Origin of the sequence: Psychrobacillus sp. NPDC093180 (genome assembly GCF_044754065.1) — a bacterium.
Taxonomy (GTDB): Bacteria; Bacillota; Bacilli; order Bacillales_A; family Planococcaceae; genus Psychrobacillus.
In genome coordinates this window covers 1-57,671 of sequence record NZ_JBIVOJ010000002.1, presented here as the reverse complement: position 1 = coordinate 57,671, position 57,671 = coordinate 1, and the positions used below count along the sequence as shown (strand labels likewise).

General features: G+C 36.7%; 42 protein-coding genes (1 of these 42 running past the window's edge). 7 read left to right on the top strand and 35 right to left on the bottom strand.

The genetic code is table 11. The features are described from left to right. From ACIP9W_RS03435 to ACIP9W_RS03365, 15 genes are all read right to left on the bottom strand, one after another. Positions 1–64, bottom strand: partial view of a glycosyltransferase family 1 protein gene (locus tag ACIP9W_RS03435; RefSeq protein WP_400786058.1) — the 5' end (the start) only. It extends 1,022 nt beyond the left edge of the window; the window shows 64 of its 1,086 coding nt (coding positions 1–64); its start codon is at positions 62–64; the stop codon falls past the left edge of the window. Between the two features lie 129 nt (positions 65–193). Next, positions 194–1,393, bottom strand: a complete 1,200-nt coding sequence (locus ACIP9W_RS03430) for a glycosyltransferase (protein ID WP_400786056.1) — start codon at positions 1,391–1,393, stop codon at positions 194–196. Then, positions 1,393–2,520, bottom strand: coding sequence for a non-hydrolyzing UDP-N-acetylglucosamine 2-epimerase (wecB, locus tag ACIP9W_RS03425; RefSeq protein WP_400786054.1), 1,128 nt, complete (start codon positions 2,518–2,520; stop codon positions 1,393–1,395). The genes ACIP9W_RS03430 and wecB overlap by 1 nt, the downstream gene beginning before the upstream one ends. A gap of 3 nt (positions 2,521–2,523) precedes the next feature. Beyond that, the gene (locus ACIP9W_RS03420) at positions 2,524–3,633 is read right to left on the bottom strand and encodes a capsular polysaccharide biosynthesis protein CapF (protein WP_400786052.1); all 1,110 of its coding nucleotides are present in this window, start codon (positions 3,631–3,633) and stop codon (positions 2,524–2,526) included. Further along, positions 3,633–4,652, bottom strand: coding sequence for a polysaccharide biosynthesis protein (locus ACIP9W_RS03415; RefSeq protein ID WP_400786050.1), 1,020 nt, complete (start codon positions 4,650–4,652; stop codon positions 3,633–3,635). Before ACIP9W_RS03415 ends, ACIP9W_RS03420 begins: the two co-directional genes overlap by 1 nt. A gap of 3 nt (positions 4,653–4,655) precedes the next feature. Further along, entirely contained in the window at positions 4,656–5,843 is a 1,188-nt protein-coding gene (locus ACIP9W_RS03410; protein WP_400786048.1) for a glycosyltransferase family 4 protein, read from the bottom strand. Between the two features lie 21 nt (positions 5,844–5,864). Then, on the bottom strand, positions 5,865–6,758 hold the full coding sequence (locus tag ACIP9W_RS03405; protein WP_400786046.1) for an NAD-dependent epimerase/dehydratase family protein: 894 nt from the start codon (positions 6,756–6,758) through the stop codon (positions 5,865–5,867). A 59-nt stretch (positions 6,759–6,817) separates the two neighbouring features. Continuing rightward, positions 6,818–7,414 carry a sugar transferase gene (locus ACIP9W_RS03400; protein WP_400786044.1) on the bottom strand — a complete coding sequence of 199 codons (597 nt, stop codon included), beginning with the start codon at positions 7,412–7,414 and terminating at the stop codon, positions 6,818–6,820. Between the two features lie 5 nt (positions 7,415–7,419). After that, positions 7,420–7,956 carry a PglD-related sugar-binding protein gene (locus ACIP9W_RS03395; protein ID WP_400786042.1) on the bottom strand — a complete coding sequence of 179 codons (537 nt, stop codon included), beginning with the start codon at positions 7,954–7,956 and terminating at the stop codon, positions 7,420–7,422. A gap of 320 nt (positions 7,957–8,276) precedes the next feature. Next, positions 8,277–9,155: a UTP--glucose-1-phosphate uridylyltransferase GalU gene (gene galU, locus ACIP9W_RS03390; RefSeq protein WP_400786040.1), complete on the bottom strand. Its 879-nt coding sequence runs from the start codon at positions 9,153–9,155 to the stop codon at positions 8,277–8,279. 21 nt (positions 9,156–9,176) lie between these two features. Beyond that, positions 9,177–10,481 carry a glucose-6-phosphate isomerase gene (locus ACIP9W_RS03385; RefSeq protein ID WP_400786038.1) on the bottom strand — a complete coding sequence of 435 codons (1,305 nt, stop codon included), beginning with the start codon at positions 10,479–10,481 and terminating at the stop codon, positions 9,177–9,179. Between the two features lie 57 nt (positions 10,482–10,538). Continuing rightward, a complete protein-coding gene (locus ACIP9W_RS03380) occupies positions 10,539–12,374 on the bottom strand; it encodes a polysaccharide biosynthesis protein (RefSeq protein ID WP_400786035.1) in 1,836 nt (611 codons plus the stop codon). A 220-nt stretch (positions 12,375–12,594) separates the two neighbouring features. Continuing rightward, positions 12,595–13,362, bottom strand: a complete 768-nt coding sequence (locus ACIP9W_RS03375) for a tyrosine-protein phosphatase (RefSeq protein ID WP_400786033.1) — start codon at positions 13,360–13,362, stop codon at positions 12,595–12,597. A gap of 63 nt (positions 13,363–13,425) precedes the next feature. Continuing rightward, complete coding sequence (locus tag ACIP9W_RS03370) at positions 13,426–14,145, bottom strand: CpsD/CapB family tyrosine-protein kinase (protein ID WP_400786031.1); 720 nt, start codon at positions 14,143–14,145, stop codon at positions 13,426–13,428. A 4-nt stretch (positions 14,146–14,149) separates the two neighbouring features. Beyond that, positions 14,150–14,875, bottom strand: coding sequence for a YveK family protein (locus tag ACIP9W_RS03365; protein WP_400786029.1), 726 nt, complete (start codon positions 14,873–14,875; stop codon positions 14,150–14,152). 158 nt (positions 14,876–15,033) lie between these two features. On the opposite strand from ACIP9W_RS03365, the gene ACIP9W_RS03360 reads away from it, so the two are divergent. Next, positions 15,034–15,852 carry an SGNH/GDSL hydrolase family protein gene (locus ACIP9W_RS03360; protein ID WP_400786027.1) on the top strand — a complete coding sequence of 273 codons (819 nt, stop codon included), beginning with the start codon at positions 15,034–15,036 and terminating at the stop codon, positions 15,850–15,852. A gap of 12 nt (positions 15,853–15,864) precedes the next feature. Then, complete coding sequence (locus ACIP9W_RS03355; protein WP_400786024.1) at positions 15,865–16,794, top strand: LCP family glycopolymer transferase; 930 nt, start codon at positions 15,865–15,867, stop codon at positions 16,792–16,794. A 47-nt stretch (positions 16,795–16,841) separates the two neighbouring features. Here the strand turns inward: ACIP9W_RS03355 and ACIP9W_RS03350 are convergent, their stop codons facing one another. Then, positions 16,842–17,564, bottom strand: a complete 723-nt coding sequence (locus ACIP9W_RS03350) for a flagellar basal body-associated FliL family protein (protein WP_400786021.1) — start codon at positions 17,562–17,564, stop codon at positions 16,842–16,844. Positions 17,565–17,690: 126 nt separating this feature from the next. Further along, positions 17,691–18,923, bottom strand: a complete 1,233-nt coding sequence (locus tag ACIP9W_RS03345; RefSeq protein WP_400786019.1) for a hypothetical protein — start codon at positions 18,921–18,923, stop codon at positions 17,691–17,693. A 231-nt stretch (positions 18,924–19,154) separates the two neighbouring features. Between ACIP9W_RS03345 and ACIP9W_RS03340 the strand changes: the two genes are divergently transcribed. Next, positions 19,155–19,409, top strand: coding sequence for a hypothetical protein (locus tag ACIP9W_RS03340; RefSeq protein ID WP_400786018.1), 255 nt, complete (start codon positions 19,155–19,157; stop codon positions 19,407–19,409). 50 nt (positions 19,410–19,459) lie between these two features. Here the strand turns inward: ACIP9W_RS03340 and ACIP9W_RS03335 are convergent, their stop codons facing one another. Continuing rightward, positions 19,460–20,407, bottom strand: coding sequence for a hypothetical protein (locus tag ACIP9W_RS03335; RefSeq protein WP_400786016.1), 948 nt, complete (start codon positions 20,405–20,407; stop codon positions 19,460–19,462). Between the two features lie 607 nt (positions 20,408–21,014). Between ACIP9W_RS03335 and ACIP9W_RS03330 the strand changes: the two genes are divergently transcribed. Then, positions 21,015–21,677, top strand: coding sequence for a hypothetical protein (locus tag ACIP9W_RS03330; protein WP_400786014.1), 663 nt, complete (start codon positions 21,015–21,017; stop codon positions 21,675–21,677). 187 nt (positions 21,678–21,864) lie between these two features. On the opposite strand, the gene ACIP9W_RS03325 is transcribed toward ACIP9W_RS03330, so the two are convergent. Further along, positions 21,865–22,347: a sigma-70 family RNA polymerase sigma factor gene (locus tag ACIP9W_RS03325; RefSeq protein WP_400786012.1), complete on the bottom strand. Its 483-nt coding sequence runs from the start codon at positions 22,345–22,347 to the stop codon at positions 21,865–21,867. 236 nt (positions 22,348–22,583) lie between these two features. Then, entirely contained in the window at positions 22,584–23,066 is a 483-nt protein-coding gene (locus ACIP9W_RS03320) for a competence protein ComK (RefSeq protein ID WP_400786010.1), read from the bottom strand. A 216-nt stretch (positions 23,067–23,282) separates the two neighbouring features. On the opposite strand from ACIP9W_RS03320, the gene ACIP9W_RS03315 reads away from it, so the two are divergent. Next, positions 23,283–24,881 carry an S-layer homology domain-containing protein gene (locus ACIP9W_RS03315; protein WP_400786008.1) on the top strand — a complete coding sequence of 533 codons (1,599 nt, stop codon included), beginning with the start codon at positions 23,283–23,285 and terminating at the stop codon, positions 24,879–24,881. Positions 24,882–25,416: 535 nt separating this feature from the next. Here ACIP9W_RS03315 and ACIP9W_RS03310 read toward each other — a convergent pair. The 6 genes from ACIP9W_RS03310 to ACIP9W_RS03285 form a co-directional block, all read right to left on the bottom strand. After that, positions 25,417–26,322 (bottom strand): Rpn family recombination-promoting nuclease/putative transposase, encoded by a 906-nt coding sequence (locus ACIP9W_RS03310; RefSeq protein WP_400786005.1) that lies wholly within the window; start codon positions 26,320–26,322, stop codon positions 25,417–25,419. A 345-nt stretch (positions 26,323–26,667) separates the two neighbouring features. Further along, positions 26,668–31,080: a S8 family serine peptidase gene (locus tag ACIP9W_RS03305; RefSeq protein WP_400786003.1), complete on the bottom strand. Its 4,413-nt coding sequence runs from the start codon at positions 31,078–31,080 to the stop codon at positions 26,668–26,670. Positions 31,081–31,520: 440 nt separating this feature from the next. Beyond that, positions 31,521–36,869, bottom strand: a complete 5,349-nt coding sequence (locus ACIP9W_RS03300; RefSeq protein WP_483880173.1) for a S8 family serine peptidase — start codon at positions 36,867–36,869, stop codon at positions 31,521–31,523. Positions 36,870–37,407: 538 nt separating this feature from the next. Further along, positions 37,408–39,120, bottom strand: a complete 1,713-nt coding sequence (locus ACIP9W_RS03295; RefSeq protein WP_400786001.1) for a peptide ABC transporter substrate-binding protein — start codon at positions 39,118–39,120, stop codon at positions 37,408–37,410. Positions 39,121–39,455: 335 nt separating this feature from the next. Further along, positions 39,456–40,295, bottom strand: a complete 840-nt coding sequence (locus ACIP9W_RS03290; RefSeq protein ID WP_400785999.1) for an SLAP domain-containing protein — start codon at positions 40,293–40,295, stop codon at positions 39,456–39,458. Positions 40,296–40,746: 451 nt separating this feature from the next. Further along, entirely contained in the window at positions 40,747–43,332 is a 2,586-nt protein-coding gene (locus tag ACIP9W_RS03285) for a bifunctional 2',3'-cyclic-nucleotide 2'-phosphodiesterase/3'-nucleotidase (RefSeq protein WP_400785998.1), read from the bottom strand. Between the two features lie 342 nt (positions 43,333–43,674). On the opposite strand from ACIP9W_RS03285, the gene ACIP9W_RS03280 reads away from it, so the two are divergent. Both ACIP9W_RS03280 and ACIP9W_RS03275 read left to right on the top strand, forming a co-directional pair. Beyond that, positions 43,675–43,845: a hypothetical protein gene (locus ACIP9W_RS03280; RefSeq protein ID WP_400785996.1), complete on the top strand. Its 171-nt coding sequence runs from the start codon at positions 43,675–43,677 to the stop codon at positions 43,843–43,845. Then, positions 43,823–44,422: a transposase gene (locus ACIP9W_RS03275; RefSeq protein ID WP_400785994.1), complete on the top strand. Its 600-nt coding sequence runs from the start codon at positions 43,823–43,825 to the stop codon at positions 44,420–44,422. The genes ACIP9W_RS03280 and ACIP9W_RS03275 overlap by 23 nt, the downstream gene beginning before the upstream one ends. A 115-nt stretch (positions 44,423–44,537) precedes the next feature. On the opposite strand, the gene ACIP9W_RS03270 is transcribed toward ACIP9W_RS03275, so the two are convergent. The 9 genes from ACIP9W_RS03270 to ACIP9W_RS03230 form a co-directional block, all read right to left on the bottom strand. Beyond that, complete coding sequence (locus ACIP9W_RS03270) at positions 44,538–45,542, bottom strand: ABC transporter ATP-binding protein (protein ID WP_400785992.1); 1,005 nt, start codon at positions 45,540–45,542, stop codon at positions 44,538–44,540. Then, positions 45,539–46,525 carry an ABC transporter ATP-binding protein gene (locus ACIP9W_RS03265; protein ID WP_400785989.1) on the bottom strand — a complete coding sequence of 329 codons (987 nt, stop codon included), beginning with the start codon at positions 46,523–46,525 and terminating at the stop codon, positions 45,539–45,541. Before ACIP9W_RS03265 ends, ACIP9W_RS03270 begins: the two co-directional genes overlap by 4 nt. A 43-nt stretch (positions 46,526–46,568) precedes the next feature. Beyond that, positions 46,569–47,462: a serine hydrolase gene (locus ACIP9W_RS03260; protein ID WP_400785987.1), complete on the bottom strand. Its 894-nt coding sequence runs from the start codon at positions 47,460–47,462 to the stop codon at positions 46,569–46,571. A gap of 13 nt (positions 47,463–47,475) precedes the next feature. Further along, positions 47,476–48,279 (bottom strand): ABC transporter permease, encoded by an 804-nt coding sequence (locus ACIP9W_RS03255; protein ID WP_400786857.1) that lies wholly within the window; start codon positions 48,277–48,279, stop codon positions 47,476–47,478. A 115-nt stretch (positions 48,280–48,394) separates the two neighbouring features. Continuing rightward, positions 48,395–49,315, bottom strand: a complete 921-nt coding sequence (locus tag ACIP9W_RS03250) for an ABC transporter permease (RefSeq protein ID WP_282242923.1) — start codon at positions 49,313–49,315, stop codon at positions 48,395–48,397. Between the two features lie 43 nt (positions 49,316–49,358). Beyond that, positions 49,359–50,927, bottom strand: a complete 1,569-nt coding sequence (locus tag ACIP9W_RS03245) for an ABC transporter substrate-binding protein (RefSeq protein WP_400785984.1) — start codon at positions 50,925–50,927, stop codon at positions 49,359–49,361. 196 nt (positions 50,928–51,123) lie between these two features. Then, positions 51,124–51,987, bottom strand: coding sequence for an Ig-like domain-containing protein (locus ACIP9W_RS03240; RefSeq protein WP_400786855.1), 864 nt, complete (start codon positions 51,985–51,987; stop codon positions 51,124–51,126). Positions 51,988–52,401: 414 nt separating this feature from the next. Continuing rightward, positions 52,402–53,490 (bottom strand): response regulator, encoded by a 1,089-nt coding sequence (locus tag ACIP9W_RS03235; protein WP_400785982.1) that lies wholly within the window; start codon positions 53,488–53,490, stop codon positions 52,402–52,404. Then, positions 53,491–56,499: an ATP-binding protein gene (locus tag ACIP9W_RS03230; RefSeq protein WP_400785980.1), complete on the bottom strand. Its 3,009-nt coding sequence runs from the start codon at positions 56,497–56,499 to the stop codon at positions 53,491–53,493. Between the last annotated feature and the right edge of the window lie 1,172 nt (positions 56,500–57,671).

Genomic DNA, 57,671 nt, shown 5'->3' with positions numbered 1-57,671 from the left:
TTTTTTCTTTATCAAAGTATCTATAATAATTCATCATGAAAGATTCTATACCGCCACGACTCATTATGCCTCCGTTCACATAGAGTATTCTTATTGGTTCCATTTAAACACCTCAATAAATACTAAATATTTTCAATTCTAAATAGTAATCCCCAACCTATAAAATATACTATTTAAAATACCTTCTATAATTTTAACAAGTTAGATTCTCATATAACTTAATATATTCTAAATATTTATTTTCACTTAAAAATTCTTCTTTAACTCTATTTATGCAATTTTCCTTATAGTCAAGATCTGTTTTTTTCAATTTTATTACTATATTCATTAACTGTTCGAAATTTCCCTGTTCAATTACAAAGCCTGTATTTTCGTCAATACTTTCTGCACTTCCTCCAGTATCAAATGTAATAACTGGGATGCCGCAGGCTAAAGCCTCTAAATTGGTAGTAGGAAAATTATCCTCAAAAGTTGGGTTCACAAAAACATTTGCAGCAGAATAAATTTCTACAAGTTTTTCAATATTATTAGTTTGTGTTATACCAATAATATTCTCAGGAAGCATTGATTTTTGATTTTCTGTAAGACCAACTACAACTACTTGATAATCATTATTAAGATGTTTAGATAACTGAATTAAATAATCTAACCCTTTTCTTTTATCCCACCTAGCCACACCAAGTACGATAAAACTTTTTCCAATATTATACTTTTCTCTGAAATTACTTTTAGTTGGTTTAAATACATCTAAGTCTATACCATTGTTAATAGTCTTAATTGGATAAATTCCTAAGAAAGATTGCTTAACTAAATTTGTTAACCATTTCGAAGGTGTGACAATAGTTAAATTATTTAAACCTGTAAATAGTTCTTTCTTATTAAAAAAGTTTTTTTCTGAATTATCGAGAAATAAACTAACTGGATATTCTTTTTTTTGTGGACAAGACTGACAGTTTGTTTTCCACTTATTGCATTTAATGTATTCGAAGTGAACACAATGACCGGTAAATGCCCAGCAATCATGCAATGTCCATACAACTTTTTTGTTCGACTCTTTTAAATATTTGAATAATATTTCGATATTTATATAATAACCATGTAGATTATGTAGATGAATAATATCTGGATTAATTTCTTTTACTTTTTGAATAAATTGTTTTGTTGCTGACTTCGATCCAAAACCATGTAAATCCAGCAATCTTGTTTCAGCAACATGAGTATAGTTATCTAATTTAGTACCTATTCTTATTGTGTTTAATTCTTCTTGCGCTGTACCCCTACCATATGCAATATAGCTTTCGTGTCCTTTTGATTTTAAAATCCTACTAATATTTGTTGCAATACGTCCTGTACTTCCTACTCCACAAACTGAGTTAATTTGTAATACTTTCATTAGTTTTTACTCCAAACAACCCGATTCACATAATCTGTATAAGATAAAATTATCCTAAGTACCTTTTCCGCTACATTGGGCATACTATAATCCTCAACGAGTCTTAATGTTTCTTTTTCTTGTGTTTCTAATATTTCTAACCCCTGTAAAATTCTTTCCTTCTTTAATCCCACCATCATAACAGAACCTTCTTCCATCGCCTCAGGTCTTTCATGAGCTTGTCTGATATTAAGTGCTCTAAAGTCAAGAATTGAAGATTCTTCACTAATGGTCCCACTATCACTAAGAACAGTTTTAGCTTTAATTTGAAGCTTCACATAATCATTAAACCCTAAAGGTTTCAATGTCTTCACCAATGGATTAAACTCTATCCCTTTTGCATTTATCATATTTTGCGTTCTAGGATGTGTACTTACAATCACAGGTATATTATACTTATTTGCAACTGCATTTAAGCTATCTACTAAATCCAAGAAATTAGTTTCTGAATTTATATTTTCTTCTCTATGTGCAGATATTACAAAATATTTTCCTTCTTTAAGGTCTAATCTCTCTAAAACATCTGATTTCTCAATGTCATCTTTTCTAGAATTAAGAACTTCGAACATTGGGCTTCCCGTCTTAATAATTCTATCAGCAGGTAGGCCTTCTCTTAACAAATACTCCCTTGCAATATCGCTATATGTTAAGTTAACGTCAGCCGTATGATCGACAATTTTTCTATTCGTTTCTTCCGGTACTCGTTGATCGAAACAGCGATTTCCCGCTTCCATATGGAAAATTGGAATATGTCTTCGCTTAGCTGCAATTGCACATAAACAGCTATTCGTGTCCCCTAGAACTAAAAATGCATCTGGCTGCACTTCTTCTAATATCGGATCAATCTTAATAAGAATATTTCCTACTGTCTCAATTGCTGTTCCAGTAGCAGCATTCAAAAAGTAATCTGGCTTTTTTAGATTAAAGTCCTTAAAAAACACTTCATTTAATTCATAATCATAGTTTTGACCGGTATGGACTAGTGTATGTTCTATTGCATTTGATTCACCTAATTTATTTATAACAGCTGACAGTCTTATAATCTCTGGTCTGGTACCTACAACTGTCATTACTTTTAATTTTTTCATTTATTATACCTCCAAGTAATATGTGTCTGGCTTTTCTGAGTCGAAACATTCATTTACCCACATAACCGTTACAAGATCATTATCTCCTACATTTACAATGGAATGTGTATATCCTATTGGTATATCTACAACCTGCAACTTTTCTCCGCTTACTTTATACTCAATAATTTCGTCAGAATCTAATTTTCTAAACCGAATTAAACCTTTCCCACTAACCACTAAGAATTTTTCATTTTTTGTATGGTGCCAATGATTACCTTTTGTAATACCAGGTTTTGATACATTGACTGAAACTTGACCTCTTTCAGGAGTTCTAATAAATTCAGTAAATGATCCTCGTTGATCAATATTCATCTTCAAATCATAAGAAAACTGATCTTCCGGTAAAAAGCTTAGATATGTACTATATAGTTTTTTAGTAAACGCATCTTCCATATTAGCAATATTTAAATTTGTTCTGCTAACCCTGAAGCTTTTTATAAGCTCAGCCAATTCTCCAAGCTTAATATTATGTGATACAGGTACAATACAGTAGTCATCATGGAAAGTTGGATTACCTTCTAAGGCTCTTGTAAATTCTTCTAATACATCGTCAATATAACATAAATTAAATTCTGCATCTGGATTGTTTATTTGAATGTCTATGTCTCTAGCTAAATTATGACAAAAAGTAGCTACCACTGTATTATAATTAGGTCTACTCCACTTACCAAATATATTAGGTAATCTATAAACGTACACTTTTGCATCCGTTTCTTTTTGATAATCAAATAGTAAATCCTCTCCAGCCTTCTTACTTCTACCATATGGATTATCCTTCTCTGCTTGAGTAGATGAAGTAATAAGTACAGGAGCTTTATTACCACTTGCCTTTAATAGTTCTAGCAATTTAGAGGTAAATTCAAAGTTGCCTTCCATAAATTCTTTTTCATTTTCTGGACGGTTGATACCCGCTAAATGAAATACAAATTCACATTCTTTCAAAAATTGTTGTAAATCCTCCAATGAATTTTCTCTTGTGTATAAAAACAAGTCCTCATAGCCTCTATTTTTTAACTCAGCAACTAAGTTTTTACCAACAAATCCCGAAGCACCTGTTACAAGAATTTTCACTAATTATTCCATCCTTTCAATTCATCTTGAATATAAGGTAAATTGAACAGTTTATCTTTTATCTGTTCAATTGTAAGACGATAGGTGTTATGAGAATTATATTCTTCATCCGATGAAAGTTTTTTATCTCCATCTTCAAAATATTTATCATAATTTAAATCTCGATTATCAGCTGGAACTCTGTAAAATCCTTCCAAATCATCAGCAATGACATTTTCTTCTCTAGTTAATAATGTCTCGAAAAGTTTTTCACCATGTCTTGTACCTATTATCTTGATTTCATTATCAGCATTAAACAATTCTTTCACTGCTTGTGCCAAATCTGCAATTGTAGACGCTGGTGATTTTTGCACCATAATATCTCCTGCATTAGCATTTTGAAATGCAAAGACTACAAGTTCAACTGCTTCTTCTAAACTCATTAAAAAGCGAGTCATTTCTGGATCAGTTACTGTAAGTGGTTTTCCGGCTTTCAGTTGCTCCACAAAAAGTGGGATAACTGAACCACGTGAAGCCATCACGTTTCCGTATCTTGTTCCACAAATTAATGTTTTTTCAGGTGAAACAGTTTTTGCTTTGGCAACAAAAACTTTTTCCATCATAGCCTTAGAAATACCCATCGCATTTATTGGATACGCCGCCTTATCAGTAGAGAGACAAATTACCTTTTTCACTCCATATTCAATCGATGCATTTAAAACATTTTCCGTTCCAATTACATTAGTTTTAACTGCTTCCATAGGAAAAAATTCGCATGATGGTACTTGTTTTAAAGCGGCAGCATGAAATACATAGTCGACTTCATTCATAGCATATTTTACACTCGCTAAATCTCTAACGTCTCCAATATAAAATTTCAATTTATCATTATTATAACTTTTACGCATGTCGTCTTGTTTCTTCTCATCTCTAGAAAATATACGTATTTCTTTAATATCTGTATGTAAAAATCGCTCCATTACTGCATTCCCGAAAGAGCCAGTGCCACCTGTTATTAATAAAGTTTTATCTTTAAACATCTTCTATATCCCCAAGTCAGTTAGTTTTTTTTCTAACAACGAAATAAATCTTTCCTTACTGAAATTTCTAATATAATAATCATATGATCTGATAGCCATTTCTTCTTTTTTATCACTGTTACAGAACTCTAATATTAAGTTTGCTAATTCTTTATAATTTTCAGCAGCACAACAAAATCCACAACCAGACTCTCTTATCACGTGACTTGCCTCTCCATTAATGGCTCCGATTATGGGTTTACGAGCAGCCATATAAGACTGCACTTTACCTGGCAGCGTATATGATATAGCCTTATTATTCTTCAAGGTAATTAACATTGCATCTGCTAACGCATAATAATACGGCATTTCACTTACGGGTCTTCTTCCATAATATATTATGTTGTCTAACTTCATTTTTTGGCTTAGCATCTTACATTCCTCTAATTTAGATCCATCTCCGACTATATGAAATGTAATATCAGAGTGCTTACACAATTCATTCGCTGCTTTAACTATCGTTTCCACGCTTTGCATATCGCCAATATTTCCAGCAAAAACAAAATTATATTTATCATTTTTAGGAACTTCAATGCTTTCAGAAAACAAGTCTTCCGCATATTGCGGTAGATGATGTATTTCCTTCTTATACTCCCCAAGAGTACTCCTAAAATATTCTTTAAACATACTAGAAGTTACTGCTATGGAATCTGCAGAGTTATAAATCCATTTAGAAAGCTTCATAAAAAACTTATAGATCATTGAACTTTCTTTGATGCCACCAGCCGCTAAACTATCAGGCCATAGATCTAGACAATAAAGTAAAACCTTTGTCTTGTGCTTTTTTTTATAAACAATAGCAGGGATCCCCATCATTACGGGGGAAAGTTGATTGACTAATACTACATCAAATTTTTCATTCATAAAGAGTGCCTTCAAAGAACCTGAAACAGCAAAGCTAAAATAGTTCAAAAAAAGCTTTAATTTATTATTTCCACGGCCTATCTCAAAACTTCGTATTACCTTTACACCGTTTAACACTTCATTCCTTTTCCTGCCATGCCGATAACCCTCAAGTACTTGCCCCTCTGGATAATTCGGAAGTCCAGTAAGTACTGTTACATCATGTCCTTTTCCCACTAATGTTTCACATATATCTGAAATGCGAAAAGGTTCCGGATAATAATATTGGCAGACAACTAAGATTTTCATTTAACTATAATCCTCCAATTTCTATTGAACCTTTTTCAAATACTCTTCAATTTCAATTTTTAATCCCTCAGATAGCGACATAGGTTGATAACCAAAATCTCTTGTAGCGTTTTTATATAAAAAGCTTCTATCTTCTCCCATCCTCTGAACTCTCTCAATATAATCAACTTTTCCAAGCGAGCAGACTTTGAGGAATTTAGCCATAAAAACACCTAACGCTAAAGGGACATTAATAAAGGTAGTCTTCTTATCTAGAATTTTACTAATCAACTTAAACAAATCTTTCATTGAAATAGGATTTTCACCGGATAAAATATAATCGCCTTCCATTATTTTAGATTTATTTAATACCTGATAGTATGCTTTTCCTAAATCTCTTCCATTAACAGGCTGCAGCATATTCCTTCCTTGGTCAATGATTGGAAATAACCTTAATCTATCTACCATTTTTATGAAAACAATCATATTACTATCATTGATATATCCATAAATCATAGTAGGTCTTAAATATATAAGGCCTATTGTTGAACTGCTTTCCTTAATTATATAGTCGATGCTATTTTCAATACTCTTATATTCTTCTGATGCACTCTTATACTTTGAGTAAATTCCGGTTGTATGAACAAGTATTGCTCTCTTAACATCATTTTTAACTGCCGCTCTCATTAAAGTAACTGAATAAAAGATAGATGCTATATGCACAACTGTATTAATACCGCTCATAACTTCATTCATAAACTCTTGATTTTCTAAATCTCCAACTATCTTTTCTATATTTAATCCCGAATTATCTATCAACGTTGTTTCAGAGTTTTCTCTGATAATACAACGAATTGGACCTTCATATTTATTTTTAATAAGCTCTTGCAAGAAATACCTGCCACTATGTCCTGTAATCCCTGTAACTAATAACATTTCTGCACCCCTTATTCCATTTACTTCCTTTAACATACTGTCATTTTATTATACTTAACTTACTTCTTTGATCCAGTCCCACCTTCAACAACTCCATCACTCTTAACAACACTAACAATCGTCCCCAAAAAACACCTAACATCCATCAATAAACCAATCTTCTCAACATACTCCCCATCTAACTTCGCCTTCACCTCGATAGGTAGCTCATCCCGTCCATTAATCTGAGCCCATCCAGTTAAACCAGGAGGTATATCATTAGCTCTATACTTATCACGTTCTGCTATCAAATCATACTGATTCCAAAGTGCTGGTCTTGGCCCAATAATACTCATTTCCCCAACAAAAATATTCCAAATCTGCGGTAACTCATCAAGTGAAGTCTTCCTTAGAAACTTGCCCGTTTTGGTAATGTATTGTTCTGGATCATCAAGTAAATGTGTTGGAGTATCCTTTGGAGTATCTATTCTCATCGTACGAAACTTTAATATATTGAAATGATTTTTATTAATTCCTACTCTATTTTGTTTAAATAGCACAGGACCCTTTGAATCTAGTTTTATTGCTATTATTAATATTAAAAATATAGGTGATAATACAATTAGCCCTATTAAAGAAAGAACAATATCTATCAGTCTTTTCACTACCATATACATCCAGTTCACACTCCAACTTCAAATCTATAATTATCTAAAATGTTTTTATTTGAATAAACCATTCCGGCATCAACTTTCTTTAATCTATCAATCCTACAGCCAACTTTAACAATCGTACCTGAATTAATATGAGAGAACTCACCGATAAAACAATCATGATCCACTAATGCACCAATACTAATTATGCTACCCTTCTCAATAACTGCATTAGTATTAATAACTGCCTTTGCACAAACTATGGAGCCTACTTCAATTCTTGCTAACGGACTAACGTACGCATTAGGATGGTTCAAGATTGGCAATTGAAACCCGATTTCAATCAGTTCTTCAATCCATTTCATTCTCTGCTCATTGTCACCAAAGGCAGCAAAAGCAATTGAATAGTTATTATAGAATTGCCTAATATCCTCACACTTTCCTATAGATAACTCGGATTGATTGTCTAGAAAATTAATCTTATTAAAGTACCCCATCGCTACTGCTGTCTCTTTAACTACTCTTCCATGACCACCAGCACCTAATATTAGCAAGTTTTTATTCATCTTTTCAAATCCACAAATTTAATATTCAAATTCAATAATCACAGGATACTTAACTATTTATAGTTGTGATTAGATATTAAATTTCACTATTTTTAGTCGCTTAGCACTTATAAGGAACCAAAAGCCTTCCCCCCAACTACTAAACCACTAATCCAATTCAATCACCATTACCCTTGCTATCTCACTGCCTATTCTAACATTTCATCCCAAAATATAGACCGAATCTCAAATACTTTACAAACTCTAAGCATAAAAACACCTTTTATTCCCCTCATACTCCTAACAAAAACTTGCCCCACTAGGGGCACATATCCATTTCTCTACTTAACTCTCTCTTCCTCAAGAATCTTTTCAAGATACAAAAGCAAATCCGTTCTTAATTCTTCTTTCCCCAAAGCCATCTCAATAGTAGTCTGTATAAACCCCAACTTCTCCCCAACATCATATCGCTTACCTTCAAAGTCATAAGCATATACATTCTGCTCTTGGTTAAGGTGTTGAATCGCATCCGTCAACTGAATCTCTCCACCAGCTCCAGTTTCCTGCTTTTTCAGAAACTTAAAAATCTCAGGTGTTAAAATATAACGTCCCATAATCGCCAAATTAGAAGGTGCAGTACCTTGTGCAGGCTTTTCTACAAAATGACTCACTTGATAACGTCTACCCTCTTTTGAGCTTGGATCAATAATTCCATATCGGTGCGTATTTTCATCCGCAACTGTTTGAACGCCGATCACAGATGATCCAGTTTCATCATATTGCTCGATTAATTGTTTAAGGCAAGGTTTTTCAGCTTGTACGATATCATCACCTAGTAATACAGCAAATGGTTCATCACCGATAAAATTACGTGCACACCATACAGCATGGCCCAATCCTTTAGGTTCTTTTTGTCGTATGTAGTGGATTTCCACTTTAGAAGATTGATTGACTTTTTCTAGTAATTCAAACTTCCCTTTTTCCATCAAATTATCTTCCAACTCTAAATTTCTATCAAAATGATCTTCTATTGCACGTTTTCCTTTACCCGTAACAATAATAATATCCTCTATGCCAGATGCAATTGCTTCCTCTACAATATATTCAATGGTAGGTCTGTCAACAATCGGTAACATCTCTTTTGGCATCGCTTTTGTGGCAGGTAGGAAACGTGTTCCCAAACCAGCTGCCGGTATAATTGCTTTTCTTACTTTTTTCATTCAACATCACCTATGCCTTATTTATTTAGCTATCTCAATATTCTTCCCAAGTAAATCAAACATCTTTTGTTTATATGCCTCTACACCTGGCTGATCAAATGGATTTACACCTTGCAAATAAGCACTCATTGCGCATGCTTTCATGAAAAAGTACATTAAGTAACCCAAATGATACTCGTCTAATCGTTCAACTTCAATGCCAATTACAGGAACACCACCCTCAACATGGGCCATCGCTGTTCCTTGAGTGGCAATATCATTGATAGTATTCAATGTTTTATCACTTAAATAGTTCAACTGATCTTTGTCTTGACTATCATAAGGAACTTCGCAATCTTCCTTTACTTCATGAAAATGCAATAATGTTTCAAATAAGAGTCGTTTTCCATCTTGAATGTACTGTCCTATTGAGTGAAGATCTGTGGAAAAGGATACTGCTGCTGGGAATATCCCATCATGCCCTTTCCCTTCACTTTCTCCAAATAATTGTTTCCACCATTCATGTAGGTTTTTTAAAGCAGGCTCAAATGATGCTAATACTTCTACTTCATACTCTTTTGAAAGTAATAGTTGCCGAGTTGCTGCATATTGATATGCTTTGTTTGTAAAAATATCATTCGCTTGTAAATCGACAGTTGCTTTTTTTGCTCCTCTCATTAATGCTTGGATATTGTATCCTTGCACAGCGAGCGGTAATAATCCGGCTGGAGTAAAGACGGAATAGCGACCCCCGATTGACTCTTCGATGGTGAAGGATCGATAGCCTTTTTCATTTGTTAATTCCCGAAGGGCTCCTTTTTCACTATCTGTGGTAACAATTATTCGTTCATTTGCTTTTTCACCGTATTTTTCTTCCATGAATTTTCGTAAAATACGAAAAGCGATTGCTGGTTCTGTTGTTGTTCCTGATTTGGAAACCACGTTTATATATACATCTTTATATTTTAGATATTGCAATAATTGATTCATATAACGGCCACTCAAATTTTGACCTGCATAAATTACTTCTGGGAACGACTCATCTACTCGGAAGTAAGGGCTAAGTGCATCTTGAATGGCTTTTGACCCTAAATAGGATCCCCCGATTCCAATGACTACAAATACTTTTGCATCCTGACGCACTTGCTTAGCAATCTCTAACATATCCTCTATTTGAGCATCATGGTTTTCTAGGGGGTAATCTAACCATCCTAAAAACTCACTACCTACTGAACTTCTATTATGCATTTCTTCATGAATAGTTTTAACAGATTCATTTAATAAGAGTAATTCTTCTTGTTGAAAATAAGACTCTAAATAGTTTGTTTGTAATGTTAATGTACTCATCAGATTCTCCAATCTTATAATCAAGTTCTAAATATGGAATCCATATTCCATCACATGTTACACAGTCACTACCTTTTGTTCTACTTCAACATTCTTCTGATTAGCTACCCCTACCAATGTATCTTTTAATACATCTATCGAAAGTGTAGGAATTTTTTCTAATAGGTAATCTAATTGATTGCTAGTAATCGGCGTCGCTTTCCCGATATAAATCTTCGGAAATATAACTTCACTCTGTCTTTCATTCTCATTCATCAATTCTTCATACAGTTTTTCTCCAGGTCTAATTCCTGTTTCTTTCACTTCAATCTCGCCTTTTGAGTAACCAGATAATCGAATAAGATTATTAGCTAAATCCACAATTTTCACTGGTTCACCCATATCGAGAACAAATACCTCTCCACCACTTGCAAGCGTACCTGCTTGAATGACTAGTCTAGAAGCTTCTGGAATGGTCATGAAATATCTTGTCATGCGCTCATCTGTTATCGTCACTGGTCCACCAGCCATTATTTGTTTCTTAAATAAAGGTACAACACTACCTCTGGATCCTAGAACATTACCAAATCGTACAGCTGCAAACTTTGTCTTGCTTTCTTTCGCAAGATTCTGAACTATCATTTCCGCAAAACGTTTCGTTGCTCCCATAACGTTAGGTGGATTGACTGCTTTGTCAGTCGAGATCATGACAAAATATCTTACACCGAACATGTCCGCAGCTTCCGCAACGTTTTTCGTACCAAAGATGTTATTTTTAACGGCTTCCATTGGGTTATATTCCATTAAAGGAACATGTTTGTGTGCAGCCGCATGATATATTACATCTGGTTTATAATCGGAAACGATATCGAAAATGCGGTTGCGATCTTGGATATCGGCGATAATTGGAATTATTTCTGTATTTGGTGAAACTTTTTTGCGTAGTTCCATGTCTATAGTATAGATAGAATTTTCTCCGTGTCCTAGTAGGATTAGTTGTTTTGGATCAAATCTTGCTACTTGGCGACAAATCTCAGAACCTATGGAGCCACCAGCTCCAGTGATAAGAATTTTTTTGTTTGTCAGTTTCGTAGAGATCGACTCTAAATCTAGTTCTACTTCTTCACGGCCGAGTAAATCTTCTATTTTCACATCTCGTATTTCGTTGATAGATACTTTACCTGTCAGTAAGTCTTCTATAAGTGGCATAATTTGGGTACGGATACCGGTGTCTAGACATTTTTGCATGAGCATCGCACTCGTCGATTTATCGAGTGACGGTATAGCAATAATAATAAGTTCGATATCTAAATCTTTCACTGCATCAGCAATAATGTCTGTTCCACCTAGTACACGGATATTAAAGATTTCTAATCCTTTTTTTGTGGAGTCATCATCTAGAAAAGCGATTGGCTCTAACTCAGCTTCGCTATTTCGTAATAATTGCCTAGCGATCATCGTACCAGCAGAACCCGCTCCTATTATAAGGGTGCGTTTCTTATTATTTTTAAATTTCTCACCTGATATATAGGTGTCTCGAATAATTCTCCAAGAAAGCCGAGATCCTCCGATTAGTAGAATATGAAGCATCCATGTAATAGATAATGCACGATACAGGATGTCCCCTTTTACGATAAATTGAATAATTGCAACTGCTATTATTGAAAATGTTACTGCTTTAAAAATCGACACTAACTCTCTTACTGAGGCATATTCCCATACCTTCCGATAAAGTCCATAATACATGGCAAAACCATGATGCGCTAAAAATATTGTAAGTGAACTTATCAACAAAAAAGTGTCAGTAAAAGGGTTGTTTATCGGATGCAATAAAAAATAGCCAATATAAATTGAAAACAATACGATGCATGAATCCACCACCACTAACATCGACATTCTTTTTCTTAACGACATCCAGCACCCACCAATCTTAATACATTTTTGTATATTCTTTTCCATAAATGATTATAGCACTTTTGTAATAATCTTAGTTGATTTTATTTAGAGTAATTATTGGAAATGACAATTGAATAAGCCAAAAGAACCAACCACTTAATAATTACTCTATATTACATAGTTTAGCTATAGTTAGCGACATACTTATTATCAGATAAATCTATTATTTTCTGTTAATTCAAGCAAATATCTTCCACCACTTAGACTTTTCTAGTGCTTTTGGCTCTAAAATGATTACTTCAATGTTTTCTACTATTCGTGCATTATTCTCTAAAAATATATCTACTGCATCTAGTCTTTTATGCTTTTCCAAATAACGTAACCCCGCATCAAACAGAAAAGGACGAGTTTTCGCATTATGCACATCAGAACCATAGGTATGCACTAAATTGGCATCGACCAATTGAAGCGATTGCTTTTGTATGTTTCTACCGTAATGACCCGCTAAACTTCCCGCAGTAATTTGGGCTAATGCTCCGTGATTGATCAACTTCAATAATCTACTAGGTTTTTCTGCTATTGCTCGATTCCTCTCTGGATGTGCAATAATAGGTACTTTGTCTAAGTTTAAAATTCCTTGAATTATTTGAACAGTGTACGCAGGTATTCCTCCAGTTGGCAACTCGATTAATACATATTTAGAATTAGCAAGTGTTAGGAGCTCACCATTCGTCAACTTTTCAATTGTGTTCTCACCTATTCTTATTTCTTGTCCTGGGTGTATATTCATAGATAGATTATTTTTTTTCACTTCGTTATTTAGTAGTTCTATTTTTTCTAATACCACGTTTTGCGAAACATTATAATGTGGATTATCCACATGCGGTGTTGCAATAATATCCGTAATCCCATCTTTTACCGCTTTTTCGATTAGCACGATCGATTCCGTTAAGTTTTGAGGTCCGTCATCTACATCTGGGAGAATATGCGCATGTATGTCAATCATTTTTCCTTACCCCTTTTTCCTATATGATAAACAAAAAAAGAATGATTAGGTAAAAGTACCCATTCATTCGGCATTTCCATAATATTGATAGTAATAATGTTCCTTTTGTAATTTGAAGTTGTTCAAGACTACTCCAATAATATTCGCTTGAGAAGAGACCAGTGCTTCTTTCGCTTTTAGCACTCCATTTTTCTCCGTTTCCCCCGCACTCATTATAAGTATCGTCCCTTCACACTTATTGGAGAGTATTTGAGCATCCGCCACCGATAAAACTGGTGGAGCATCAAAAATAATAATGTCGTAGGTTTCCTTCATCTCTTCCATTACTTTTTCCATCATTTGCGAGCTTAAAAGCTCTGCTGGATTGGGCGGAATAGGACCGCAAGTAATAATATCCAAGTTTTCTATTTCGCTTGTTTTTACTACTTCTGCTATAGTTGCTTGCCTTGTTAATAGATTGGATGTTCCAAGCGTGTTTGTTAGATGGAATGTATAGTGCACAGTAGGTTTTCGCATATCTGCATCCACTAACAGCACTTTTTTCCCTTCTTGTGCAAATACAACAGCTGTATTTGCAGCCACGGTCGATTTTCCTTCCCCTGGAGAGGAAGAGGTAACTAGGAATGTTTTCAATTCTTTGTCTGGCATAGAAAAGTTAATGTTCGTACGTAGTGTGCGGAATTGTTCCGACACAATAGATCTTGTATTTACACTAGTAACAAGTTTTCGTGCTACGGTTTGAAGAGCACGCTTCTTTGTTTTTTTCGTTTTTGCTCTAGCCATTTAACTACCTCTTTCTTCTTTGCGGAATTTGCATCATTGTTTGTTGAATCTCTTTATCTGAAATAGTGCTGATTAATCCAAGTATCGGTAAATTTAAAATTTCTTCGACATCTTGTTCTGTTTTCATCGTTGTATCTAGATACTCTAATAGAAATGCGATTCCTACTCCTAGCATTAAACCGACAACAGCTGCGATCGCCATATTAAGCATTGGATCTGGTTTTACCGGAGATGGATTCTCGCCTAGTACAGCTGGTGTTAGAATACTTACATTGTCTACCTTCATTAACTTTTTAATTTCATCTTGGAATACAGTAGCTGTGGTGTTTGCAATATCCACTGCAATACTAGGATTGGCATCTTGTACTGTAATATTCACTACTTGGGAATTTTGTTGGTTAGTTACTGTAATTTGACCAGTTAATGCAGCTGGTGTTGTGTTTAGATCTAGTTGTTCAATTACTTTACTTAATATTGCAGGACTCTTAATAATTACGTTGTATGTATTTATTAGTTGTAAGTTTGTTTGTATGTCTTGGGAGTTTAATGTACTAATATCTACTCTTTCTTGATTGACTAAAATTTGTGTAGAGGACTGATAAATGGGTGTCAGATAAAGAAAGCTAACAACTCCACTGACGGTTATTGCGATAATGGTTGTCAGTATGATTAATAATAATCTTTTTTTCAGTGTTTTAAATAAATCCTGGAGGCTGATTGTTTCTTCCATTAACTGATAACTCCTTTAATTTTGATTCTTCTATTTTCGATATAGTATAGCATATGTCGGCATTTTGCGCCTTCATCTTTAATATTCTATCATAGAGCAGTATAATATAACCACAATAAGTGTAAGATTAGTTTAATAAGAGTTAAGGAGGGTTGCATGTGAAATACGGGCGTATTATGGCACTGGTTATTAGTGTTACTTGTATTGCTGTGCTTATTTCCAGTTATGCATCTTGGAAATCGAGGATCAATAATGTGAAAACAGACAAGGAAATAATTCATTATACCCAGACAGGACCTGTAGGAAAAGAGGATATTGTAGCACCTAAAAAGAAGGAGGCTATTCAATTAAGTAGAACAACTGTCGAAGAAGCTCTAATAAATGCGGATGAACAAATACAAAACTTGGTGTTGAATAGATTGGACGCCGAGGAGAAAGTACAATTACTCATTGTTGGCTCTAATGCGATGGAAAGCGGAGCACCAGGCTACGCAACTTTACTAGCAAACGCTTTAAAGGATACATATGATAATTTTATCGAGACGACAATTGCACCGTTCGACGGTACATCGAAACAATTTATCGATAAAAATATGGCAGAAATTGATTGGGAAAAAGAATATGACCTTATTCTTTTAGAGCCTTTTACACTTAATAATAATGGAATAGTAAAAATTGAAGACGAACAGAAACATATTAAAGCGTTCAAAGAGAAGGCTATAGAAGAAGTATCCGATGCTGTAATTGTACTACAGCCTTCTTATCCTATCTATCATGCGAATTTTTATTTAGTACAAATTCGTGCTTTGGAGAATTTTTCGGCTACTAATGCATATCCTTATATTAATCATTGGAATGCTTGGCCAGATACGACTGACTCTAGTTTGAAATCTTTGTTAACCGAAGACCAGAGTCCAAATAGTGAAGGTGCGAAAGTCTGGGCATCCCCTCTGATTAATTATTTTACTGGAAAATAACGGAGGAATGCGATGGAGTCTTCAACTGAAAAGAAGAGAAAAAAATGGCCGTGGATTGTTGGCATGATCGTAGTTATTATTCTTGGGTTGATAGTTTACGGCTCCATTATTTACAAAGATTTAACTGAGACAGCAAAACAAATGCATGAGCCGATTGAACGAAAGGTTTCTGATAAACGAAAGGAATCTGTGGCATTTACGAAAAAGGAACCTTTTTCTGTACTGATTCTTGGAGTGGACGAGCGTAGCTATGATAAAGGCCGATCGGATACGATGATCGTAATGACAGTCAATCCAACTTCTCAATCTACTAAAATGCTCAGTATTCCTCGTGACACCTACACAGAGATAATCGGCAGAGGTGTAAAGGACAAGATTAATCATGCATACGCTTTTGGGGGCATTGAGATGTCGATGAATACGGTAGAAAATTTACTCGATATTCCCATTGACTATGTTGTACAAGTTAATATGGAAAGTTTTAAAGATATCGTGGATGCAATTGGTGGAATTACCGTTACTAATTCTTTAGATTTCACATCCGGCAACTATACTTTTCCTAAAGGCGCTAACACCCTTGGCGGAGATGAAGCACTAGCATATACTCGTATGCGGTATGAGGATCCACGAGGAGATTTTGGACGCCAAGACCGTCAAAAGCAAGTTATACAAGCAGTTTTACGCGAAGGTGCAACTATTAATAGTTTACTTAACTACAAAAGTATTTTTGGCGCAATCGGGAAAAATATTCGTACCAATATGACGTTTGATGAAATGGTCGATGTTCAAGCTAACTACCGGGATGCGGTAGGACATGTGGATCAGCTTTATATGAAAGAAGGTCAAGGCAAGACAATCGACGGAATTTGGTACTATATGATGAATAATGAGGAGCTTGCGGCTATACGTACTGTTTTAAGAACACATTTAGAATTGAAATAAACGAAAATCCCTTCGGTCATAAACTTCACCGAAGGGATTTTCGTTTTTTATTGGCTTCCAAGTGCTTTTTTTAATATACCATCACGTCTGGCTTTCTTGGTTGCTTCGTATTCATCTTTAAAACTTTGTGCGTAGGACTTATCATAGCCATTAGCAGTAAGATCTTTTTCTACTGCACCTATTACTGCATGGAAAACTGTATCTGTGCTTGCTTCTAGATTGTTAGCTGCTGCCATGTATTTGTTGTAAAAATAGCCAAAGTCCACTTTTTCTCCATTTGCTTGCTTATCGTTGTATTCACTCACTGCTCGTCCAATGAGTGCATTAATCTTAGTGTCTGCTTGTGCTTCTAAACCTTCTAATGCTGGTCTGTATTTATCCTTTATCGATGCAACTGTTGGTTTTTCCGTAGAGGAAGTCGTAGCCGTTCCATTTGTGCTATTTCCTGAACTTGTTGTTGAACCGGTGCCAGGTCCAGCCGTCTTTCCTGCTAACTTTTCTTCAAGGGAGGATCCACTTGTCGTAACTGTATTCGTATTTGTTTTTGTATTTGTTTCAGATGTCGCTGTCTCTTGGACAACTTCTCCTTCTTCGTCGATGATAAGTGTGCTTCCGTCCGGAAGTTCCACTTTGTATGGATCTGCAACGATCTCACTCACTTCTTCATCCGCTACATCATATTCTTTAAATTTGAACATATAAAGCAAGTAGCCTCCCGCTCCGAGTATGATGACTAATGCTGCTATTAAAAAGATTTTCAGTTTCTTCATAAAATTCTCCTTTGTCTGCGTGTTTATATGCCTAGTTTAGCATGAAGAATTATAGAAGAGTAGAGAATAATGTCAGATCATGTAGAAAAACCCTCCACATCGTGTCGATGTGAAGGGTTTGGCATTTTACTTTTCGAATTTGAACGTAACTTTAAAATCAACATTTAATGCTGATCCATTGTTAACAGTTACAGGTAAAGTGATTGTCTTACCATCTAAATCAGCAAGTGAATCTACATCAGTTGGGATCTGAGATTGTAAATATAGAACGGCTTCTGTAGATTTTGGATCTAAGCCATTTAATTTCGTCACTCCAACTTCACTAATAAACTTCGAATAGAATCCTTGTCCTAAATAAGCTACAAAGTCTTCCTGTTTTAAATCTTTTTTCAATGTAACAGTTAAAGCATTAGTTCCAGTTGATTCAGCAGTTGCTTTATCGCCTTCTTTTGAATTTAGCAATGTTACTAAAGCTGCAACTTTATTGTTTAAAATTTGTTGTTGTGATGGTTGCGAAGGTGTATCATCTCCGCCACCGCCTGTTGCTGGTGGATCAACTGGAGTAACTACTGGTGGTGTTACTGGTGTAGTTTCGCCAACAGCTGCTTTCACTTTCGCTACTTCTGCTAACAATGCAGCAACAAATTTGTTTGTTGAAGCATTTGGAAGACGGTGTAATAGCGCTTCGATTTCTGCAAACTCTGTTTTAGCTTCTGCTTTTTTGCCAGCTTTCAATAAATCGTTAATCTCTGTAATTTTCATCGTGATTGTTACAGGAACCATTAATTCATTGCGTTTTGCATCTGCTGGTTTTTTGTACTCTGCCAGTAGAAGATCACGAGCAGCTTTACCAGAGAAACGGTATAGAATCGCTGTTCTACCTTTTAATTGGTACGATAATTTGTGGTACCCTTTTTCAACAGCTGCAAAGTCATTTCTTTCTTGTGCTGCTGCGATCTCATTCATGATCGGCACTAAATATTTTGTTGCATAGTTGTATGCATCAATATATGGTACTAATCCGCCTGAAATTTTTTCATTGTAAAGCGCATCAATCTCTTTCAACTTTGCATTCTTTTGCGCAGAAGATAGTTTTGAAGATACTACTGCACTTCTAGTAAGTTGATAGTTTTTCTTCGCACTGTTTAACGCAGGGTATAGTTTGCTGCTTGGAGCAAGCTTCCCATCTAGTGATGGATACACATAATGCTTCGTCGCATTGTTCAATTCTACTTTCACCTTATTCACCGATTGATCCACGGATGAATTCGTCGCCCCTAGTGCAGCGGATGAAAATGATAATACCGATGTTGTAAGTAATACTGCTGCTGTCGTTTGCTTAATAAGACGTTTACTCATGTTTCTCCTCCTCTATTCTCTTTATAGATTGTCGAAAAATTGACAATATATTTTATCCATTTTAATATTACTATTTAACTGGAAACTATTCAACTTTTTTAATGGATTGGTTTTCCAGTAACAGCTAGTGGTCGACAAAATTCTGAATTTTATTAAACTCTCTCCATACCAAAGAACAACAATAAATGATATGATATACGCAATAAAACGCATGAAAAGAGGAAGCATAAAATGCATCAACATCTGAGTAAGAAAAGAAAGACAGAGCATGTTATTTTAGGAGTCGATATGGGGACTAGTGACTTGATCGATATTTTGAAAAGATCAGGTAATCGTAATATTTCAGTTATCGATTATGAAGCAGAGGCGGACAAGCTTGCATTAGGGTCTACGATGTTTTATTCTCCCAAATTAGCAAAGCGAGAACTAGAAAATTCGAAGAAAATAGTTTTTCATAAATATTTAGATCCTAAATTGAGACGCTGAAATTGTTCCCTGTGTAAGGAACAATTTAGCTTTTTTTCTCAAATTATGTCTTATACAGGGACAGCTGAAAAAGCTTCTATCTCTTCAAAATACTTTTGAACCGTCGATGTGGATACTTCGAACATAGCCGCTATTTCTTTATTCGTCCATGGGAATTCATCTGCAGACAAACGTTCTTTTGCAAAACGGATAGCACCGGCTGCTGCGGCTCCTGCTTTTCGTGGGTTTGGAGCACATTCGGTTAAGTAGGAACGGAATATACGGATCAGTTCGTCGTTATGTATCCCTTTCTCGTTCATCATGTCTTCCAAAGCTACTAGCATTTCTGTTTGTTTTTCCGTCATTGTTGAATCTTGTTTCTCATTATCACTTACCATAGTCTGACTTTCCATATTGACTTTAGGTGTTTCATCCTCGCTTTTTTCACTTACATGGATGAATGTTAAGCAGTCTAGCATATGTTCACGGTAGAATGCCTGTGTATCTAGTTTGCTTTCTGTGGCAAGCTGCTTCACTTGCTTTAAGCTCTCTGAAATTCTATTTGGCAAGAATGCTACACCTGAAAGAATCATAATGCCATTTTCTCCTCGGCGACTATCCGGTAACACGATGCCTACTACATAACTGCCTATATCTACTTTTGAATCTCCGCCTAATGTTTCGAGTTCATACACCTTGCCATCTACAATTTCTTTCAATTGAATAAACGATTGCTGTGTCTCTAATACTTCTCCGATAATCATCATTGGGCTTGTCCACTTCTCAAGCACTTGAATGACGGATGGACGTATTGTTTTTTGCAATTGTTTTTCTACGTAATTTGTCCAAATGCCTGTCTTTTGTAATAGTAAATAGTAATCTACCAGTTGTTGCTCGATTCGATTTGGTGGCCAAAATCCTTTTAATCTTGCATTCCATTTGTTAAGTAGAAGACGTAGCTCATATATGTCTTTTCGTTCTGGATATTCTTTATAAAAGTTTTCGATGATGGAGCTCAATTCTTTATCAACCACTTGCTGAAGCGATACGACTTCTTTGCCACCATGACATTTTTTATATTTTTACCCACTCCCGCACGGACATGGGTTATTGCGTCCTACAGTCATTTCCAATTCATATCCCGCCTTTTTTTACCTATCATATCGCTTAGTTTAGTGGTATTGCAAACGATTCTTCTAATGTTCTAACATTCACCAAAATCCGACTTTTTCTATGATTGTAGGGTCGTTTTAGACAGGATGATACCAATCGGAATATTAGTCCTACCGATCTCATACGATGTATATAAGTGAAACTTCATTCAAGTAGGGGTTTCCTACCCGTTATGACGGAGTTGAAAAGTGCAAGCGCCTATGTCTGCCCCGACAGGCAAATGGGGAAAAGCGAGGAGGCAGCTCCTCAGCCACCACAGCTTTTTCCCATTTGACCTCGAGGGGCAAGGCGCTGAAGCTAGATCGACACTGAGTAAACAAGTTTATAATTTTTATCATAAAAAAAAGAACGCAGGAGGAATTTCATATCGTATGTTCTAATTGTAGTCACGAACAAGCCATTGGGAACTTTTGTGGAATATGTGGTGAAAAATTAGAAGAGCCGAGTGTTGTAGTGAAAAAAAGATCTTCCGCTCAACAAATTGAACCAAATATCCATATAGAAAAGATTAAAAAGCAATCCAAAGTGTACAGCGCCTATTTTGTACAGCAATTAAAAAATCCTTCCCGAGCATTTGAGCAAGGAGAAAAGGATTTTACGAACGGCTTGCTTAGCATTATTTTGTTTGCCATTTTGTACACCGTTTCTCTGTTTTTAGTAGTTAACCGGAATTATTTTGGGGAGTCTTTAGGCTTTTTTCCTTTTTTCTTTCAGATTATGTTGCTCGTATTTTTGTTGTTTGGGATTGCGGTATTTGCCCTTTTTATCGCGAATAACTTTTTTGGTTCCCCGAATTCGGTGAAGGCTATTGTTAGTTTTTATGGAGGGCAGCTGTCTCCCGTTTTGGTGAGTGTTGGGTTGGCATTTTTGCTGATGGTTATTCAATCTTTTACATATGGGCAGTTTGTATTGGTCGTTAGTTTTATATTTGCTTTGTTTGTGTTGCCGCTGTACTTGGTTAGTTTTTTAGCAACTAAAAAGGCACCTGGGATGGATTCTCTGTATGGTTTTATTCTATATATTTTGGTGTTTGTTTTGTTGATGTTGATTTTGGTGACTATTTTGGCCGGTACGATGCTGGGGACTTATTTGGATCGGATGATTTATTTGATTTGATTGGCTAGGTTAGGGTTTGTCGCGTTCGGGGGTGGTTTGGTCGCGTTCAGTAGAGTTTTGTCGTGCTCGAAGGTTAGTTTGTCGCGTTCACTGCTTAATTTGTCTTGTTAAGCCATTTATTGGAACCATGGTAGCACAAAAAATAAAGCTCTGCAGAGATGTTTCCTTCTCTACAGAGCTTTTTCGATTACTGAGTCAGTTTTTCTCTTAGTTTTAGTAGTAAGCGTTCGCGTCTTTTTTTGATGCCAGGAATTGTTATGCCTGCTCGTGTAGCGGCTTGTTGAAGGGAGATGCCTTCAACAAAAATCCAGAGCAACAGCTCCCGTTCATTTTCAGTTAAGTTTTCTAGAGCTATTCCTAGTTCTTCATTGACGAAGCTGGTGACGAGCGACTTTTCTAGTAGAATGGACAGTTTTTCATCTTCTACTACATCGATATATTCTTCCTGATGCTTTTCCTTTTTTAGCTCATCCAGCATCGCTCCATAAATGCATCGATAGGCATATGGTGCGAAATCCCCTTTTGTTGCATCGAACTTTACCCATGCTTTCCATAAGGCAATTCTTCCGGCTTGTTTATATAGCTCGTGATTTTTGTAAATATGCAATTTGCGAATGCAGGCAGAAATCATTGGTTCATATTGCGGCAGTACTTCTTCAAAGGTGTTCACTGTGCGTTCCTTTTGACTCGTGCACGGTTCAGTTATTCCTAGGTAGATATAGGATATATGGATTTTCGTGAACGTACTAATTGGCATACGCACAGTATGTAGGCTGAAACTACATGTTTATGAGGAGGAAGTTATTCATTTGTTCGTATCGAAAGTAGAATACTGCTATAAATGAATCAGCAGCAAAAAAGCAGACGAAGTTTTTTTCTTCGACTGCTTTTTCTTTTCAGATTTTTTTACTCTGAATGCTCCATATTGCTAAATATACTGATCGCTGTATGTAATCTTTGTTGTTGTTTTAGTAATACATTCTTGGAGGCTTTTACGGTCAGGTGAATTCCGTTGTCAAATACGATTTGCGATTTTCCATTACCTAACTCATTTACGTAGAAGTGATGATTAAATATCCAAACACACTCAATATCTTTGTATGATAATGTTGGAAATGCACCGAACTCATTCGGATTAATGAGGACAGGTGTTTTCTGATTGTAATCCATGACTTCTTTCGTCGCTTTCATACGTCCCTCTATAGTAGAGGCATAGCGAATGCAAGCATTGTTAAGTAACTCAAGTACAGACACTTTTGAATAATGAATCCCGTGCGTTGTCGTGATTTTCGATTTGTTGCCATTCGTAAAATACGGTTCAACTGCTAATACTCTTCGATTAATCAATTTAGAATCTTTTTCTGTCAAATCGTTATACTTTTTTCTCACGTTATCTCCTTCTTTTCGCCATTATTCCCCTCTCCTTCTACATATTATCAAATATTAGAAACTATGTATAGTTATAATTTACAAATAATAATAAATTTTTTGAAACTTTTGATTCACTTTTATATGAGACCAATTATTCAGAAAAGTTTGCACACAAGGTTATAAAAATAGTCTATACTATTATAAAACTACCAAACTTAAGGGAGACTCAGCCGAATGAGAAGATTCATCGTATTTTTTGCACTTATTGTTCTTTTATTTTCTAGTTTTAGTAGTGTCTCTGCTGCTCCTTTGTATAAGGATGTTGGAGATAATCATCCGGCAAAAGCAGAGCTGGATTTTTTAGCTTCGAAAGGCATTATAGCCGGTGATCCCGGAAGAACTTTCGGTGTGGATGCGGAGATTACTCGTTTAGAAGCTGCGGAAATGATTGTGAAGTCTCTCGGACTTGATACGGCGAATCCATTAGATCCCAATTTTACGGATGTTACCGCTGACCACCCAAGCTTTTCAATCATGGCGACCGTTGCAAACAGTGGGGTTATGAGAGCCGATGAGAATGGAGCATTCAATCCAGATGCCCCATTCACCAGAGGAGAAGCCGCTGTCTTTGTTGTTAGGTCTTTTGATCTAAAAGGTGCGTCTAAGACGCCATTTGTCGATGTGTCACCTACTTATTGGGTTGCAGAATCTATTAGTACACTGCAAGCATTGAAAATTGCCACTGGCTATGCAGACAATACATTTAAGCCATTAGCAAACATTTCAAAAGCAGATTTTGCTGTATTTATTGCTCGGGCAATAAATCCCGAATTCCGAATTAAAACACCTCCTGCACCACCTGTTTCACCGGTTCCGGTTCAACCCGCACCGACCATTCCTGCTTCTTGCGAAAAACCAAGCAAGATAAAAACAGTGAAAGTGAACGTTCAAGTTACATCCCTTTGGCATAAGCCTGGCATAGATAGAGACGTCGACCGCCCTTCTATTTCTACTCCAGTAGACATTTCTAAATGGATGAAAACGATGAATCTCAAACAAAAATGGTGGCTTGTAGATAAAACGGATACACAAGCGTTATTCGGAGATGAAGTCGTCGTCTTACAAAAAAGCGGAAAATGGTCCAAAATAGCAGTCAAAGACCAGTATGTGCCTTATCAAAAAGAAGGATATCCTGGTTGGGTTCCGACTTCGCATTTATATGAAACTACAACAGATACTACCAATTGTTCAATTGCTATCGTGAATGCAAAATCTTCTACTCTATATAGCGATACAAAGAAAAAGAATAAATATATAGATATCAGCTATACAACGATTCTTCCTGTTATAAAAGAAGAAGGCGAATGGCTACATGTGCTTACTCCTCAAAATGGCATCAAGTACTTGCCTAAAAAGGATGCAAAAGTATATAAAAATTACGCAGCAGTTCCAAAACCAACTCAAAAAGATATCGTAAATAGCGCTAAAATGTTCCTCGGCCTACCTTATCTTTGGGCAGGTGCATCTTCTTTTGGATTTGACTGTTCCGGCATCATTTACTCTGTATATAAAAACCATGGGATTCTTATCCCTCGCGACTCGTTCTATCAAGCAACTAAAGGAACACCCGTCTCAAAAAGTAAATTACAGCCTGGTGATCTCGTCTTTTTTGCTGGCAACGGTGGAAAAGGAAAGGTGTATCATGTGGGATTGTATGTAGGAGATGGTAAAATGCTTCATGCACCGAACGCTTCGGATAAAGTGAAGATCGAATCTATTTCAGCTGGCGTTTATAAGCGAAACTATGCTGGTGCTCGGAGATATTTGGATTAGTAGATTGTTGGGAAGGGCTGAAACCGAATTGGTTTTGGGCCTTTTCTTTGCTTTGGCTTTTGGAATAAAGTGAAAGCAGATAGTTTGGGAGAGAATGTTGCGCGTATGAGATGGAATGTTGTGCAAATGGAAAGTAAAGTTGCGCGTATGGCTTTAATGTTGCGAATAACTTGGATAATGTTGCGCATTTTAAAAACGTTGCGCAAATGGACGGGAATGTTGCGCATATGGCTTTCAATGTTGCGAATAACTTGGATAATGTTGCATATTTTAAAAACGTTATGCAAATGGATGGTAAAGTTGCGCGTATGGCTTTCAATGTTGCGAATAACTTGGATAATGTTGCGCATTTTAAAAACGTTGCGCAAATGGACGGGAATGTTGCGCGTAAGTCATTTGCCACGTCAAAGGATTTTCTTTTAATTTTGTTTGTCGTGTATAGGATTATTTTAGATTTCTTTCTCAATTTAAAAAAAGAAACAGCTAGAGTCATTTACTCAGCCGTTTCTTTTGAGATTGGAGCATATTTGCGCCATTATTTATTGATGATTTTTTTTACTCTTTCTAATGGTATATCTGTTAAGTCTGCTATTGCTTGTGCTGTGTTTCCTTTAGCGTGCATTGTAAGTACCATTTTTTCCTCGGCCTGGAGTGCTCCTTGTTCTATTCCTTGTTCAATTCCAAGTATTATTCCTTCTTCTTTTCCATCTATTCGAGCTTCTAATTCTCTTTGGTTTTGGTCTCTTAGGAACTTTTCTCGGGAGATGGCAAGGGCTCTTGTTTTAGGATCTTGGCTTAGTCGTTCAATTTCTTCGAACGCTTCTTTGAATGTTGAACTTTCCATCGCTATTTCCTCCTTTGTTTTTGTATTTCCTTTCAAGAATAGCAACCATTTTTCTAATTCTTTTGATCTGTTATGCAAGTTACGGGAGACTTTAGGAAGCTCTATTACATGGAATTCTATGTGCTCAGAATATAACGTTAAATTTTCTTTATCTATTAATTGAAATTTACTATGGAAATGGGATTTTGGCAACAATTTGAAGTCTGCGATAAGAATTTGGGTTACTTTTCTTAATTGTTTGTAACCTGAACTACCTTTTTCATCTTGACTTGCATACATTTTTGCCCAGTACATGAGCATTCTTTCTGGAAGTGCCCGGTGTCCACTTACTTGCATTTCTATGTTAATTTGTTCCCTGGTTTCTGTAGCAATTCGAAGATCCATGACGGACGCTTTATCAGCTATGTGCATCATGTCTAAATTTGCATTAATTATTTCTACCGAAGTTACTGTTTCTTCTAAAATGGCGTTGATAAAACTTAATAGAAGATGATTGTTTCTTTTAATGCTAAAAAAGGTTTTAAAGACGAAATCATTTCGAAGATCTAAAAGTTCTGTTGTGTACTCATTTGTTTCTTCCTTAATTAGTGTGAACAATTCACATTCCTCCTTTTAATCTATTATAGAACAAACGTTCCTTTCAATGAAGTGATTTAAAAATTATTTAGAAAAGTTGTTATGTTCTTTTGTTAGACACTTTGTTACAAGTGAATCTCTTGTATAGAAATAATCCAAAAAGAAACAGCCGAGGACGTGTCCCCAGCTGTTTCTTTAGAATTATTTCTTATACTGCGATTGGTACTGGTCCAGAACCCGGAGTTAATATTTCGATAGTTGGTACATTATACTCTGGAGCTGGTAGCTTTATATCGAAATCTGGTAGTGCTAGAGTTTCAGTGCTTGGTACAATAGATTAAGATTTTAGTTCAATTTCTATTTTGTTCACTTTTGGTTCTGCACTGTCACATTTACGGTTACTTCGCTATTACCGTATTTAGCAGTGATCGTTGCGCTCCCTGCACCTACTGCTCTTACTACTGCATTTTTTACAGTAGCCACTTCTTCATTACTTGAAGTATATGTGGCAAAACTTGTTACGTCTGTTTGTTTTGTTTTTCCATCTGCCGAAGTAATTACTTCTTTGATCGTCAGTTTCGCTTCTTTATCTAGTTTTAGATCTAGTTGTGTTTTGTTTACAGTTAGCTTTACTACCGGTTCTGTAACGGTTACATCTACCTGAACTTCATTGTTACCGTATGTTGCAGTAATAGTTGTAGTTCCTGCTTTTATCGCTGTCACTAAACCATTGTTAACGGAAACGATGTCGCCGGTCGATTTATATGTCGCTGCTTTCGTTACGTCTACTTTTTTCGTATTTCCATTTACCTTTGTTGTTTCTTCGGTAATTTTCAGCTGTACTTCTTTTCCTGTCTCTAAATTGATCGATTCTTTGTTTACTACTAGTTTTACTATCTCTTCTGTCACTGTTACAGGTATGGATACTTCCTTTTCACCGTAATTAGCAGTGATGGTTGTAGTTCCTGCATTTTTAGCAGTTACTAATCCATTTTTTACAGAAGCTACTTCATCGTTTGCTACTGAATACTTTGCAGAGTTGGTTACGTCTACTTTTTTCGATTTGCCATCTGCCGTTGTTGTTACTTCTGTGATTTTCAGTTGAGCTTCTTTTCCTTTTAACAAATCAATTGCTGGTTTGTTAGCAGTTAGTTCCACGCCTAGATCTGTAACAGTCACATATACAGTTAGTTCTTTTTCACCGTATTTAACCGTGATTGTCGTGCTCCCAGCACTTTTCGCTGTTACTAAACCGTCTTTAACAGTAGCTATATTTTTGTCCTTCACTTTATACGTCGCCGCTTTTGTCACATCTTGTTTTTTCGTTTTAGCATCTGCCGTTGTTGTTACTTCTATAATTTTCAACTGTGCTTCTTTTCCTGTTTGTAAATCAAGTGTTGGTTTGTTAGCGGTTAGTGAAACTCCTGGTACGATTACATCCGCTTCTTTTACCGACATATTTATCGATACTTCGTTTTCACCATGTGTAATAGTGATTGTTGTAGCACCTTTTCCAACTGCAGTTACTAAACCATTCGTAACTGTTGCAATGCTTTCATCTGCTACCACATACGTAGCTTCTGCCGTCACATCTGTGTCAGTCGGCGTTCCTTCTTTAGGAGTTAATGTTTCTGTAACAGTTAATTGCTCTGTACCGCCTACCGCTAAATCAAGTACTGGTTTATTTACAGCAAGGGAAACCACCACTTTTTCTTTTTCATATATTAAAGCTTCCCCTACATTGCCTGCTGCATCATTAATAACCACTTTTACAGAATCTGTATCTGCTGTTACCGGGAATGAGAACGATCCATCTTGTGCTAAATCGAATTCTACTGCATTGGCTGTATCCCCATTAACAACATATGAAGCATTTAACTTGTCATTTAAGTCATATTCTAAACCGTATAAATATAATTCTTCGTTATATTCAATATACTTGTCCGTTACTTGACCTGTTGCTACTCCATCTTTCACAGAACCCGCAACTTTTGGTTTTGTTGTTTTTACGATTACTGGTCCAACATAGTCACTAACTGCAGTTGGATTGCCCGAAAGTGGTACTCCATAAAAATCAAATGTATAAAGTCCATCTGGAATTCCCGCTAGTTCTGCTGGATTATCCCATGATCTGTACTGACCTTTTACTGGTAATTGCCAAGCACCTGCTTGAAGAGAGAAGCTAGCACTCAAATAGCCAATATAGCCATCTTTATACGTTCCACCTGTTGGATTCATAATATCCCAAATTTGAATGATATTATATCCTAAGTCACCAGTAACGGTGAAATTAAGCATTGCTTCATCTTTTACTCCATCTCCATCAAAGGAAAGATCGGATTCTGTAATACCAAAATCTTTAAATTGTACAGCAGCTGCTCCACCGAAGTCTGCTGCAAATGGCAATGAAATTTCAGAGCCTCCACCGTTAATGTGAATATATCCTAAAATTTCCGCTCCTTTTGGTGCAATCGCTTTGGATGCTGTTAATGTAACATTAATCAGTTGCTCTCCGCTTAAAGTGAATGTTGGTTGATCTACCGTTACTTTAGCATCTCCGAATGTTTTGGTTGTATCAACTGTTACACTATAACTTCCGCCAACACCCTTCAAATCTTTCACACGAATTTGTTTCGTAACAGAAAGGTTTTCTGATAATGATTGCGGACCAAATGTAACTGTCCCTTTCAAGTTTTCAACGATTGCTCCACTACTGTCCAGTACCGCTTGATCAACTGCATAAGCAAGTGCATTAGGATGAGCTGCTGCATAAGCATTTACGCGTCCAGCTCCTTGCGCAAATACATCGTATTTAGATGTGTTCAAAACTTTAGCCGTATTTGAAAGCGCCACTTTAACATCAAATGCGCTCCAGCCCGGATTTGCTTGTTTCACTAGCGCGGCAATACCTGCAATATGTGGTGTTGCCATAGATGTTCCCGTTTTACGATCATATGCTTCGTCATAAGTAGCTGTTGGGAAATCTGCTTTATACATTGGGATGGTAGACATAATATTTGTTCCAGGTGCACTTACATCTGGCTTAATGTCGAAGTTTGGAGTAGATGGTCCACGTGAACTAGAATCATTTACTTCATCCCCTGCAGTGGCAGTAGAATTAAAATTATCAAAGGATACTTTTCCTTCTCCCCCATTTAACGCCTTTCGAATAGCATCCCCATCTGTTTGGGACATATCAAACGTTGGAATAAACGCAAAAGAATCTCCTAGGAAGACGTTAGATGCATTTGGAGCATTTGTGCCACCTGCAAAGTTATGGATAATCGCAGCGACTGCTCCATTTTCTTTTGCACGCGCAATTTTGTCGACAAATGCAGTGCCACCACGAGAAATCAATGCAACTTTACCATTAACATTGATTCCTTGATAATCTTTGGCTTCCCCATTTCCAGGAACTGCTACTAAGTCAAATTCACCTTGGAGTTGTGTTGCTAAATCTTTTCCAAAAGTAGTACCCATAAACTGTAATTGTTTCGTAAGCTGATAGTCGCCAACTGTTACATTCACTTTTCCGTTGTACATTGTTTCTGGGTTTGTTGTATTACCGACCGCTATACCTAAACGTGCTGTAGCTGGAGTTCCCATTGTTTCGCGGTTAGGACCAGAATTACCAGTTGCGATGACAGCGATTGTGCCAGCCATCATTGCATTATTTATAGCAAAAGATCCGCTATCTGTTTCTGTGTTTGCACCGCCACCAAGTGATAGATTTATAATATCCATCTTTTCAATAACAGCTGTGTCAATTGCTTTTATAATTCCAGATGTAGCTCCACTTCCATATGCTCCAAGTACACGATACGCGTAAAGATCTACTTTTGGAGCTATCCCTTTAATGCCGTACTGGTTCGCTCCGATTGCAGCTATTGTCCCCGCCACATGTGTACCGTGAGATGTATAGAATGGGCTGCCTAGTGCATTAAATTCTGGTGTTCCAGCAGGTCGCTCAATCGGTGAAGTTTCCGATGCATCGTTATCTGTCCGAGTTTTTGTGTAAGTAGATGAATTAGGAATAAAGTTTTTTCCACCTTTATAAATACCTGCAAATTCTGGATGATCTGCATCGATTCCAGTATCAAGTACCGCTACTTTTATGCCTTGTCCTTCAAATCCTTCATTCCAAAGTTTTTCAATGCCTAAGTATGAAATACTTGTGTTCATCTTTGCTTCTACCATTCTATCTTTATTAATCGGAGAAGGCTTCGTTTTTTGTGGCTCTTCTGATGCATAAACAATTGTGTCTGGTTCTACTAATGTTACTCCTTCAACCGTTAGTAGTTTTGGAAGATCATTGGCTTTTACAGTTGCTGCAAAGCCGTTTAATACGGTATCAAATGTATAGCCTTGTTTCATTGCGATTTTTTTGGTAGTTAATTCTTTTTTTACAGCCGTTTGTTGTGTTTTTACTTTGTTTCTTACTTGGTTCTCTTGTGTGCTAGAAAATGATCTTCCTCTTAATTTGTTTATTCCTTTTTCAAGGGCAACTGGTTTTTCAGATAAATGTATGATTACCCCAACATCTTGGTTACCTGATAGGTCTTGTAAAGACTCGTCTAGTTTAGGTCCATCATCCAGTAAACTCAGCTGTTCCGTAATTGCTTTTTTTAGTTCGATCGTACTTTCATTCGTTGTGTTTTGTTTGAATGGCTTGGCATCTGTATTTGCAGATACAGCGATGGCCGGACCAAACAGCGTAAAGATCATAGCTAGTACCATGAATACGCTAAATAACTTTGATACTATTCTCTTTTTCAACATATTTCCCCTCTTTTCCCCCGGTTACTTAATCTTCTAATCTAAAACTATAAGCTTGTCCTATCTTATAGCTAATGCTTTTAATGTAATCGCTTCCTTTCTCTGAAATAATGAGTATTACCTATAAAGCACCCTCATCATTTAAGCGGTTTTTAATATATGTGTAGTTCATGGTGCTATGACTTATGTAAGGGAAGAGATAGATAAATAGTTTCCCTTCTTTTTTGATTATAATTATATTACAAATGTTCGGAAAATTAAAATACTATTTTTATAGATTTTTTTGGAAGTATAAGAGGAGTTTTTTGGAAGGTCTCTGTCTCTTTAGAAAACAAGAATATTACGAGTCAATCTCTCACACAGAGTGACTATAAAAAAGAAACAGCTGGGGGAAAGGCCCCAGCTGTTTCTATAGCATTGCAAGCTATTGTTGGAATTATTCCTCACACAGCTACAGGAATTGGGCCTGCACCTGGGATTAGTCTGTCAATCTTTGGTACGCTGTACTCTGGAGTTGGCAGCTTCAAATCGAAATCTGGTGTAACAGACTCTGGGCCTGGTACAAGAGTTTCAGCATTTGGTACAACAGTTTTTAGCGCTGCTTCTTTCACTGTTAAATTGACAGTTAGCTCATTTTTTCCATATTTTACAGTGATCGCTGTGCTGCCTGCTTTTTTCGGTCTTACTAGACCATTTGTTACGCTAGCTACTTTAGTGTCTCCCACTTTGTAAGTAGCTGCTGTTGTAACGTCTTTTTCAGTTGTTGTGCCATTTAATGTTGTAACTTCTTTAATGTTCAGAAGTACTTCTTTTCCTAGTTCTAGATCAATTTGTGTTTGATCTGCAACTAGTGACACTTCTGCTGCATAAACCGTTACATTTACTGGCACTTCATTTTTGCCATATTTAACAGTTATCGTTGTATTTCCTGCATTTTTTGCTCTTACTAGACCGTTTGTTACAGAAGCAATCTGACCATTTGCTACTTTATACGTTGCAGATGTTGTCACATTTTTTTCCGTTGTTTTTCCATTTGCTGTTGTTACTTCTGTAATTTTCAGTTGAGCTTCTTTTCCTGATTCCAACTCAAGTTGCGTATTGTCTACAACTAGAGTTACTTCTGGTGCTGTAACCGTCACGTTGACAGTTAGGTTATTTTTGCCGTAGCTCACGTTGATTGTTGTAGCTCCTGCAGCTTTAGCTCTTACTACTCCATCAGTTACAGAAACCACTTTACTATCCGCTACTTTATACTTGGCAGCTGTTGTTACATTCTTTTGCGTTGTTTTTCCATCTGCTCCTGTAGTAGTTTCCGTAATTTTCAGTTGAGCTTCTTTTCCTGGCTCTAAGGCAATTTCTGTTGTGTTTGCGCTTAGTGATACTTCTGGCTCTGTTACTGTCACATTTACTGTAACTTCTTTATTGCCGTATTTAGCAGTGATTGTTGTAGTTCCTGCAGCTTTTGCTTTTACTAAGCCACTGCTTACAGTTGCTACTTTAGCATTTGCTGACTTATATGTTGCAAGAGATGTTACATCTGTCTTTTTTGTTTTGCCACCAGCAGAAGTGATTACTTCGGTAAGTTTCAGTTGAGCTTCTTTTTGAGGCTCTAGGTTAAGCTCTGTTTTGTTTACTTCTAGAGTCACAACTGGTTCTGTCACTGTTACATTTACCGTTACTTCATTTTTGCCGTATTTAGCAGTAATTGTTGTATCTCCAGCTCCGATTGCAGTCACTAAACCATTGCTTACAGAAGCTACTTTAGTATTAGCCACTTTATACGTCGCTGCTTTTGTTACGTCTGTCTTTTTCGTTTTTCCATCAGCTGTTGTAGTTTCTTCGGTAATTTTCAGTTGGAACTCTTTTCCTGCCTCAAGGTCAATTTGAGTTTTGTTTGCAGTTAAAGTCACCACTGATTCTGTAACCTTCACATTTACCGTTACTTCATTTTTACCGTATTTAGCAGTGATTGTTGTAGTTCCTGCATTTTTAGCTGTTACTAAACCAGCTTTAACAGAAGCTACTTTACTGTCTGCTACAGAATATTTTGCAGAGTTGGTTACATCTACTTTTTTCGATTTGCCATCTGCAGTTGTTGTTACTTCTGTAATTTTTAGTTGTGCTTCTTTTCCTTTTAACAAATCAAGTTCTGTTTTGTTTGCAACAAGTGTCACGCCTGGCTCTGTAACAGTTACATTTACAGTAAGCTCATTTTTACCGTATTTCACTGTAATTGTTGTGCTTCCTGCGTTTTTAGCTGTTATTAAACCATCTTTGACAGTTGCAACTTTGTTATCTGCTACTTTGTAAGTTGCCGCTTTTGTTACGTCTTGTTTTTTCGTTTTGCCATCAGCTGTTGTTGTTACTTCTGTAATTTTAAGTTGTGCTTCTTTTCCTTTTTGAAGATCAACTTCTGTTTTGTTAGCAGTTAATGTAACACCTGGTACGATTACATCCGCATCTTTTACCGTTACATTTACTGTTACTTCGTTATCACCATGTGAAATAGTGATTGTTGTAGAACCTTTTCCTACTGCAGTTACTAAACCATTTGTAACTGTTGCGATGCTTTCATCTGCTACTACATACGTAGCTTCTGCAGTTACATCTGTATCAGTCGGAGTTCCTTCTTTAGGAGTAGATGTTTCTGTTACAGTCAGTTGCTCTGTTCCACCTACTGTTAAATCAAGCGCTGTTGGGTTTACAGCAAGTGTTACTACTGCTTCCTCTTTTTCGTAAATTAAAGCTTCTCCTACATTACCCGCCGCATCTTGAATAACCACTTTAACAGAATTTGTTGCTGCAGTTACTGGGAATGTAAACGATCCATCTTGCGCTAAATCGAATTCCACTGGATTAGCTGTTTCGCCGTTAACAATATAAGAAGCGTTTAGCTTGTCATTTAAGTCATATTCTAAACCATATAAATATAACTCTTCGTTATATTCAATATACTTGTCTGTTACTTGGCCAGTTGCTACTCCGTCTTTCACAGTACCTGTTACTGCTGGTTTCGTTGTTTTCACTACAACTGGTCCAACATAGTCACCAACTACTCCTGAGGCAGCCAGTCCTGTAAAATCAATTGTATATAGACCATCTGGAATGGTTGTTGCCGGAGCAGTTCCCCATGGTTTATATTGCCCAGCCACGTTTAGTGTATATGATCCTTTTCCAAGTGAAGAACCTGCATGTAAATAGCCGATGTAGCCATCTCCGTACTCTCCACCTTCAGGATTCATAATATCCCAAAGCTCAATATAGTTTGTTGTCACATCACCTGTTAATGTAAATGAAAGTACCGCTGAATCTTTCACACCATCTCCATTGAAGGAAAGATCCGTTCCAGAAATTTTCATATCTCTAATTTCTGTAGTAGCAACTCCACCAAAATCAGCTGCAAATGGCAATGAAATTTCTGAACCACCACCGTTAATGTGGATATATCCTAGAATTTCAGATCCGTTTGGTGCTGTAGCTTTAGAAGCAGTCAGTGTAACATTTAATAGTTGATCACCACTTAAAGTGAATGTCGGTTTATCTACCGTAACTTTAGCATCACCAAATGTTTTTACCGTATCAACTGTTACTTCATAATTTCCTCCCGTACCCTTCAAGTCTTTAACTAGAATTTGTTTTGTTACGGAAAGGTTTTCATCTTTTAATGATTGTGGACCAAATGTAACTGTCCCTTTTAAGTTTTCAACGATTGCTCCACTACCATCTAGTACTGCTGTATCTACTGCATAAGCTAGTGCATTCGGATGTGCTGCTGCATACGCATTTACACGTCCAGCACCTTGCGCAAATACATCGTATTTAGATTTGTTAAGCACCTTAGCTGTATTGGAAAGTGCTACTTTTACATCAAATGCATTCCAGTCTGGATTTGCTTGTTTTACAAGTGCTGCAATACCAGCGATATGTGGTGTTGCCATCGATGTTCCCGTTTTGCGATCATAAGCTGTGTTGTAAACCGCTTCTGGGAAATCTGCTTTGTACATTGGAATGGTAGACATAATATTCGTTCCAGGTGCAGTTACATCTGGTTTGATATCAAAGTTTGGAGTGGATGGTCCACGAGAACTTGAATCGTTTACCTCATCTCCCACAGTTGCTGTAGAGTGGAAATTACCAAAGGAAACTTTTCCTGTTCCTCCATTCAATGCTGCACGAATAGCATCTCCATCTGTTTGGGACATATCGAATGTTGGGATAAACGCAAATGAATCACCTAGGAATGTACCAGATGCGTTCGGTGCATTCGTTCCACCTGCAAAGTTATGGATAATCGTTGCAACTGCTCCATTTTCTTTTGCGTATTCGATCTTATCGACAAATGCAATGCTACCACGAGAGATCAATGCAACTTTGCCATTCACATCTAATCCTTGATAATCCTTTGCTTCCCCGTTTCCAGGAACTGCTACTAAGTCAAATTCACCTTGTAGTTGTGTTGCTAAGTCTTGACCAAAAGTAGTACCCATTAACTGTAATTGTTTTGTTAAATTATAATCACCAACTGTAACTTTCACTTGTCCATCGTACATTGTTTCAGGGTTAGTTGTGTTTCCAACTGCTATTCCTAAACGTGCTGTACCTGGAGTTCCCATCGTCCCTCGGTTAGGGCCGTCATTACCTGTTGCGATTACCGCAATTGTTCCAGCCATCATTGCATTGTTGATCGCAAATGATCCACTGTCTGTTTCTGTGTTAGCGCCGCCACCAAGTGATAGATTAATAACATCCATCTCTTCAATAACTGCTGTATCAATTGCTTTTACGATACCAGAAGTAGCTCCACTTCCATATGCTCCTAGCACACGATAAGCGTAAAGATCTACTTTTGGAGCAATCCCTTTAATGCCGTATTGGTTTGCACCGATTGCAGCGATTGTACCCGCAACATGCGTACCATGAGAAGTATAGAATGCACTTCCATTTGCATTAAATTCCGGTGTTCCAGCAGGTCGTTCTACTGGTGAAGTTTCCGATGCATCATTATCCGCACGTGGTCTTGTATAGGTAGACGAATTCGGGATAAAGTTCTTTCCGCCTTTATAAATGTTTGCAAATTCTGGGTGATCTGCATCAATTCCAGTATCAAGTACTGCCACTTTGATGCCTTGTCCTTCTATTCCTTCATTCCAAAGACGTTCAATTCCTAGGAATGATATACTCGTATTCATTTTTGCATCTACGATTTTGTCTTTGTTGATTGTAGATGGTTTAGTCGGTTTAGACTTTTGTGGTTCTTCCGAAGCTTGAACGATTGTGTCCGGCTCTACTAATGTAACTCCTTGAATCGTTAATAGTTTTGGAAGATCACTTGCTTTTACAGTTGCTGCAAAACCGTTTAACACGGTATCAAATGTATAACCTTGTTTATAGGAAATACTTTTTACAGCTAATTCTTTTTGTACAGATACTTGTTGACTTTTAACTTTGCTTCTCACTTGGTTTTCTTGTGAGGCAGAGAATGATTTCCCTTTTAACTCGCTAATTCCCTTTTCAAGGGCTACTGGTTTTTCAGATAAATGTATGATTACCGCAACTTCTTGGTTACCTGTGAGTCCTTGTAATTCTTTGTGTAGTTTTGGTGCTCCATCCAATAAATTTAATTGATCAGCGATTGCCGATTTTAGCTGCATCGTGCTTTCGCTTGGAATGTTTTGTTTAAATGGTTTTACAGCTGCGTTTGCAGAAGCTGTTATAGCTGGACTGAACATCGTAAAGACCATAGCTAGTACCATAAATAGGCTAAATAACTTATTTAATGTTTTTTTCTCCAATCATAATTCCCCCATTTTCCCCGAATATTTACTCTTTGAAACTATAAGTTTGTCCAGCCTTATGCTAATGCTTTTTTATAATAATCGCTTCCTTTCTGTTAAAATAATGAGCGTTACATATAAAGTAACCCCCATCATTTCATACTGTTTTTAATGTATGTGTTAATTCATGGTGCTATGACTTAAGACACAAATCTGACTCTATGCTGAATTTTTCTAGGTTGAATTTTGGTGAGATAAGTTGAGGAGTAGGATAATAGATTCTTTCGTTTCTATTATTATAGTATAAATATTCTAAAAATTGAAATACTATTTTTATCCCTATTTATGGTATTTATTTAGGTTTATATTATTCGAAGTTCGTAAAATATGTCATAAAGTTACAACATTTTTCAGGTGTTAATAGGTTTACTGTAATTTCAATATGAAAGATTCGTTTTAAACTTTTTTTCGACGATGTTCGACAAACGTTCAGGATAGAAAAAATGGGTACCCGGTTCAAATTTCTTCTGAACCGGATACCCTTTTAACATTTATTTTATTCTTTTCCAGAAATATAAGCCCACTTGTAGCTATAATCACCAGTGAATGGGTGTGCGACGATCCCATGTACATAAGGTTTTTGTAGCGACATTGTTCCTGTTTGATATAGATTGACAATCGATGCCTCTTCTTCGACAACCACTTTTTCAGCTTCCGCTAATGCTGTCCAACGTGCGGCTGGATCTAGCGCAAGTTCGCCTTTTGCTTTTTCAAGCAGTGCATCGAATTTTTCGTTAGAGAAAGACATATTGTTTTGGGATGACTCGGATTGGAATAAATCCAAGAATGTAACTGGATCCTGGAAGTCAGGAGCCCATCCAGTGCTTTGGATATCGTAATCTTGAGCTGCATCTAAATCTAATTTAACATTGAATGGAAGGTTCTTTATATTAAGCGTAAGCCCTTTAAGATTTGACTCCATCTGTGATTTTAAGTAAGCATCCAAGTTTTTAGAAAGCTCTGTATCACCAGATATATATTCGAATGTCACCTCTGTCAACCCTTCCTCTTTCAACCCTTCTTCCCATAATTTCGCGGCTTCTTCTGCATTGAATGGAAGCATATCACCGTTTACGTCACGGAAGTCCTGTTTGTTTTCATCGAATGCAAACCCAGTTGGCACAAGGAAGTCTGCCTGAATCGAACCGTTTGCTAGAACAACATCCACCATATCCTTCTTGTTGAAAGACATAGCCAGTGCTTTTCGTAGCTTCACATTGGAAAGTGGTGTCTTTTCACCATTTCGTTCTTGATTTAACTTCAAGTAGTAAACAGTCGGTTTCAGAACTTGCTCCACTTCCACGTCATCCGCGTACTGCATTGCAAATTCCCCAGTCAGTCCAACTCGATCTTTTTCACCATTATTATACAAGTTAACAGCTGTACCTGGTTCTTTAATAACGTCCACATTAATCATATCAAGTTTTACTGTTTCTGCATCCCAGTACTCTGGGTTCTTTTCCATGGACCAAGATAGACCAGTGCCATCCCAATTTTTAAGGATAAATGGTCCATTCGATATTAAACTTTCTGAGTTTGTACCGTAGTTCTCTCCCTGTGCAGTAACGTACGCCTCATTTTGTGGATAAAAAGTTCCAAAAGCCATTAAGGAAATAAAATAAGGAACTGGACGTTCTAGTGTCACCACTAACGTTTTGTCATCCTTCGCCTCTACCCCTAGCTCCGATTTATCCAGCTGACCATTCGCAATTTCTGTTGCATTTTTAATAATACCAGTCATCATATAAGGCCCGTAAGTCGATCCGGTAGCCGGGTCAACCGCACGCTGCCATGCAAACACAAAGTCTTTTGTAGTAACAGGTGTACCATCTGACCAATTAGCATCACGTAATTTAAATGTATAAGTTATCCCGTCTTCACTAACCTCAGGCTCGCTTTCAGCCATAGCAGGAACTGCTACATTTTCCTGGTCTAAGCGGAACAATCCTTCCCCAATATTATTTAATACATTGAAAGAAACTGCATCATCCGCAAGAACGGAGTCAACAGATGGAATCTCTGCACGCTCCACTAAATTTAAAACTTGGTCTTTATCGAGTTTATCGCCTGTTGCCTTTTCACCTTCTGCTTGTTCTTCGCCTTTTGAATCTGAAGAAGTACTTGCGTTGTCCCCTTCGCCACAAGCTGCTAAAAAGATCCCTACGACCAAAATCATTCCTAATAGCCAATATAATTTGTTTTTCAACATAAACATACCCCTTTTTACTTTCTTGAAATAATAATTTCATTTTCTATTATACATGATTCTACTTAATAATCTTATTTTATTTCAGAATAGTTGAAAATTTGGATACGTTTTCTTTTTTGTCGATTTTTAAGAAGCAATCCAAAATAGAAAATAATGAGAAATACACGAATAACATACTTTGGAGAAATACTCCGATTGTTAATGAAAGAACCAAACAACTGGAAGCATAATATGGAATGTTGGAAGCGAGCTATTCTTATAAAACAAATTTGGAAATCCTTACTTGCATTTAAAACAAAAATCCTGCAGAATTTATTTTCTGCAGGATTTTCGTCTTATTGTGGAGTTACTTCCGTTTTCCATTCAGACCAGTCTGGGTTTTCTTTCTTGAATACATCTTTTGAGAAGAACAAGCTTACCGGGCGGCCGTGATTTGGATGTAAATCAAAGTTAGCTAATGGGAATCCGAGTTGTGCCACTAAATCGCCTGTTGCATCAAACAATTGCAGGGGTAAGTTTTCTAGTGTTACAACTGAATTGTAGGTATTGCGGATTAGTACACTTACATGCACCCCGTCCTCTTGCACTGCTAAGTTAAAAGCAGAAACAGAGATAGTTTCCATTTCAACTGGTTCTAGAGAGTCTAGCGTTTTTTGTAAATACACTTTTTCCTCTTCAGATAATTGTTCTGACCAGTTATCATCTAGCTGTAAATAGAATTCGGAACGTAAAGGTTCTTGTATTTCAAAGACTACTTCGAATTCCATTTTATCTGTAATTTCCTCTTCTGGAACTAGTAAAGATGCCTGGTCGAATTTGAATATCCACGGACGAGCTCTTAGTGGATTTAATACGCCAAAATACTCCATGTTGAAGTCTTTTCTTGCCAAATCCTTTCCTTCCTTATCCCGGACAACTAATCTGATTACTTCTAGGTTCAATTTCTTTTGCAGTGAATGACGGATAATAGCTGTCATGATAACGCCTTCACTTGTTTTACGCAATTCTACACCATGTATGTTAATTTGATTTGGATCCAAACCTTTTAACTTATTGTGATAATATTGATAAACGTAGCGCTCCTGTTGATCCATTTCCCAGTGCTCACTAAATTCTAAAATGGTTTTTAATCTATTATTTACCTTCGGCTGGTTTGCCTTTTTTGGTTTAAACATACGTACATTCCCTTCACTATTAAAACTGTATGTACATTATATCATTCTTACTTGTACAGTTCCATATTTGATGAAGATGCGCCCCTGTGTTCAACACAATTCTAAAATAATTTCAAGTTGTATCTGATACAGAGATAGCACTTTAATTTCATTGAAATTTGAAATGGATTTTAAGGTACTTAAGAGAAAAAAGAAAAGAAAAGTCCCTAATCATTTCTCCGATTAAGAGACTTTGTCTATCTTCACAATTCAGCTTTCTCAAGTAGAAGTTTTGTCTGAATGATTTGGCATCCCAGACATAATTCAATTATTATGAAGTACTGTTAAAAATAGACTAGAAAGACTTCCGAAACAAGTATAAAACCAAAAAACAACAGCCAAAGTTTTCACTCCAGCTGCTGCTTTTCTTAATAGTTGTGATTAAATGTCCGAATTATTTCTTTCATAAACTTTATTTAATTGAATACTTACCAAAACCATCTGTACCCTCGCCGATGTATTTGATGTTTCCATCTGCTGGGAGTACTTTCGCCGCTTGTTTAGAAGATTCGAATACGACCTGTGCTTTTGCTGGTAATGCAGCAAATTTCCAGTTGCCATCCGCAGATGGGTCGATTGTTTGCTCGGCTAGTATATAGTCGATGATAATTTCTCGGTTTTCATCTGGATGTATTTCAATTTCTGTTGCATTACGGACACCTGGGAATGTTCCGCTTGCACGGTAGTTATTTGTTGCTACGATAAATGCTTGTTTTAAGTCGATCGGTTTGCCGTTGTATTGCAAGTTTACGATACGTGATGCATCTTTGTTTACAAGATTACCGTCTGCATCGTATTTTGCTGGTTGTGTTACGTCAATTTCATATGTTACGCCATCAATCACATCATAGTTGTATGAGCGGAAGTCTGTGTTGATCAGTTGTTGCTCGCCAGTTTTAGCTGGTTCGATTTGATTGAACTGACCTGCTGACATTTCCAACCATTCTTTTACATCTGCTCCCGTAAGTTTCACTGTTGCTACTGTGTTGTCGTATAGATAAAGATCTGCTACGTTTTTAATAGCAAGCTCGCCTTTTGGAACGTATGTGTAGTACTCAGGGTCGCTTCGTGTTCCTGCTTTAAATGGTGCCCCTGCTGATAATACTGGTACGTTTTCATTCGCTGTACCTTTTAACTTCGCTTTCACATACGCAGTTTGTGCATCAGTAACAATTTGAATAGATGGATCGTCCTGCACTTGAGAGAAGTAGCTATGAATGTCCGCAGTAGTCTTACCTACGGCTTGGCGAACATACTCAATCGTCCCTTCATGCGCCTCTTTCACTGCGTTCACAACAGATTGATCGACATCCGTCGCATCTTTTGCAATTGTACGTACCTCTGCTTTTGACGAAACTACTTTCCAGTCGTCTCCACTTTTCTTCAGTTTCAAATCGATTACGCCTAAATGGCTACCGAATTTACCAGGCATAACAACTGGAACGCCATTCATTGTGCCATTTTCGATGTTTACATTTGTAAGTGAAGCATCTACTTTTCCTGGGAATACTTGGTGTGCATGTCCAGTAATAATCGCATCTACACCTTTAACTTTGGTTAATAAATATGTTACATCCTCTTCCCCAACTTCATGTGTTGCATCACCCATTCCAGAGTGAGAAAGCACAACAATTACATCTGCTCCAGCTTTTTGCATGTCAGGAACTACTGCGGATACAGCTTGCACAGAGTCGTCGACTTTCACTTTTCCTTCTAAATTCGTTTTATCCCATTTCAAAATTTGAGGAGGAACAATTCCAGTAACTCCTACTTTAATCGTTGATTTTTTACCTTCCGAATCAACCACTTCTTTGTCGATCAACACATAAGGTTTGTACAATAATTTTCCACTCGCCGAATCCCGAACATTCGCATTCACATAAGGGAAATTAGCGTCATCCATCACTTCATCTAAATAATCCAGACCATAATTGAATTCATGGTTACCCAATGTAGCCCCGTCATATCCTAATAGCTCCATCGCTGTTACGGAAGGATGTTCCTCTCCATCAACAAGCTTGTCTACCGCTTGTTTATATGAACCTAGCGGAGTTCCTTGAATAGCATCCCCATTGTCAAATAATAATGTGTTACTATTTTCTTTTCGTGCATTTTTGATCAATGTAGCTGTTTTCGCAAGTCCTAAACTATTAGACACTGTATCTTTATAATAATCATAGTTCACAATGTTCGTGTGAATATCAGAAGTACCTAAAATACGTAAAGAAACTGTATCTTTTTCATCTGCAGGTGCTACATTTAATGCCGCTACTTTTTCTAGTAACTCCTTCATCATTGGCAAGCTACTTGTAGAAGGTACTTTATCGAGTAGTGGTTTAATAGATTCGACGACTTTCGCTGCTTCTTCTTTTTTACCAGCAGCAATTAACTTCTCCGCTTCTACTACTTTCATATAAATAGTTACTGGCACCATTAACTGATCACGTTTTGCATTCGCTGGTTCTTTATATTGATCTAACAACAAATCTCTTGGTGCCTTTCCAGTGAAACGATAAAGAATGACCGTACGACTTTTTAACTGAACTGATAATTGGTGGTATAATTTCTCCACCTTCGCCCAGTCTTTTTGTGCTTCTGCTGCCTTGATATCCGCTAAGATCGGGTTCAAATACTTGTCCGCATAATTGTATGCATCGATATAAGGGACAATTCCTTTTGTAATTCTTTCGTTATATAAATCCTCTAAGTCCTTTAATAGTACATTTTTGTTTTTGGCATTCGATTTGACGATTGCATCTTTCGCTTTGGCATAATTAGCTTTTGCTTTATTAAGTGCAGGATATAAGTCCTTACTTGTTGCGATTTTCCCCTTTTGCGCCGGCACCACATAAGCGTAAGCTGCTTCTTTCATATCTTTTCTCGCTTGATCCACTACGTTTTGCATCGAGCTGCTCGCAAAACCTACATTTGTGGAAGCCAATAATGACGTTGCAAGAGCCACGGCTACTACCGACTTTTTCACAGTATTCTTCTTCATAATTTCCCTCCCATTTTGTAATAACGTTCCTATTTAAAGATAATCAAAAGAAATATTTGGTACAATGTGAATATTGTAATGTTTTTGTAAAGTTTCATATAGACCTTTTGGGGGTGCCAGGTTCTCACACAATTCCGTAGTGGGGGTACCAGGTTCTCATACAATTAACTTACAATTTCGGAAATAGGCGAAAATTAAATTTTGCTTTTCTATTCTTATTCAAAATTGAATTTTGGATTTATAATTATCTTTTTTAATCCTCTAAATGCGATTGTTTGCTTTTTTATACATTTTACTTCCTACATCTATTCTTTTAAGCTAGAGGAAAAGGATGTGAAATATATGGTGGAGCAGGTGAGTACTGGGTTGGAAGGCATGAGAGGGCTTCGTGTGATTGTAAAGAAGAATATTCGAGATGAGAAAGACGCATGCATCACAATTGTATTGCCTGATGCTCAGATGAAAGAGTGGAAAGAGAAAAATAGAACCATTGAGCGAATTAACAATGGTTAGAAGAAAAAGAAACTGGCATCCAAATGGCTTCTTTCATATAATTATGCGCGGAAATAATCGTCAAAATATATTTAATGGAGAAAAAGACGTAAAAGAATACAAACGTATATTGAACTTTGTCTATGACAAATATCCCTTTGAAATTTTCGCATTCTGTATCATGTCAAATCATGTCCACTTTTTGCTTCGATCACCTATCGTCCCTCTAGGGAAACTAATGGCACCGATCAACAGAAGATATAGCGACTACTACCGCAAAAAACACAACTACACAGGACAAATCTACGAAAACCGCTACTACTCTAAAGAAATCATCGATCCAATTGGATTACTAAAAGTGAGTAGTTATATCCATCGCAATCCCATCCAAACTAAAGTCCCTATGGTTAAATCTTTAGAGCATTACCCATACTCTTCCTACCCATACTACTTTCACAACATGAAAAGCCCACACTCTTTTGTAAACTTAGAACTGCTACCGTCACTAATGCCAGGAGGAAGAGAAAAGACACCACAAGCATACGCAAAATATTGTGTAGAGTATGATGGTAAATCTGAAAACGTAGAAATTCAATAATACTCTTCAATAATTAATTGAATACAAAACGCCCTGTAGACCTCGTCTCCAGGGCTTTACTCATTCATTTTTAAATATTCTCCAGCTAGTTTTTTTGTGTAATTTTCTGAATTGTTTAGGAACCTGGCACCCAATCCGCCCGGTAATCCATATCATACATATGACAGTTAACAAACCGACCTGGTGCAACCTCCACTTCACGAGGAATCACCTGCTCACAAACAGCTTTCTTAAACTTACAACGGGTATGAAATGCACATCCGGATGGCGGATTGGATGGACTTGGAACATCACCGGTTAAAATAGTTCGTTCTTTTTTTACATCTGGGTCGAGAGAAGGCACTGCTGACATAAGCGCCTGTGTGTATGGGTGGAGCGGTTGTCGAAATAATTGTTTTTTATCGGACAGCTCTACAATTTTTCCAAGATACATTACACCGATTCGATCACTTACATGCTTTACTACACTCAAGTCATGGGCTATAAAAATGTAAGTTAGTCCCAATGTTTCCTTAAGATCTTGAAATAGATTTAAAATTTGTGCTTGAACGGAGACATCTAAAGCGGAAACTGGCTCGTCCGCAATGATGATTGCCGGATTTACGGCAATCGCTCTCGCTATCCCGATGCGTTGTCTTTGGCCACCACTGAATTCATGTGGATAGCGTCCTATATGGTTAGGGCTTAAGCCCACTTTCGATAATAAGTCTTTTACTTTTTCTTTTCTTTCTTTAGCACTTTGTCCTAGTTGATGGGTTGCTAGGGCTTCCCCAAGAATAGCTCCAACAGTCATCTTTGGATTGAGTGAAGCAAAAGGGTCTTGGAAGACAATTTGCATATCCTTTCGCAGCTTTCGTAAATCTGTTTGGTTTAAGGCTGTTATTTCGTTTCCTTCGAATTGGATCGAGCCTTCTGTCGGTTCGATTAGTCGTAGGATACTTCTGCCCATTGTGGACTTACCACAGCCACTTTCTCCTACTATTCCGAGTGTTTCTCCTTTATTCACTTGAAAGCTTATACCGTCAACTGCTTTTACAAAGTGTTTTTTCTTATTAAATAGGCTTTTCTTTATTGGAAAATAGGTCTTCAAATTCTTTACTTCTAGTAGCGGTTGATTCAAACCGACACCCCCTGCTCCTCATACAACCAGCATCTGACAAATTGTGAGTCTCGCTTAAATAATGGCGGGTTTTTCTTCTGACATTTTTCATGGGCATGCTGACAACGAGAACGAAATGGACATCCCGATTTTATAACACCAAGACTAGGTACGTTTCCATCGATAGGCGTTAGTCTTTCCTCATTTTCACTATCGATGTTCGGAACAGAGTTTAACAGACCAATCGTGTACGGATGTTTTGGTTGTTTAAAAAGAGTTCGCACATCTGCTTGCTCCACAATTTGTCCATAGTACATGACAATCACTCGATCAGCCATCTCAGAGATTACTCCTAAGTCATGAGTTATTAATAGAATGGCCGTATTATATTCTTGTTGCAGGGTATTCATTAAATCTAGTATTTGGGCTTGAATGGTCACATCTAATGCGGTCGTCGGTTCATCCGCAATGAGCAGTTTCGGATTACAGGCCATCGCCATTGCGATCATAATTCGTTGTCTCATTCCTCCAGATAGCTGGTGAGGATATTCATCTATAATGCTCTCTGCTCTCGGAATACCTACTTTTTTTAATATGTCGATCGTTTTTGCTTTGCTATTTGATTTATTGGCAAAACCGTGTAAATAAAGTACTTCGCTAATTTGCTTGCCGATTTTATGCACTGGATTGAGAGAGGTCATCGGTTCTTGAAAGATCATGGATATTTTATTTCCCCGTATGGTACGCATTTTCTTTTCGGAATATAAATTAATATCTTCCCCTTCAAACACTATTTCTCCCTCTGTGGTGCTAGTGCCTCTTTCTATTAATCCCATTAGGGAAAGAGCCGTCACGCTTTTACCACAACCCGACTCTCCCACCAGACCTACTGTTTCTCCTTCATTTATATGAAAAGATAGATCCCTAACAGCTGAGATTGTTCCTGCTTCATCATCTTGAAAGGAAATATTGATATTCTCGACTTTTATTAATTCGATTGTCAATGGTCTACCTCCTAGCGCTTAATGGACGAAACGAGTGATGTCTTTACTCACCGTTCATAAAATGCTGATAGGCAATTTCTGAGATACGTGCGATCGGCTCGTCACCTTTGTACTCTAGAGAACTACCTGTCGAATAGACCGTAATAACGAATTCTCCTTTGTTATCTGGTAGGTATACGATACCAGTATCGTTGAACATCGTTCCTAAACTGCCTGTTTTATTCGCCACTTTTTTATTTCTTGGCAATAAACCACCGATCCGCTGCTGAAAATGCTGTTTGAATAGGACTTCACGAATCTCTCTTGAACAAACTGGTGAAACAAATTCATCTAATGCAATCTTTTCTAATAATAGACTCATATCTTTCGCAGAGCTTACATTGTTTTCTGTACTATCTTGAAAAACGATACTATCCCAATCATAGTCACCTTCTATTAAACGATTGATAATCTCATCAAAAAGCTCTTTACTATAGGGCTTAGACGGGATACCGGCACTTAAGCTCAAAAGCTCCCAACATGTGTGATGAATATAAATATCCTTAAATCCCATTTGATGCATTCTTTCCTCTACATTATTTGCTCCACCAACTATACTCAGCACCTTATCGGTTGCTAAATTATCACTAACAATGATCATCATCGTTGCCAAGTCTTTTATAGTCGGCTCTATCCCATATTGCATTTCCTGAAATACACCGGAGCCCGGCACATAATCTTCTTCGTTTAATGGAACCCGATCTTGTAAATTAATTTCTCCGTTATACACTTTCTCATATAAAGTAGCTAAAATAGGAACCTTAAACACACTAGCCATCTGAAATAATTGATTTCCTTGAATATTTACTTCCTCTTGTGTCCCCAAATGTTTAATATAAATACCAAAATTAGCATCAATGCCTTCAATATAAGATTCAATTTTTTGTTGAAGCGTCATATAGTCTCTCCTTTTATTTTGATCGAGGATCTAAGGCATCCCTTAGCCCATCCCCTAATAAGTTAAACCCTAATACTACTAACATAATGGCAAGTCCCGGAAATAACGTCATCCACCAAGCTTGGCTCAAAAATGACTTTCCGACGAAGACAAGTGCTCCCCACTCTGGGTTGGGTGGCTGTGCTCCAAGTCCAAGAAAACTAAGTGCAGCTGCAGATAGAATGGAACTACCAAATTCTAAAGTTGCTAAAATAATGATAGGAGAAGCAACATTAAGCAAAATATGCTTGACTATTATTTTCCAGTCTTTCACACCAATTGCTCTGGATGCTTCTACATACTCTGTTTCTCGAATAGAAAGGACAGAACCTCTTACAACTCGTACAAAGGATGGGACTACAGAAATAGCTACTGCTATCATGGCATTCGTTAATCCGACACCAAGAACCGCTACAATAGCAATCGCCATAAGCAATGAAGGAAACGTCATCAATATATCGATAAATTGCATGATATAAATATCCAATTTGCGGTAGTACCCAGCAAGTACACCTAAAATAACTCCGATTGTGCCAGAAAGCGTCACTGCAAAAAGCCCCATTAGCAAGGAAACTCTTCCCCCGTAAAGCATTCGAGTCCAAATATCCCTTCCAAATTCATCTGTACCTAACCAATGTGCCATGCTCGGTCCTTGCAAACTATCTTCAAATTTCATTTCGTTGACCGGATACGGTGCTATAAATGGCGCAAAAGCAGAAGTAATGATAAAAAAGAGTAGAATCATGGCTCCAACTACAGCACCCTTATTTTTTTTCATTTTTTTTATAAAATGTGCTACGGAAGATTGAGCTTTTGTTTCGATATCAATTGGATCTGGATAAACAAGTGAAGTAAGATTGTTTCCCAGCATAATCTCTCCCCTCTAACTCCTATTATTCGTATTGAATGCGAGGATCTAACTTTGTATATAAAAGATCTACAACAAAGTTTACGATGATAATCATTGCAGCCATAAATAAGAGTAATCCTTGAACAGTTGGAATATCTCGAGTAGAAATCGCGGATACGATTAAACTTCCTAAACCCGGAAGCGCAAATACTGTCTCTGTCACAACTGCTCCCGCCATTAAATAGCCAAATTGCATGCCTATCAGCGTAACTACAGGGATGATGGCATTTTGTAAACTATGTCTAAATATAAGTCGATAAGAACCTGCTCCTTTTGCTTTTGCCGTGCGAATATAATCCTGTTTAATAACATCTAGCATGCTCGACCTAGTCATCCGGGCAATACTGCCCGCAGTACCAAGCCCTAAAGTAATCGAGGGTAGTATGAGTGAGTAAAATCCGCTATACCCAGAAATCGGGAAGATGCTTAGTTGGTATGAAAATAGAAGTATTAAAAACAAAGCAATCCAAAAGCCAGGAGCGGATATTCCTATTAAAGCCAGAACCATTGCAAGCTGATCGTAAATAGTATTTTTTTTCACTGCAGCTACTACCCCGATGATAATTCCAGTAATAGAGCCAAAAATAATACTATATAACGCTAATTGCGCAGTAATAGGAATACGATTTAAAATCTCTTCTACCACGGTGTAACCTGTTATATAAGAGGTTCCAAGATCGCCTTGGATAGCCTGAAACATATAAGAAAAATATTGGACAAGAATAGGGCGATCCAGCCCTAATCTCATCTCTAATTCCTTAATAGATTCCTCCGTAGCATAATCTCCTAAAATATGATTAACAGGATTGCCAGGTATCAAATGAATAATCATAAAAACTAGGACAGATACCCCAAATATAGTGATGATCATCGTGAATATTCTTTTGAACAAATAGGATGACAAGTAAACGCCTCCTCTGCTTCGGATTAGATTGTCAATTACTTATTTATTCTTTTACCTTCACGCTATTCCACTCGATCGTATTATTAATAGGATGAATTTCAAAGCTTTCAAAGTTGCGGATGGCAGTGACGTTTTCCTTTACGTACAATGGAATAAAAGGAGATTCTTCCACAAGCATTTCTTGCGCCTCTTCATACAACTTTGAGCGAGCCTCTTGGTCCATTTCAATAGCTGCTTTGTCTAAAATGCTGTATATATTCTCATTTTCATAATGTAATCTTTTCGACTTGTCTTTTCCGAATAGTAAAAAGTTCAGTACATCTGCATCTGGCCAACCGTAACTCCATAACAGCATTTCATGTACTCCTTTTGGCGTTTGTTCTATAATCGTTGCGGATTCCTTCACTGCAATATTTATTTTTACCCCTATCTCCATTAACTGATTTTGTATGACTTGTGCCGCTCTTTGGTTGGCTGGATCATCATCCACCCACAACTCCACCGAGAATTCCTTACCATCTTTCATCACGACGCCATCTTTATTCGTCTCATTCCAGCCAGCTTCAGCTAAAAGCTTTTTCGCTGCTTCAATATCTCTTGTATATTTGTCCCGAGCCATTGTCTCAATTTTTTCGCTATATCCAAACACTGTTTTTGGTAGTGGGCCGAATACCGCTTGCGCCTCTCCATTTAATGTGTTGTCGATAATTGACTCTCGATCAATCGCAAGTGCAAGTGCTTGTCTCACTTTTACATCTTGGAAAATAGGTTGCTTATTGTTCCATCCCAAATAACTTAATGTGTCACTTTGTACTCTCTTAATTGTTACTTCCGAATCTTTTTCAAGGTCTTCTATATATTGATAAGGAACATTTAACAAGACATCCACATTTCCTTTTTTAAATTCTAAAATTCTTGTTTCCTCGTCTGGAATAAATCTAAATTTCACACTATCAAACCCAGGTTTTTGGCCTTCCCAATTAAAATCCTTATAAGGCTCATATACAAGTGAATCTCCTCTATTAATCTTCACTAGCTTAAGCGGACCAGACCCACTAGGCTCTTTCTCAAATCCTTCCCCTTCTCCATTCAATACGGAAACATCCAAAGGTGCTAAAAATGGAGTCGTTGCATTAATAAAGAACGGAGCAAATTGATCCTTCCATGTAATTTTAAAGGAGTAGTCACTTAATACTTCGATGCTATCAATATCCCCTGCATTCGTACTAAATGGTGAAGAAGAAACTAACCGTTCAAAAGATAACTTCACAGCCTCCGCATTCACCGGTTTTCCCGAATGAAATACTGCATCCTCTTTCAAATTAAAAATAACTTCCTTCCCATCTCCAATTACCTCATAATCTGTAATTAGATTTGGTACAATGTTGCCGTCGTTATCAAGTTTTAACAATGTATCATATAGCGGTATATTGGCCTCACCAGTCGAAGAGGTACGATGAATATCCACAGAGTCTGGCTCCGAAACCAAACCAACCACAACTTCCCGATCATTGTCTTTTTTAGCACCTGAATCCTTTGAGCGAGTACATCCAGAGACGATAAGTACTAAGATAATTAACATCATAAAAACTATAAATCGTTTCCTGTACATGAAAAAATGACCCCCTGTATTTTTTATTTAATTCCTGAAAATGTTGTGAAGAATTGCTTGTCCTAATGAAATCTTATTAGCGTAGACTACTATATTCTTGGTGGTGTGAAGTTATGCGGAATTACACATAATTCCGATATAAGATAACAAAAAAAACAGACAATCCTGGGAAAAGAATTGTCTGTAGATAAAAAGTTTATTTGATAAAATCTATGGTATATTGTCCCTTAGTTGTTCCATCTTCAGCTAACACATCTACCCAAGATACGTAGATACTTGAAACAGTAGCTGCCTCTGAATAGACAAAATTATCATCGCCTACATTATACCTAAACGTATAACTTTGATTTGTCCCATTTTTAGATTTAATGGCATTTTTAATTTCTCCTATTGTTGCAGAAGGTTTCACCGTAATGAAGTTGGTTACATCGTTCACTTGCACTATATTCTTGTTTTTAGATACAATTCTACTTTCCGAATTGACAGGTGCAAGCACTCGGATGCTTTCTCTCTTTCCAGGTTCAGTAAACGTGACATATACTTTGGAAACTGATGAAATATCTTCGATTTGAATATCAGCTCTGTAAATTATTTCCCCATCGTCATTTAATACAGGACCCCGTCCATTATGATCATCAAATGATTTGGAAATATTTTGTCCGATTAAATTTCCTCCAATTTCTGAGTCATACAATTTCACTGTAAATCCCTTCGGAGCATATACAAAGATTTCATCTACCTTTGGAGTATTCAACACTGAGATATCTCCTGTTGGCGAACTCGTCAATGGCGGTGTTACAGAGATAGTAAAAGTCATTGTTACAGTACCACCATGATTATCATATGCTGTAACTGTTACTTCCGTTGAACCTACAGAGATTCCTTTTATAACCATATCCAGATTATTAGCAGCTAATGAAGCAGTTGCTATTGATGAATTACTAGAAGTGAACGTATAAGTTAATGTATCACCGTCATTATCCACAAAACGATTGCTAAGTGGAATATATATTGATTCATCAGTATTCAAGGTTGTGCCCGCATACGGACTCACCAAGATTGGTGCATGATTGCTATTTTCGCTTTATGCCTTCTCTTTTTCTTAGCTTTATAGCGAACCCTCACCGTACAGGCGACTTTCATCGCATACGGCGTTCCATCAGTAATAGTTGAAAGCTTATTTCCCCATTTTCACTATATAACTAACCTAAGTTTACATGCAACAAAATATTACGACAGTATTTTCAATTAATTGTTTTTATTTATTTTTTCCCCAATACTCCACAATAAAATACAGTATTCTTGGTCTAATATTAACTAGGGAGAACTTCTATTTGCTTTGTTTCGTTGCTACATCCTGCTGCAATTAATATTAAAGCTATAGCAACCAACCATTGTTTCTTCATTTTTTTAGCCCCTGTCATTTTACGGAAAATCCACCTCATTAATAAAAATCAGGTGGATTTGAACATCTTTATATGCTTTTCATTAAATCGATTAGCTTTTGCTGTGGTTTTATCGCTAAGTGGTTCCAGAGAATAGTTTTATACCTATTATAGACTTCTATCGCAGCCTCAAAATTACCTTGTTGGATATAAAATTGAACCAAGTATATTGTATACCGTTCTTCCCAAGGATCCATTTCTATAAGCCTTTCAATAGTTCCTTTAAGTACAGTATCTGTTCCAATAAAATTAGTAACGACGAATTTCTCTAAATACTGTGCAACCCTTTTCTGCAACTGCTCTCGTTCTTCCGTCGCCCAGTCATAATATTCTTCAGCTAAGTAATGATTCTTATATATATCTATAAGCTTTTTAATATCTTCTGCTTTTCCTGGTGATTGATCTAAGACTTTTTTTATGTTCTGCACATCACTATCTAACTCTACGGATAAGAAATAGCGCTCATCGAAATATTTTACCGAATCCTGATATCCATGATTTTTTAGTTCTTTTCGTAAATGATATACAGTTGTGTGCAATGCTACGGATGCTTTGTCTAACGTACGGTTTGGCCATAGCTCTTCCATAATTTTTTCTCTGTGTATAGGTTTATTTTGATGGATGAGATAAGCGCAGAACTCTTTTACTTTTTTTGTTCTCCACTTGATCAGTTCGTTTTGTGGGTCAAGCAGTCGAAAGCTTCCAAGAAATTCTGCTTTTAGTAATGGTGTTTCATAGGAAGATAGATCATTCTGCTTTCTTCGCTGAGTAATTCGTCGCACTGTTTTTTCTAACCGGCTTTTTTCGATCGGCTTTAGGATATAATCTACTGCCTGGACATTAAATGCTTCCAGTGCATATTCATCATAAGCTGTAACAAACACGATATCCGTTTGAAAAGCAGCTGAATCTAAAGTTTCAGCGAATTTTATTCCGTTCATTTCCTTCATCTCGATATCAAGAAACAGAATATCAGGTCTATGCGTTTCCAAGCTCTCTAATCCATCTAATGGTTTAGAAAACTTGCCTATAATTTCGACTCCTCCAATTTCTGTGAGCATTCCCTCTAATAACTGTAGCGCCAGAATTTCGTCATCGATCAATATGGCTTTCAACATTTAATGTCCCTCCTTTTCTCTGTGTATAAATGGAAATCTTAATTCCACTATTGTTCCTTCATTTTCCTCACTAGTTATTTTAATAGAGGCATTTTCATAATATTTTAATCGCTTTCTGATATTTTGTAACCCAACATTTTGACCGTTGTTTTTATCCACATTTACAATCTGTTGTAGCTTGTGTTCAGACATCCCTGTACCATTATCAGTAATTTGGAAAACGATGAGGCCATTTTCTCTTTTAACCATAAGCTTTACAGTTCCTTTTTCTTCTTTCATTTTTAAGCCATGAACTATAGCATTCTCCACAATAGGCTGCAAAATTAAAGGGGGAATAAAACAATGAATTGATTCTTCCATTATTACTTCCCATACTAATCGCTCTGGAAATCTTGTATGCTGAATGTTTACATAAGAATGAATCAGTGAAAGCTCCTTTTCCAATGGCACTAGACTATGCGTATTTTCAAAAGAAAAGCTTCCTCTCATGAAGTTTGCGAAATCTGTAATCATCGTACGCGCCTTATCCAAATCTATATAACTTAGCGAAAGAATTGAATTTAATACATTAAAAATAAAATGAGGTTTGATTTGGGCTTGTAAAAAAGCAACCTCCATCTTCACCGCATTTTCGGATGATTCCTTCATCAGGAGTAAATTTCTTATTCTAGTTTTTAACTCTGATGTATCTAATGGTTTGTGTAGGAAATCATTTGCACCAGACTGAAATGCCGCAACCATATCTTCAGGTCGAACAGCAGCTGTCAGCATTAAAATAGGAAGCTCGGAGGGTAGATAGGATTTTCTCAATTGTTGACACACTTCATACCCAGACACCTCTGGCATCATAATATCTAAAATAACTAAATCAATATCGGGATGCTTTTTCACCTGCTCCAAAACTGCCTTTCCACTGTCAACTGCAACAATAAAATAATCCTCTGATAAAAGCGTATCAATGAGTACTTTTAGATTCACATGATCATCATCTGCAATAATTATTTTTTTTCCAACCTTATTGCCGATAACGGAAGGAATAGGTAGTGAAAAAGTTTGCTTCGTCGCTTCATTTAATTGAATTGCTTTAGGTAACGTAACCGAAAAGGTAGTTCCTTTATTTACTACAGAAGTTACAGTAATGGTTCCATCTTGAATTTGAATAAGCTCTTTCGTCACACTTAAGCCTAAACCTGTTCCACCAGTTGCATTGCTGTATTGTCGAAAAGGCTCGAATATGAATTTTACATTCTCTGGAGCAATTCCAATGCCGGTATCACTAATTTCTATCACTAAGCTTTCTTTCTGTTCGTAGCATTTAATCTCTACTTTCCCTCGAATCGTATACTTAACGGCATTATCTATTAAATTATATAAAATTTGTCGAAGTCTTTCCTCATCAGCCATGACAAATTGCCCTCTTTGTATATGATTTACGATTTTCAAATCTTTGTCTATCATATACATAAAAGTTTCCACAACGACATGCGTTATAGCAAATAAATCTACTGAGGTAATGCAAACTTGCAAATCTCCTTCTTTTAGTTTCGAAAAATCCAAAATATCATTTACTTGATTAGATAAACGTTGAGCAGTCCCTACTATTAACCCCATCTTCTCTTCTTGATCTTTAGTTAATGAAGATTCTCTACCCTCTAACATTGATTGTGAAATGGCGATTATTCCATGTAAAGGAGTTCGAAATTCATGAGAGGTCTTCGCAAGAAAAGAATCCTTCAATTTATCTACCCGTAATAGAGCTTTAGATAACTCCTCCTTCTTTAAAAAGGAATCCATGAAACGATGGGAAATATAAAGCGATAGCATTGCTAAACATATAAAAGGAAATAAAGGTGGCAAGGAATCCATCGCATAATTTGACATTACATTTAGCGTTCCGACAGTGAAATAAATAAAAATCGTGAAGGTACTAAAGAATAAGTAAGAGGCTCCTACAGCCTTTTTAGATATTGCAATAATTTGTAAAAAGATGATATACACTAAAACGATAAATATATAGAGAGAATAGTAGATTTGTAGGCTTGAGTTAAGCTTTACGGGGAGTAACGCAGAACCCGTTAATAAAATACCAACTATACAAAGAAATTTTACGATCCTTTTATTCGCAAATCGCTTTAGAGATGAGTTAAAAAAACATAGCATAAACAAACCTATCCAAATACTTGATACTGACTGGATTCTTTCGAAAAAAGCATAGGGTGTAGCAGGGAATAGCTCCAAAAACACCTTCTCTCCGTGAGAAACTGCGTACAACACATTGGCAAAACAAAATAGAGAAAAGAACAGCTGCTCTACCCCAATCCTTGCATGCAAATATGAACCTAAAAAATATATAAACATAGTAGAAAAAGCTGCAATGGTTACCCAATCATATGCAAGCGATCCTTCCCGGAGTTTTCCGATACTCTCTTGATTTCCAATAAAAATAGAACCTAAGATTCCACCACCAGAAGCATAATCAAAATTAGCAACCTGTACAATCATTTCTAGCTCTTTATCATTCGGAGAAAAATAAGCGACATACGGAATATTATGAGCTGTATAACTATCGTCTTCTGCCGGATTCCCGCTGTTACCTAATAGTTTTCCATCTATATAAATAGCATTAGACATGCGGATATTAGTTGTTTTTATCCCTAAGACTTCTGGTGAATCATTTAATAAGATTTTAAGTCGATACGTGCCACTAGTATACTTTGACAGCTTTTGACCATCCATGTCATAGTCCGTCCAGAGCGAGGGTACTTCAACATGATACGATTGTTGCTTATCAAAAGCTGTAGAATCTACCAGCTTATTCGGAACAAATTCCCACTCTCCATTCATTTCTACTGGTTCTGCTCCTTCGAACTCATAATTCTGTATATCTAAAACACCGTTCACTGCTTTTGGTGAAAGTGGTTTTTCTTTTACAAGTATTGAATTTAGGGCAAATGCACTTATAAGTAAGAGACCGATTATAGTGATGATTTTTATGTAGTTTTTTTTCATGCGAAGTGTATCCTTAGATTGTATATTTCTAAATCTCATTTTTAGATAAACTGATTGTAAGTGGAAGCACTGGTTTATACAATACTTTTTTATGGCTAAGCGTTGCATTCTTATTTCAAGACTAGGGAAATACTCAAAACTATAAAAAAGCGAGGTATTGGACGATTGATTTGTCCAATACCTCGATAAGTTAAACTATCTGCAACTTTTTAATACCTCTGTAAAATAAAGATTTGTTGACTCAATAATCAAATGAATTATTTTGTAGCTGATATTTAATATAATCCAAGTTTAAAGCAGTATCACCTCTTTCAAACTTGAACATAACAGTTGCTCCTGCAGGAATATTAACATTTATTGTTTTTTCAACATATGTGCCAAAATCTGACCCTGTTTTAGTAAAGTTAAAATTTTGTCTTACACCATTGATATACAGACCAATACGACCATCTCTATTAGACGCATAGGCAACCGTTAATGCATTTGTTGCATATAAACTATTAAATGTTACACTGCGACCGTTCTGATCGATACTGCCAACTAGTTTTCCACCAGATGTATTTGCATCATCCCCTACACTTGGACCAACTAAAAGTGCATTTTCTGCTTCTAAAAGTATTTCTATGCTATTCTCGTCTTATACTTTCTCAGTCTATAAGTTTTATAACGAGCCTACACCGTACAAGCGACTTTCATCGCATACGGCGTGCCGTCAACAGTTAATCTTTTTTCTTATTTCCCCGAACTCATTCTACTATGCTTCACTTGACAAATTCTGTACAAATTCGACAAAAGCTGATATTACTATCCAAGGAAGATGGTAACAACGTCATATCATTTTGAGAAATAGTGTTACAGTATCCCCATCTTTACCTTTTGGAACATTTTCTACAATAAGATGATATCTCTTGAAGAAGGCTTAGAGAATAGGGTACTAAACCCTGCATTCAGTCCTCTTATAATTTTTGCGTTTTTCAGTACAATTGGAGCTTTGTTTTACACTAATAACCTCCACTCTATGTAATGGTTAAATATACATTATTCTAAAATACTTTTTTTAAAAAAAAAGATGCACATAATAGAGTAGGCGCATGAAAATTAATTCATGCGCCTCTCGCAGATCCGTACGTGCGGGTCATCGCATACGGCTCCTCCATGCTTATCCCCTTTGG

Excerpts from the sequence above, each read along its gene's own strand:
- ACIP9W_RS03290 (WP_400785999.1), bottom strand. The coding sequence starts at position 40,295 with ATGTTTAAACCAAAAAAGGCAAACCAGCCGAAGGTAAATAATAGATTA.
- ACIP9W_RS03370 (WP_400786031.1), bottom strand. The coding sequence starts at position 14,145 with ATGGCTAGAGCAAAAACGAAAAAAACAAAGAAGCGTGCTCTTCAAACC.
- ACIP9W_RS03380 (WP_400786035.1), bottom strand. The coding sequence starts at position 12,374 with ATGTCGTTAAGAAAAAGAATGTCGATGTTAGTGGTGGTGGATTCATGC.
- ACIP9W_RS03285 (WP_400785998.1), bottom strand. The coding sequence starts at position 43,332 with ATGAAGAAGAATACTGTGAAAAAGTCGGTAGTAGCCGTGGCTCTTGCA.
- ACIP9W_RS03355 (WP_400786024.1), top strand. The coding sequence starts at position 15,865 with ATGGAGTCTTCAACTGAAAAGAAGAGAAAAAAATGGCCGTGGATTGTT.
- ACIP9W_RS03255 (WP_400786857.1), bottom strand. The coding sequence starts at position 48,279 with ATGAAAAAAAATAAGGGTGCTGTAGTTGGAGCCATGATTCTACTCTTT.
- ACIP9W_RS03375 (WP_400786033.1), bottom strand. The coding sequence starts at position 13,362 with ATGATTGACATACATGCGCATATTCTCCCAGATGTAGATGACGGACCT.
- ACIP9W_RS03345 (WP_400786019.1), bottom strand. The coding sequence starts at position 18,923 with ATGAGTAAACGTCTTATTAAGCAAACGACAGCAGCAGTATTACTTACA.
- ACIP9W_RS03350 (WP_400786021.1), bottom strand. The coding sequence starts at position 17,564 with ATGAAGAAACTGAAAATCTTTTTAATAGCAGCATTAGTCATCATACTC.
- ACIP9W_RS03295 (WP_400786001.1), bottom strand. The coding sequence starts at position 39,120 with ATGTTGAAAAACAAATTATATTGGCTATTAGGAATGATTTTGGTCGTA.
- ACIP9W_RS03315 (WP_400786008.1), top strand. The coding sequence starts at position 23,283 with ATGAGAAGATTCATCGTATTTTTTGCACTTATTGTTCTTTTATTTTCT.
- ACIP9W_RS03340 (WP_400786018.1), top strand. The coding sequence starts at position 19,155 with ATGCATCAACATCTGAGTAAGAAAAGAAAGACAGAGCATGTTATTTTA.
- ACIP9W_RS03230 (WP_400785980.1), bottom strand. The coding sequence starts at position 56,499 with ATGAAAAAAAACTACATAAAAATCATCACTATAATCGGTCTCTTACTT.
- ACIP9W_RS03365 (WP_400786029.1), bottom strand. The coding sequence starts at position 14,875 with ATGGAAGAAACAATCAGCCTCCAGGATTTATTTAAAACACTGAAAAAA.
- ACIP9W_RS03415 (WP_400786050.1), bottom strand. The coding sequence starts at position 4,652 with ATGTTTAAAGATAAAACTTTATTAATAACAGGTGGCACTGGCTCTTTC.
- ACIP9W_RS03280 (WP_400785996.1), top strand. The coding sequence starts at position 43,675 with ATGGTGGAGCAGGTGAGTACTGGGTTGGAAGGCATGAGAGGGCTTCGT.
- ACIP9W_RS03410 (WP_400786048.1), bottom strand. The coding sequence starts at position 5,843 with ATGAAAATCTTAGTTGTCTGCCAATATTATTATCCGGAACCTTTTCGC.
- ACIP9W_RS03400 (WP_400786044.1), bottom strand. The coding sequence starts at position 7,414 with ATGTATATGGTAGTGAAAAGACTGATAGATATTGTTCTTTCTTTAATA.
- ACIP9W_RS03405 (WP_400786046.1), bottom strand. The coding sequence starts at position 6,758 with ATGTTATTAGTTACAGGGATTACAGGACATAGTGGCAGGTATTTCTTG.
- ACIP9W_RS03235 (WP_400785982.1), bottom strand. The coding sequence starts at position 53,490 with ATGTTGAAAGCCATATTGATCGATGACGAAATTCTGGCGCTACAGTTA.
- ACIP9W_RS03260 (WP_400785987.1), bottom strand. The coding sequence starts at position 47,462 with ATGACGCTTCAACAAAAAATTGAATCTTATATTGAAGGCATTGATGCT.
- ACIP9W_RS03430 (WP_400786056.1), bottom strand. The coding sequence starts at position 1,393 with ATGAAAGTATTACAAATTAACTCAGTTTGTGGAGTAGGAAGTACAGGA.
- ACIP9W_RS03385 (WP_400786038.1), bottom strand. The coding sequence starts at position 10,481 with ATGAGTACATTAACATTACAAACAAACTATTTAGAGTCTTATTTTCAA.
- ACIP9W_RS03395 (WP_400786042.1), bottom strand. The coding sequence starts at position 7,956 with ATGAATAAAAACTTGCTAATATTAGGTGCTGGTGGTCATGGAAGAGTA.
- ACIP9W_RS03305 (WP_400786003.1), bottom strand. The coding sequence starts at position 31,080 with ATGTTGAAAAAGAGAATAGTATCAAAGTTATTTAGCGTATTCATGGTA.
- wecB (WP_400786054.1), bottom strand. The coding sequence starts at position 2,520 with ATGAAAAAATTAAAAGTAATGACAGTTGTAGGTACCAGACCAGAGATT.
- galU (WP_400786040.1), bottom strand. The coding sequence starts at position 9,155 with ATGAAAAAAGTAAGAAAAGCAATTATACCGGCAGCTGGTTTGGGAACA.
- ACIP9W_RS03245 (WP_400785984.1), bottom strand. The coding sequence starts at position 50,927 with ATGTACAGGAAACGATTTATAGTTTTTATGATGTTAATTATCTTAGTA.